The following is a 57671-nucleotide window of genomic DNA, read 5'->3' on the forward strand; positions in this document are numbered from 1 at the left end:
CATAACTACTTGGAATTGGTGATGTTGATATAAACGGTTAGGATTTTCACCGTAACGACCATCAGCTGGACGTCTTGAAGGTTCAACGTAAGCAGCATTCCATGGTTCAGGTCCGATTGCACGTAAGAATGTGTAAGGACTCATTGTTCCGGCACCTTTTTCTGTATCGTATGCTTGCATCAACATACAACCTTTATCACCCCAAAATTTTTGAAGTGTGAGAATCATATTTTGTATATTTAACTTCTTAACCATTTTTTCTCCCTTCAGGCAAAGCACAAAAAAATCCCTTGCAGTGTACACTTAGGCACTTTCTGCAAGGGACGAGTATTCGCGGTTCCACCCTAATTCAGGACAAAGTCCTGCACTTTTATATTCGAATTAAATTGTACGCCATAAATCTATCGGAGCTTTCACTATTCTCCGTCGCTGTTTCAACAATAATCAATATAACCATTTTTATGCCAGTTGTCAATTACAGACGCCAACGTTTCATCTTATCAATGAAAGTTTTACTTTTAGGATAATATCCCACAGTACCAAGATAAATAGCATCAATAGCATGTTGAATCAAATCTTTATTATTTTCTTTAATATCGATTGAACTCACTTGATCCAAGTCAATCTTGCTGAACAATCTCAAGAAATAAATAATTCGTTTAGGAATATGTAGTCGATGGATATCTTCATCGAAGTGTTTAGAACAAATCAATCCTCCCAAAAGAACTGAAAAATCGAACACGCCATCCGTTTCACCACCTACGACACATGAATCCATATTAGGAGCTACCCCGAAAGCATTAAGTAGTTTCATTTGCATTATGTTCACGATAATTTGAGCATCATAGCCATTTTCAATATACAACAAAGCCTTAAACAACAAGCGATACCATCCATCAGGTACCGGATCATCAATAAAGGCTTCATGATATAAATCAAACAAAAAAGTTGCATAAGCATTCAACTCAATATCCTGAATAATTTCATTAAATTGCTTAATATTGCTAGCAGAATTCAAATATGACAAGCCGTCATTTTTCACTACTCCAGAATACTCACCATAAGAAAACGTAATGACAGAACCTGATATCTTTGACTTTGCAGTCTGTGTACCTCGAACCAAAAAAGTTCGAAAACCATACTCTTTAGTCAAAATGGTTACTAAAGCATCCCTTTCCTTATAGCGTTGTCTACGAACGACAATCCCAAAGAAATTAGTTGGAGCTTGAACCATTAATTATTGAGGTCCTTAACTGAATATCCAGCACTAGCTAAAAAGGCTGGATCATCACGCCAATTCTTCTTAACACGTACCCAAAGTTTAAGGTTGATCTTTTCACCAAGTAAATGTTCGATTTTAATACGTGAACCAATACCGATATTCTTCAACATTGCTCCGCCACGACCAATAACAATTGGCTTTTGACTTTCACGTTCAACGTAAATATAAGCTTCTACTTGAAGTTTTCCGGCTTCGCTACGTTGTTTCATTGATTCAACAACTACGGCGACTGAATGAGGAATTTCATCACGAGTATCTTCCAAAATCTTTTCACGAATTAATTCACCAACAATAAAATATTCAGGGTGATCTGTAATCTGGTCAGCATCGTAATATTGAGGTCCAACTGGTAAATGTTTTGTCAAAGTATCAAATAAATCTTCAATGTTATTACCATTAGTTGCTGAAATAGGAATAATTTCTGCAAAATCCATCAAATCTTTATATTCATCAATTTGAGGAGCCATTTCATCGGGGTTAATCAAATCAATCTTGTTAAGTACTAAAAAGACTGGTGCTTTGACCTTCTTCAATTCTTCAATGATAAATTTATCACCAGGGCCTGCTTGTTCGCCGGCTTCTGTCATAAAGAGAACTGCATCAACTTCTTTTAAAGCTGAAATAGAAGCCTTATCCATATATTGATCCAAGTCATTATGTGGTTTGTGAATACCTGGTGTATCCAAGAAAATGATCTGACGATCATCGTCAGTATAAATTCCTTGAATCTTATTTCTAGTTGTCTGTGCTTTAGGTGATGTAATAGCAATTTGTTCTTTGACGATACGATTCATAAATGTAGATTTACCAACATTTGGACGTCCAATAATTGCTACAAAACCTGATCTAAAATTTTTATTATCCATAATTAATCCATGTCCTTATCACTGAATGCTAGTGGCAAAATTTCTTTAAAAGTAAACTCTTTGAAATCATTTTGGCAATTAGCCAAATAAACAATATCCTCTGGTCCCATAAACTCGCTCATAACCTGTCGACAAGCTCCACAAGGCTTAGAAAGTTCCTTCGTTCCATTGATAATAACGATTCTTGAAACGTGTTGATGGCCTTCCGAAACCGCCTTAAAAATAGCTGTTCTCTCTGCACAGTTAGTCAAACCGTAGGAAGCATTTTCAATATTAACTCCAGAATAAATCTGACCGTCATCACAGACGATTGCGGCTCCAACAGTATAATGCGAGTAAGGAGCATAGGCATTCTTCATAGCCTCTTGGGCTACTTCAAATAGTTGCTTCTCATTAATTTCCACTAGATCAGTCTCCTTTATTGTTTCTCAATTACTAATTATAATACAAGAACTTGCTCTTTCATCAAAGCAAAAGCGTTAAAAATATAGTTATTAAAACAAAATAGCACCTACTTAGAGATCAGATACCTATTATCTTGCGTATCCAAATATCTAAATAGATGCTAAATTAATTTATTTTTCTAAACCATAAGCACTGAGAATCTTTTCTTGCAAACCAATCATGACTTTTTCGTCTTCTTTTTTAATATGATCATAGCCATTCAAATGCAAAATACCATGAACAATCGTATAACCTAACTCACGATCAAATGAATGTTCATATTCTTTAGCATGCTCATCGACAATTTCTACACTAATAAAGAGATCGCCTAAATCAACTGGAAGATCTGGAATCTGCGCTTCCAAATAATCCAATGAATCTTCACCATCGTTGATAGCAAAACTGATAACATCAGTTGCTCGATCAGTATCACGATATTCCTTATTAATTTCGTGGATCTTGTCTTTAGTCACAAAATGAATTGATAATTGTGTATTATCCTTCAAATTCAATTTGTTAAATGTAAACTGAACGATATCCTTGACCCAATTCTCTCGTTTTTGGTCAATTAAATTATCATCATTAAAAATTTCTAAGTCCATAATAACAATCCCCAATAATTATTTTTCGATTTTATCTGAATCCTCATAAGCATCAATAATCTCAGCCACAACTGGGTGTCTAACAACATCAGCTGAACTAAAGTTAACAAACTCAACATGTGGTAAATTTTTTAAGATCGATTGTGCTTGAATCAGTCCACTACGGGCATGTCCTGGTAAATCAATCTGAGAAATATCACCATTAACGATCATCTTAGAACCGAATCCCAAACGAGTTAAGAACATCTTCATTTGTTCTCTTGTCGTATTTTGAGCTTCATCTAAAATAACAAATGCTTCATCCAAGGTACGACCTCTCATATAAGCTAGAGGTGCCACCTCAATCACACCACGCTCTAATAGACGACTTGTATGGTCGGAACCCATAATGGCGTACAACGCGTCATAGATGGGACGCATATAAGGATCAACTTTCTCCTTCAAATCACCTGGTAAGAAACCTAAACTCTCACCAGCTTCAACAGCCGGACGAGTCAAGACAATCCTTTGAACCTTGCCTTGCTTTAGAGCAGCCACAGCCATAACCACAGCTAGATATGTTTTACCAGTACCCGCAGGTCCAATCCCAAAGGTAATATCATTATGGTTAATAGCATTAACATATTGTCTCTGACCAAAATTTCTAACTCGAACTGGTTTACCACTAAAATCTTTGATCAATTCATCTTTATACAAATCACCAAAGTAATCCAGCGTACCTCGTTCAAGCATTTTCAAGCCACTAACAATATCAGCAGCGCCTAAACTGATCCCCGTTTGAATCAATTCCATTAATTTATTTAATAGTGCTATAGCATTGTTAACATTGTCTTCAACACCAGTCACATCTAAGCGATCACCAAATGCATGAATTTCGACATTTAATCCTTCTTCAATTAAATGCAAATTACCGTCATTAACACCAAAAAGGTTAACAGCATTTTGAGGATTCTTGATTTGAATGCTTTTTTTAATTTGTTCAACTTTTTCTGTCAATAAACAACAAACCTCCTGTATTACCTTGAATGATAGCACAACCAACAATTTTTTTGACAAAAAAAAGGTTAAAACATAAATGTTTTAACCTTTTGAAACTATCTATTAACGACGTTTCTTGTTGCGCTTACGAGCAGCCTCAGACTTCAACTTTCTCTTGACACTTGGCTTTTCGTAAAACTCACGTTTTCTATATTCTTGAAGAGTACCACTCTTTGAAACGGAACGTTTGAATCGACGAAGAGCATCATCAAGCGACTCGTTTTCACGAACGACGGTTTTTGCCATATGATAATCCCTCCTTCCGATTTCTAACGTAACTGTCTATTGCTCTTGCAGTTCATATGTTATTATAACAAAAAGAAGATAATGTTCAAATCTTTTTTTACATTTTTTTGGAGGAATCTATCATGAAACAAAAATTAGAAGTCTTTGTTCTTTCCGATGGCGTCGGTGAAACCGCTTTAAGAGTTGCCAAAGCAGCATTCATCCAATTTCCCGAAATGGATACCACTTATACGAAATATCCATTCATAAAACAAAATAATCAGCTAAATAATATCTTAAACCTCGCAAAAGAGAAAAAAGCGGTCGTTTTGCACACAATTGTCTCAAAAGAAATTTGTAATATCATCAATGAATTTTGCCAAGATAATGGAATCGTCTACTACGATATTCTCAATCCAATCATTGGTACTTTCTCTCAAATGACCCACCAAGAACCAATTCGTAAAAAAGGTTTGATCCATGAGCTTGATAAAGATTACTTTGATATGATCTCGGCCATGGAATTTACTATCTCTAATGATGATGGTCAGAACCCCAAAGGATTACTAGAAGCTGATTTAGTCCTATTGGGTATTTCCAGAACCTCTAAGACACCATTATCTCTCTATCTAGCCAATAAGAACATTAAGGTTGCTAATCTACCACTAGGACCTACAACCAACCTTCCAGAGCAAATTTGGGACGTTGACAAGGCCAAAATCATTGGATTAACTAATGATATGAATGTTTTACTTAAAATTCGTCGTCAAAGAATGATTGCCTATGGTCTAGATCCTGATACAACTTATTCCGATGAAGAGGAAATCAAGAAAGAATTAGACTACTCAAATGAAATTTATAGTGAATTAGGTTGTCCAGTAATCAACGTTGCTGAGCGTTCTATTGAAGAAACTGCCGCTATTATTATGGAAAAGCTTAATTTTAACGGCTATCAAAAAGGTTAACTAAAAACAGAAATTCAAAAGTCCAGTGTCATGACCACAAAAAATGGTTGTCACACTGGACTTTTTATGTTGAAAAAATTATATCCAAACTTTATTTAATTAACTTTTCTTTCATATCAGGGTCAAACTGATTATTTCTTAACATTTCAATTTCTAATTTATAAGGTGCTACACCTTTTTTGTCATTTTCATCTTTTTTAACATAAGGAGTTTCCATAATTTTAGGAACATTTTCTAATTGTGGATGATTGGCAACGTAACTCAAGGCATCAAAACCAATTGTTCCAAAGCCAATATCTTCATGACGATCTTTATGTGATCCAATTTCATTCTTAGAATCGTTCAAATGAATAACAGATAATTTATCCAAACCAATTATATGATCAAATTGATTTAAAACCCCATCAAAATCATTTTTAACGTCATAACCAGCATCATTCATATGACAAGTATCCATCGTAACTGATAATTTGTCATTTTGTTGACAATTATCGAAGATTTCAGCGATTTGTTCAAAAGTAATTCCTACTTCTGTACCTTTGCCAGCCATTGTTTCAATTGCAACCGAGACCTTTTGACTAGGATCAATCGCTTCATTTAGAGCCTGACCGATTTGTTTGAGTGCAACTTCTGGTCCCTTGTTTAAATGTGCTCCAGGATGAAAACTCAATGCTTCAATTCCTAAAGCATCTGAACGCTCAAATTCATCATGCATAAATGAAATTCCAAACGGTAGTTTATCGGGCTTAACTGTATTACCAAGGTTAACGATATATGGTGCGTGACCAATTATATGATCAATTCCATATAGTTTTAACAATCTTTGTCCTTCAGGAATATTCATCTCCGAAACGTCTTTACGACGAGTGTTCTGCGGTGCACCAGTAAAAATCATCATTGCATTGGCATCATAGCTATGTGCTTCTTTTGCCGAACCTGCCAACATATTTGGTGCTTTCATGGCAACATGTGATCCAATTATCATTTAAACCCCTCCAAGACCTTTATTTATCTAGAAAATTATAATAAAAAAAACGAGGTCTGAAAAGACCCCGTCTTGAAAAATCAGTATATATGAGCTTGGTAAAACCGTCCCATTACCTTGACCGTATCCGTAACACTCACAAATGCATGCGGATCAGATAATGACATTGCTGTTTCCAAATCATGCAATTCTGAACGAGAAATAACTGTGAAAAGAATTGTCTTCTCTTCATGCTTATAAGCTCCCTCAGCATCATGCACAATCGTAATACCACGTCTCATTTCATTTTGAATTTGAGTAATAACATTCTTAGGTTTTGAAGTAACAATCATAACTTGCAATTTTTGATCCTTGTTGTAAATCATGTCAATTACTTGACCATTAATGAAGATACTAACTGCACTATACAAAGCATGTACCCAGCCGAACAATAAACCAGCACAAGCGACAATGAAAATATTAAACATAATATTGATTGTCCCAACACTTTTACCAGTTTTTTTTCGCAAAATAATTCCCAGAATATCAATACCTCCAGTGGAGATACCATTTCTAAGCGACATTCCTGTACCGAACCCATTAGCAACCGCACCAAAAATGGCACAAACTAAAGGATCAGCAGTAATTTTGACTGGTGGCAACAAATGCATCATTGTACTGGCTAAAGCAACCGCAATGACCGTAAAGATTGTAAATTTATGGTCAATTTTTTGCCATGATAAGACAAAAAGCGGTGCATTTAAAGCAAAGTACATCACAGCAGTTGAAATATCAAATGGTAACCACCGATGCGAGATTGTTGAAATCAATTGGGCAGCACCCGTAACACCAGAACCATAAATTCCACCCGGTGTCCAAAACATGTTAACCGCAACTGATACTGCAATTGAATATAAAAATGCTACTGAAACTTTGGATAAGTACTGATGTCTTTCAATCAGCTTATCTAATTCACCCATGTTAAAACTTCTCCTAATTGTCTTAAGTTACCTAAACATATTAGCACAAATAGAAGTATTTTCAGATTATTTCCGGTGTTTTTTAATAAATTCGGCACGTCCGCCGCTTTCTTCCATTTCAAAACGAAGCGGGTTCTTCTTATAGAAGTCCTGATGGTAGTCTTCGGCTGGATAGAAGGTCGTTGCTTTTTGGATTTGAGTAACGATTGGTTTATCAAAAATACCTGAATCAGCTAGCTCCTTTTTAGAAGTCTCAGCGATTTTCTTTTGCTCATCGTTGGCGTAAAAAATAATTGGACGATAACTATCGCCACGATCTTGAAATTGTCCCATAGCATCAGTTGGATCAGCTATTTGCCAATATAATTCAACTAGTTGCTTATATGAAACAATATCAGCATCATAAGTTATTTCAACTGATTCAGCATGACCTGTTGTTTCAGTACATACTTGTTCGTAAGTAGGATTTGCAACGTGTCCTCCACAGTAACCTGAAACAACTGAAATAATTCCTGGTTGTTCGTCGAAAGGCTTCACCATGCACCAAAAACAGCCTCCAGCAAAAATGGCAGTTTCTTTTTTCATTTATTCGGCATCTCCATCTTCAACATATTTTTTATAGTCTGAGTATCCTTTTTCATCCATTTCTTCATAAGGAATGAATTTTAAAGCAGCTGAATTAATGCAATATCTTAAACCGCCTAATTCTTCAGGACCATCAGTAAAGACATGACCCAAATGCGAATCAGCATCCCCACTTCTAACTTCAGTTCTTTCACGGCTCAAACGTGTATCACGTTTTTCTTTTAATTTAGCAATTGGTTCACTAAATGAAGGCCAACCGCAACCAGCATCGAACTTTTTAGCAGAAGAAAATAGTGGTTCTCCACTAGCAATATCAACATAGATACCCTTTTTGTAGAAATTATCATATTCTCCACTAAAAGGACGTTCTGTGGCAGCATGTTGAGTTACTTCATACTCTTCATTAGTTAGATTGGTTAAATCCTTTTTGTAATCATTTGACATAAAATCACTCCTTCTCGATTTATATGTTTTAGTATAAACTTTCTGAATATTAATTCCACCACTCTGCTCATAAACTTAGAGTCACAATCATCTCCGATGTTAAATTGCTCACAATTTAAATTATTCTTTAATGTAATTCTAATTTTAAATAAATCCATCTCCCAATTCACTAATTATAAGATCATCAATTATTTTACATAAAAAAGAAGGACCCTAACGACTTTTGATAGCCATCAGGATCCTTATTATTTAATCTTTTTTACTAACTTCAATTCCTAAATCGTCTAATTGTTGTTTAGCAACCTCAAGTGGTGCATGTGTCATTGGTTCTGTAGCATTTGAATTCTTAGGGAAAGCAATCACGTCACGGATATTATCCTTACCTGAAAGCAACATTGCAAATCTATCCAAACCAATAGCCAAACCACCATGTGGAGGACAACCATATTGCAAAGCATCTAGTAAGAAACCGAACTGTTCATATGCTTTTTCTTTAGTAAAGTTCAAAGCTTTAAGCATTTTTTCTTGAATCTTGTAATCATGAATACGGATTGATCCACCACCAAGTTCATAACCGTTCAAGACAATATCGTAACTTTGAGCATAAGCCTTGTGAGGATCTTCACCGTCATTTAGATAGTGAACATCTTCTTCATTAGGCATTGTGAATGGATGATGGGCAGCAGTCCATCTTTGGATTCCTTCATCGTATTCAAACAATGGCCAGTTAACAACCCAGATAAAGGCAAATTCATTAGGATCATATAAGTGTTGTTCCTTAGCAATTGCCTTTCTCAAGTAACCTAAAGCGTCAGCAACGACTTTCTTCTTATCAGCAACAAATAGTACTAAGTCATTATTTTCAAGACCTAAACAGGCAACAAGAGCATCCTTATGGTCTTTAATGAACTTAGATACACCACCAGTCATATCATCATCGTTATATTTGAACCAAGCAAGACCCTTGGCACCAAAACGTTTGATGTATTCTTGATAGCTTTCAATATTCTTACGCGAATACTTATCAGCAGCATTCTTAACAACAATAGCCTTAACTTGACCACCATCATCAATAGTATTCTTGAAGACCTTGAATTCAGTATCTTTCAAAACATCATTCAAGTTTTGTAATTCCATACCGAAACGAACATCTGGTTTATCTGAACCATAACGGTCCATAGCGTCGTCCCAGTCGATTCTTGGGAATGGAGTTTTAACTTCAATTCCCTTTTCATCCTTCATAACACGGGCAATAAGTCCTTCAGTAACAGTTTGAATTTCTTTTTTGTTCATGAATGAAGTTTCAATATCAATTTGAGTAAATTCTGGTTGACGATCTCCACGAAGATCTTCATCACGGAAACAGTGAGCCAATTGGAAGTAACGGTCAAATCCACCGACCATCAACAATTGTTTAAATAATTGTGGTGATTGTGGAAGTGCGAAGAAACGTCCAGGATAAACACGTGAAGGAACAAGATAATCACGAGCACCTTCTGGTGTAGATGGTGTTAGATTTGGTGTTTCAATATCAATGAAACCATTGTCATAAAGATATTCATTAACTGAGTGTTTGATTTGTGCACGAGTTCTGATAGCCTTTTGCATTTCAGGTCTACGTAAATCAAGATAACGATACTTTAATTTTGTTTCTTCTGATGAATCAATATCATCTTTGATTTCAAATGGTGGTGTCAAAGACTTATTAAGAATTTCAACTTTTTCAACTACAACTTCAACCTTACCAGTTGTCATTTCATCATTTGTAGCACCTTCGCCACGAAGTCTAACGGTACCAATAACATTGATAACGTATTCTGATCTCAATGTTTCAGCAATATCTAAGACATCTTGATGATCAGTGTTAAATACTAATTGAACGATTCCTTTATAATCTCTAAGGTCGACGAAAACCAATCCACCTAAATCACGACGTCGTTGAACCCAACCGTCTAAAGAAACCTTTTGACCAACATACTTTTCAGTAATATTGCCACAATAATCTGTTCTTTCTTCCATGTTTATCCCTCGATTTTTTTCAATTCTTCGGCCAAGTTTTCCAATGATACACTAACTTGTTCACTAGTTTCCATGTTCTTAACATTAGCAGTATCATTTTCCAACTCTGTATCACCAATAGTTACAGTATATTTAGCATTCAAATTATTGGCTGTCTTGAATTGAGCTTTGATTTTTCTTTGTAGGTAATCTTTATCTGCAACGAAACCAGCTCTACGTAAGCTAGAAAGAATTTTAACTGAAGCACGTTCAGCTTTTTCACCAATTGTTACTAAGTAAACATCCAAATCATTTTGACTTGGAATATCTTCGTCTTTAAGCAACAACATCAAACGTTCAACACCAAGGCCAAAACCAATTCCTGGTGTTTCTGGTCCACCAAGTTCTTCAACTAGGCCATTGTAACGACCACCAGCTAAGACAGTAATTTCCTTATTGTCAAACGCTGGATCAGTTACCATAAATTCAAAAATAGTATGGTTATAATAATCAAGACCACGAACCATAGTTGGATCAACGACATAATTGACATCAAGACCATCCAACAAGGCTTTTAAATATTCAAAACGTTTAGCAGAAGCTTCGTTCAAATAATCCAAAATTGAAGGTGCATTGGCAACGATTTTTTTATCATTGGCATCTTTACTATCAAGAATTCTCAAAGGATTCTTTTCCAAACGAATCTTAGAGTCATCACTTAATTGATCCTTGAATGGTGTGAAGTAATCAACCAAAGCTTGGTGATATGCTGCACGTGATTCGGGATCACCCAATGAATTTAAAGCAACTTTCAAGTTCTTGATACCTAAACGATTCAAGAATTCCAAACCAACTGAAATAATTTCAGCATCTAATTCAGGAGAATCTGATCCAAAGGCTTCAACACCAATTTGATGGAATTGACGTTGACGACCTGATTGAGGACGTTCATATCTAAACATTGGTCCCTTATACCAAACCTTATAAGGTTTGATATGTTCTGGTCCATAAAGTTTATTTTCAACATATGCACGAACAACTCCAGCTGTTCCTTCGGGTCTTAACGCAATATGACGATCACCTTTATCATGAAAATCATACATTTCCTTTGAAACAATATCAGATGTATCACCTGAAGATCTTTCAAAGACCTCGTATGATTCAAATATTGGTGTTCTTATTTCAGAAAAACGATACTTGTTGAAAGTATCTTGTGCAATGGATTCTACATATTGCCATTTTTCTGAATCTCCAGGCAAAATGTCCATTGTCCCTTTTGGTTTTTGATAACGCATAAAATCCTCCTTAAATAAAAAACACCCTTGTCTAAATAAGACAAGGGTGCATTCTGCACGGTACCACCTAGTTTTTTTGCTGCAGTTAACGCCTGCCGGACGATTAAAAAGTCACACAAACAAACGTTATCTGTTCTCAGCTCACCAGATTCTCTGTAAAACGCCCCTATTTGATTAGGAATATATTTATAAACTATCCAAAATTACCGAAAAAGTCAAGTTTTCTCAAGAAAATTACAATCTATTCTTTCAGTTTTCTACATTATTCAGTAATATATACTTATAGAAATGTCAGTAACTAGACAACAAAGGAATCAGTTAAATGAAAAAATTCATTAAATTTTTTATGAAGAACCGGATTCTTGTTGCTATTTTGTTATTACTTGCCTTATCAAGTTGGTCAACAGTGGCCTTAGCAAGTGCCAATGCTGTTGTCGTCCAATCTGATTCTGTCAATGTTCGTGTTGGTCCAGGATTAGCCTACGCTAATATGGGTCAAGTAAAAAAGGGTGACAAACTAGCCATCCTCGCCGAAAAAAACAAATGGTATCAAGTAAGATTGTCCGGAGATAAAATTGGCTGGATCGCCAGCTGGTTGATCGACAATACTGATGTAAGTTCGGCAACCAATAAAGTTGGAATCGTTAAGGTTCCTAATACGACCGTCTTCAAAAACGCCGATGCTAGTAGCAATGTCTTGGGTACAATCGAACAGTCACAAAAAGTTACGATTATGTATCAGGAACAAGACTGGACTCAAATCCTTTACAATGGTACTGCCGGCTGGGTCAAATCTAACTTCATTCAAGGTACTCAAGAAACTTCTGGCTCATCCAATAGTTCCGATACAACCTCAGACGATGATATTAAGAAAGTTACTGTTACCCAACCCAATACCAAATTAAGAATTGAACCTGATCAAAGCGGCCGAGTTGTAAAAACTGTTAAGGTCGGTAAACAATTTGATTACTTGAGTAAAGATGGCAAATGGTATAAAGTTCGTGATTCTGATGGATCAGTTGGCTACGTCGCCAGTTGGGTCGTTACAATCTCTGGAACTAAGAGTGCTGTTAAGTCAGCTTCCACTAATATTTCTGAAGCTACAATTGTACTTGATCCTGGTCACGGTGGTGATGATTCCGGTGCTGAATCAAATAAGAGTACTTACGAAAAGAATTTTACCCTTGCCTATGCTAAAGCTATCAAGCAACAACTAGAACAAACTGGTGCTCGCGTTGTTATGACAAGATCTGGCGACAATAGTAAGTCACTTGGTGATCGTGCTCGTCTTTCAAGTAAAATTCAAGCTGATGCCTTTATTAGTCTTCACTTTGATTCTAGTGCTCAAGCAGACGCTGGTTCCGGTGTTACAACCTACTATTATAATAAGAATAAAGATGGAGAATTAGCCGATGACTTGAACAGTCAACTGAAAGGTTTATCCATTGGTAGTCGTGGAACAGCTCAAAAAGATCTATATGTTTTGCACTACAACAGTCAACCATCAGTATTAATTGAGTTAGGTTATATTAACTCTAAGGCTGATTATAAATATATCAATTCCAATACTTATAAAGAACAAATTGCCAAAGACGTAACTAATGGCTTAAAAGAATACTTTAAATAAAAACACGATAGGAATTGAAGTGCTCCATAATTGTTAGACAAGAAATCTAATAGTTATGGAGCACTTTTTGTATGGTTAAATATAGTTCAAAATTAAAAGCTGAAATCGTCAGTGAATATCTTGCTGGAGGGATCAGTATGAATTCTTTGGCAAGAAAGCATGGTTTACCCAAAAGACAGGTCAGTATTTGGATTCAAAAATTTCGTTTAAGCGGCGTAGACTCGCTTAAACGGAAAAAACTAGGCGTTCGTTTAAGACTGAATTCAAAATAGATGTGATAAACTACTATCAAACTCATGATGAAACTTTAGCCGAAGTAGCCGCAAGATTTGATGTTAATTCTTGTCAAATAAGCCTTTGGAGAACTACCTTCAATCGGTATGGTATTGAAGCTCTAAAGTCTCATACGAAAGGTAGAAAGCCCAAAATGAAACGTAATAAAAAGCAACTTCGTAAATTAGTAAATCAAAGCGAGGTTGAACGTCTCCGTGAAAGAACTTGCAAAGAAGAATCAAGAACTATATGATACGAAACTGGAAAATGACATCCTAAAAAAATCAATGACCCTGTTCGGATCCTTAAAGGACGAGAAAAAACACAAATAGTAGATCAGATCAGGGCTGAACAAGAAGAACTTCCTAAGAATGAAAGATATAAAATTGGTGCCATCCTTAAAGCTATTGGCCTTAAGAAGGCTACCTATCATGACGAACGTAAACGAATTAAGAATCATGTAGATAAGTATGAAAATATTAAAAAGGAAATACTCAAGATTATTGAAAAAGGTAAATGTCGCGGACGTTTAACCTACGGTTCCGTCGCGTACAAAAGGAGTTAGTTAAATTAGGCATCCATAGCGGACGAAGTAGTACGCCGACTAATGAGTGATTTGAATGTTCAAGTTAGCCTTTATAATCGTCATAGAAATGGAAAATATTCATCATTTAAAGGTCATGTTGGAAAAGTTGCGGATAATATCCTGCATCAAGACTTTAAAGAAAACAAACCTCTAATTGTATTACATACAGATGTTACACAGATTCGTTTAGCGAATAGAAAATGGGCATATATTTCTGCGATTACAGACGAAGCGAGTAAAGAAGTTCTAGCATTTCAAATAAAGGATAGTCCTAACAGCGATTTGATTGTAGATACACTTAATGAACTTATATCCACTATTCCAGAGGGAACAGAACCTATATTTCATTCGGATCAAGGCTGGCACTATCAACTAAGTTACTACACTGAAAAGCTTTCTGATAATAAATTTATACAGAGCATGTCTCGCAAAGGTAATTGTCTCGACAACGCTCCAATCGAGAGTTTCTTCCATCTTTTTAAAACAGAATGTCTTAATGGATTTCCACCTTGTAAAGATATTGATGATCTCAAGAAATTATCAAAAGAGTACGTCGATTGGTTTAACAATCGACGAATTTCAACAAAAACAAACGGCATGACTCCGTGTGAATACAGGAGTCATGCCCTAGCAGCTTAAAAATATGGGTCTAAACTTTATCGTGTTGGTAGATTAATTCTATTGACATGATTTTTTTATACCAATCAAAAAAGGACATCTATAATATCCTTTATAACCACGATTTTTGCCACCAAACGAAAATCAAAAAATATAAAGAGGTTTTATTATGTCCCAAGGTTATTTTATCCTAAAGCTACTTAATATAACAGATACTAATATCAAAATAATCGATTGTATCGAACAGAATCACTGTTTTGAAGTAAGAGCGAAGCTAACTTACGCTCCATGTAATTGCCCAAATTGTGGTTTTAATATGATCAGGTATGGTTTTAAATTTACTAAGCATTTTCTATTGAGTCTAAATGGCAAAGCCATAAGACTAAATCTCAAAAGACAAAGATTCCTGTGTAATAACTGCCACACAACAACTTTATCCCACAGTCCTCAATTATTGAACTGTCCAACCGTTTGAATAGGTCTATTACTGAGTTCTTCCTAAACCAATACTCTAAGCAAGAAAGACAGCTAGTAAGAACAATAACGCTTGATTTAAATGCTCAATATCAAACTATCGTTCACCGTTTGTTTCCAAACGCTGAAATCATTGTAGATAGGTTCCACATAATACAGCTTGTAAGTCGTGCCCTAGACAAAGCCTGACTTCTCGCTACTTCTGGATTGAATCACTTCTCTAGAGAATATAAGGTACTAAAATCTGAATGGAAGATATTCCACATGCAAGAATCATCGTTAAATGCCACTGATTCTAAGTATTACAGAGGTTTAGGAGAATATTCTACACAACAGAATATCGTTGACTTAGGACTGAATCAAAGTGATGATTTCAGACATAGCTATAACGCTTATCAATCGGTTTTAGAAGCTATAAGAAATAATGATATCAATGCGTTAAGCGAAGCTATAACGCATTACAAAAGAAATGGCAGTCCTACGGACGTTGCCATGAACACTCTGAAGAAAAATTTATCATACGTTCTAAGCAGCAGTAAATACAGTTATTCAAATGGTCCCCTTGAAGGAATCAATCGAAAAATCAAGGCATTAAAACGTGGTTGTTTTGGATTTAAGAATCAGATGCATTTCTTTATGCGTATTCAACTTATAAGGGCATAAAGAAAAAGAACCATACCAATTAAGGCATGATTCTTAGTAAAAGGCCCTACCAACACGATTTGACTTAGACCCCAAAATATTCTATTTTGTCTAACTTTTGTGTTGCACTTCAAATTTCTACCGTACTTTTTTGATATTTAGTTAAGAAATTGCTGCAAATGTTGCGCCGTAAAAGATTCTGTATGCTTCAATAAGTCAATAGGATAACCTTGAAAAATCACTCGACCACCGTAACGGCCACCTTTCGGACCAAGATCTACAATCCACTGGGCTTTTGAAATAATCGACAAATTATGTTCCAAAACTAGCAGTGTCTTTTGTTCAGACAGCAATTTTTTAAATAGCTCTAATAGCTCCTCAACATCTGATTCATGTAAACCAGTACTTGGTTCATCTAAAATAATCAAATCACTTTGATCGGTTTCAGCTAAACTCTTGGCAATCTTCAAACGTTGCAGTTCTCCACCCGAAAGTGTGTCCAAACTTTGACCAAGATTCAAATAACTTAGATTAGCTGATACCAAATTTTGCAATCTAAAACTAATCTTCTTACCAAATAAGGGAATGGCTTCTTCAGCTGTTAGTTGAAGAATATCAGCAATTGTTAGATTTCTCCACTTAAAGCTCAAAGCTTTATCATTATATTTTTTACCATGACATTTCTCACAGTCTTGCTTAACATCCCCCATATATGCCAAATCAAATTTAATGTAACCTTTCCCTCCACATTCAGAGCAAGCACCTTGTCCATTGAAACTGAACAAAGAAACACTTTCACCTGACGCTTTCGCAAAGACTTTTCGGACATCATCAAAAATACCTAAATAAGTTAAAATATTAGAGCGATTACTACCTTTAATAGCACTCTGATCAAAGATAACTGTTTCCGGATATTTCTTCGTAAACAATTCTCGAATCAAGGTACTCTTTCCTGAACCAGCTACACCGCTGATTACCGTTAATGCATGCTTTGGTAGTTTGACTGACGCATGTTGAACATTATATTTTGAAACATCATCTAACGTATAAAATTCAGAAAACGGCTTTCTTTGTTCATTCAAGCTTTGTTTTTTAGTCAAGGCTCTCCCAGTTAGGGTATCTGAATTTAACAGTTCCTGATAAGTCCCTTCAAAAGTTATCTTACCACCACGTTTACCTGCAAATTCACCCATCTCAACCACGTGATCAGCAATTTTTATGACGTCTGGATCGTGATCAATCAACAGAACCGTATTACCTTTATCTCGTAACTTGGTAAATATTTTATTAATACCAATCAAATCTTCTGGATGCAAACCCACGCTTGGTTCATCAAAAATATATAAAACATCTGATAAAGCACTATTCAAATGTTTTGTCATTTTGATACGTTGTGACTCACCACCTGACAAAGTGGTTGTCGAACGACTCAGTGTTAAATATTCCAATCCAACTGTTTTAAGACTATTCAAGCGAGTCAGTAAGTTTTGTAAAACTAAACTAATTTCTTGATTACCATTAATTTGTTGTAAAAATTCAATCAATTCATCGATTGGCGTTTCAGCACAATCAGCAATCGACTTACCATTAATCTTGGCCGATCGAATTAAATCATTTACACGCGTACCATGGCAATCTGGACATACTTGATTATCAAAAATATCATTCAATGCTTTTTGATAATGTAGACCACCTTTTTCCAAAATGGTCTTTTTAATTCGTTCAACGATCCCAATATATTCTGATGTCTTAGGCCACTTATCCGTAGGATTCTTTGGTTGACTACCTTGGTCGTATAATAATAAGTTTAGTTCCTGTGGCGTAAAATCTCGTAACTTCTTATCATTATCAAAATTACCAGTTTCCGTATAACGTAACCAACGGAAACCGCCTGGTTGAAAAGTCGGAAACTTAATTGCACCTTCATTAAGCGACTTGTCAAAATCCAGTAAACGATCAACTATCACTTGTTTAGTTTGCCCTAATCCCTGACAAGTTGGACACATTCCAGCTGGATTATTGAACGAGTAGACCATTGAGTAGCCAATAAAAGGTTGCGCAATTCGTGAATACAATAATCTTAGACCTGTATAAATTTCCGTTATCGTTCCCACTGTTGAACGAGCATTACCGCCAATCTTCTTTTGATCAACCACGATTGAAACCGGTAAGTTGTTAATCTGCTCGACCTGTGGTGCTTCATAGCTAGGCAACATCCGCTGCACAAAGGCAGAATAGGTTTCATTCAATAAGCGCTGTGATTCGGCCGCAATCGTATCAAATACTAATGATGACTTTCCTGATCCTGATAGACCAGTAAAAACTGTAATCTGATGCTTGGGAACCTTTAGTGATACATTCTGTAAATTGTTGTTCTTGGCACCAATAACTTCAATGTAATTTTCCATTTTTCCCTCCTAGTATCAAAAGCTTGGACAACTAATATATCTCAATAAAAAAATTTATTCAAGATGACTTTTATCCCGGTTGAGGAGGGAAAACTTACTTAATTGTTTTACCAAAATATATTTCTTCCCAAATTGCATTGTTGGTATGGGTTTTCGCTATTGTTCCATCTTGATTAAACACCTCAGGCTTAACTGCTCCACTGAATCTTAAATAGGCACCATCAAATCCTGATAACTTAGCCGCAATTCTTTTTATTGGTGGCAAGATTTCAATCATCTGAGAATTAAGAATTGTTTTCTCATGTAAATAAGTCGCCTTAATGTGATTCTTGCCATCGTTATAATCGTAAATCATTACTTTAGGAACTGGTTTCCCCGTCTTAGGTTCAATAAAAGCGTCTTTTTCTTCAAACTTGAGATACTTAGGATTATCTACTAATATTTTGTCCCCTTTTGCGACCATAAAAATCGGAAAATTCATATGATCGTATTCTTTTTCAGCCGTAATATAACCTGAAATAACCGTGTAATCATCAATATTGGCACGTCCCCAATACCAATGATTTATTAGTTTCATCATTTGAATATTGCCCCAATTGTGGTCGTGATAACAAATACCAGTTAATTTTTCAGTTTTATTTCCGATCGTCAACTCAATATTCGCTTCTCCACGTGGGATTGAAGGTAACCAAGAAAATTGTATTCATCATTATCTCCAAACAGTATATAACCTGTATCTGATCAACAAAAAGGTACAATATTCTTAGCATTGATTTGTCATAAAAGGTCACCACGAGATCTGACCCATCACTTAAATGAGCATCAAAATACCACCATTCATAATTCAATTCTTTAATATTTGTTCTCAATCCATCTTCCCAAGGCTCAACGTCCTTCGTTAAATTTAATTTTAAATAATCATCTTTTTTATTTGCCATTCTTGTTTGCTCAGTCATTTTTCCAACTCCTTTTAATTTAAGAAGGAGTATATTATTGTTATCAATTCGATAAAACCTATTAGTAACAGAAACGGAGTATTTGTAATGAATAATATTTGCACTGAAGACACCATTACAAGTCAAAACACAATCGTTTTATTCAAAGAATTGTTAAAATTGGCACAAGATACAGAACTAGAAAACATCAAAATATCGAGTTTATGTCTAATGCTTCAGTTTCTCGACAATTTTACTATTAACACTTTTCGTCTAAAGAACAGATTATTGAGTCGGTCTTCGATTTACAATATCAACAGCTTTTTAAGGATCATAAAAAAAGTATAATACAACGGATCAACACAGCCTTGCACTATACTTCTTTCAATTTTTTTATGATGAACAAGAAATTCTAAAGCAAATAATTACTGGAAACATGGAATACTTAATTCTCTTCAAGTTTCGTGAATATTTTACTCAGATGTTAAGCATGAACATAGTTGCAAGTAATACTGAACACGTCACATATTGATCTTCCTACACTATAGGCGGATTTTCCGAACTATTGATCGAGTGGATTAAAAGGGCTGTCCAAAAACACCTGAAAAAATGACAAATATATTTACCAAATTAAAAAGTAAGCTATTTTTTCTATTATCTTGGAGGTATTCGTCCATGAAAGTCTATTTAATACGTCATTCAGAACCAGATTTTACTCAAGTCGATCAATCCGGCTATGTTGGTTATGGTAGAGACTTAACCCGTTTAACACCCAATGGGATTAAAATTGCTCAAAAAGCCGCCCACGATCCTATTTTTCAACAAATTCAACTACTTCTGATCTCACCATATACCAGAACCATGGAAACAGCTCTGGAAATAATCAAACAACACCCTAACATTCCCACTCAAGTTGAACTATTACTACATGAATGGCGTCCAGATCTGACCGGTCGTAAACTCACAGGACTGCCACAAGTCAATGCCGCTTTTAAAGACTATTTGCATGACACTCATAATTCCAAGATGGATTATGAAACATCTAGCCAAATTATCTCTCGTGTTGAATCTGTTTTAGATAAGTATAAAGACACCTACGATTGCATAGGTGTAATTACTCACGGTCAAGTTATCCGAAGAATGTTAAAAATGGATATGCGAACCAGCATCCCCTACTGTGGAATCTATAAATTAAATTACAAATAAATCTATCTTTAGATTCTTGCTTAATTAACTGAGTTTATTAAAATATGCCGTCGTCCGTAAAATCTCTGTGGACCACTGGAACGTGGTGGGCACAACTTGGAGCCAATGAAGACCACATTGTCTTCAAGCTTGGCCTTATTCTAAGTGGGTTCCCCACTAAGAATAATTTCACCACTGAGGGTCCACAGAGTTTTTACTACCGACTAGTTTTTTATTTCTAATATTACTAACTAAACTTGCAGTATGTAAATTTTTATTCTACATACTCGTAATCGAAAAAAAGTTTAAATTCTCAAATCAAAAAAAGGACAACATTCATTAAGAGATTCAGGTACAAACATACCCGAAATTTCTTAATGAATGCTGTCTTTCTTTTTTTATACTAATAGTTACTTATTAAAGTAAAACACCAGTCCGGAGCAACAAAGAAAATGGGCTCAGTAGTGAAATTTTTCTTAGTGGCGAAGTCACTTAGAAAAAGGCCGAACTTGAAGACTGTTAGCAAAGCCAAGAGGCTCCAAGTCGTGCCCACTACGTTCCAGCCCTATTTTCTTTGTTGCGGAGGACGGCATCCTTCAACAACCCAGCTATCCACTGTACGGATGAACACAATCTGCTAAACGTGATTGAATATAATTCAATTCAGTTTTTTTCAATTCACGGCTCTCTTTGATAGTTTTTACCAAACCAAGAATCGTTTCTCTTTCAGTTGTATTTTCCAAGTTCAAACAATAACCATTACGTCTCAAAAAGAAATCCATAGCAGCAATCGCTGTTTGTGTATTATATTTTTCAAAAATACCATCACAGATGATCGTACAGAACAAATGTGTCAAATAAAGATTCAAATTATCGAATTGATCTAGAAATTCAACATTACTTTGAAGTCTTTTCTCACTAAAAGTAATCTCATCATTCTCGTCAATTGCTAAATGAATTGCCACAATTTGATCGTAAGTTAATTTTTCAAGTTTGTTTTCCATATTTTTATCCATTATATTAATTTTTCAATTTCTAAGAGATCACTTATCTTGTGATCATAATCAAAATCAATAGTCTCCGCATTCAAAAGAACTGTGCGTGCACCAACACTTCTACCGAACTCAACATCAATTTGACGATCACCAATTACCCAAAGATCTTCTTTTTTGAGATCATATTTATTCATCAAATAATCCAGCATCTCAGAATTGGGTTTTCTCTTGAAACCATCAGCCACACTGATAATTTCTTTGAAGTAATGTTCAATTCCTAGTGAACTAGCCAAATCATATATTGATTGATCTCGATGAGTCACAATAAATTGCATACAATGTTTTTTATCACAATAATCCAAAGCATTTTTGATATGCGGTATTAAAGTAATTTTATCGTGATATTCTTTCTCATATCTAAAATAAGTAGTGTAAAAGATCTTCACTGCTTGTTTTGGATCCTCTTGATCTTTTAACAAATCAGTTACAAATTTTCTAACTGATGTTTTCTTTGATTCTTTAAAAATTGTATCCTTTGACAGACTAATGTCAAAATTCTCCCGTAGAGACCTTTGTGTAGCTGAGACAATCCCCGGATAACTATTGGCAATAGTATCATCAAAGTCCCAAACAATACTTTTCATTTTTATCTCTCCATTAAAATAGTTACTGGTCCATCATTAGTTAATGACACTTGCATGTCAGCACCAAATTCACCAGTTTCGACAGTTAAATTGTATCCTCTTAACAAATCATTGAAGTGATCGTATTTTTTGCTAGAAGCTTCAAAATTACCAGCTCCAGTAAAACTAGGTCGATTGCCATGTTTTGTATCAGCATACAATGTAAATTGCGAGATAGATAGAATTTGACCACCGACATCCTTGATTGACAAGTTCATTTTATCATCAGCATCGGAAAATACCCTCATATTTGCTATTTTCCGTGCGATATATTCAAGTGTTTCTTCTGTATCTGCATCACTAAAAGCTACCAATAAACAAAATCCTTGATCAATTTGACCAAGGGTTTTGTCGTCTACAGTAACCTTCGCAGTAGATACTCGTTGAATTACAACTTTCATCTACGCTACCGTCCTCTTAATTTCATAGACATTTGGGATATTCTTTAATTTAGAAATGATACTATCCAAATGTTCCTTATTATTAACACCAATACTTACATGAATAATTGCCATCTTCTCTTTATCAAGACGACCAATAACATTATTAAGCGTATTAGTATTTGAATTGATAACCTGTAATACTTCATTAATTAAACCATTACGGTTGAAAGCATAAACATCAAGTTCAGCTGTATAGCGTTTTTCTTTAGTAACGTTATCCCAGCTAACCTCGATGAAACGTTTCTGGGCTTCTTCACTCTGAACATTAGGGCAATCAGCTCGATGAATCGTCAAACCACGTCCTTTAGTAATATAACCAACAATCTTATCTCCTGGAATTGGATTACAGCATTTAGCCAAACGAATCAATAAGTTATCAATTCCTTGAACTGAAATACTTGTATTGGCATTATTACGTTCCTTTTTGAGTTTTGGACTTTCTGTTTGAGGTTGAGTAGCTTTATCATCGGTATCAGTAATAACCTGTTCTTCAAGCTCTTTTTTCTCAGCTTCTTTTTTACGATCAGGATCTTCACTCAATAATTTATGAACCACATTAATCGGTGAAAGTTCACCATAGCCAACTGCATTGAAAAGTTCATCGGGCTCAGTATAATTAAAAATCTTCATGGCTAATTCCAAATGTTTCTTATCAAGATACTTTTTACTTGAAAGTGAACGATTTTTCAATTCGTTTTCAAGTGATTCTCGTCCCAGAACAATATTCTCTTCACGATCTTTAGTTCGGAAATAACGTTTGATCTTATTTCTAGCCCGAGCAGTATAAACAACATTGACCCAATCTCGACTTGGTTCAGAACTAGAGTTAGTCAACATTTCAACAATGTCGCCATTCTTCAATTGATAATTTAGTGGGACCATTCTGCCATTGATCTTAGCACCAATAGAATGATTTCCAACTTCAGTATGTACTTGATAAGCAAAGTCCAAAGTAACTGCACCCTTTGGTAGCTCAATAACTTCACCTTCCGGTGTAAATACATAGACGCGGTCATTAAAGATCTCACCCTTAACTGACTTCATAAAATCAGAAGCATTGTCAGAGTTCTCTTGCAATTCAAGAATTTCACGGAAAACATCGATCTTTTGTTCATCATCGTCCAGATGAACACCTTCAAAGTTACCTTCCTTGTATGCCCAGTGAGCAGCAACACCATATTCAGCAACTTGATGCATTTCAAAAGTTCTGATCTGAACTTCTAGTGGTTGACCACCAGGACCGATAATAGTCGTATGTAGTGATTGATAACCATTAGCCTTAGGTACAGCAATATAATCCTTAAAGCGTCCTGGAATTGGCTTCCACTTAGAATGAATTGAGCCTAGGACTGCATAACAATCTTTAACTGAATCGACAACAATCCGAATAGCCAACAAATCATATAACTCAGAAAATTGCTTATGCTTATCACGCATCTTCTTATAAATAGAATAAATATGCTTAGGACGTCCATAGATATCATACTTAATTCCCAAAGCATCAACATTTTTTTTGATATAATCAATTGCTTCAGCAATATAAGCTTCACGTTGGTCACGCTTACTATTCATCAAATGAACGATGCGATAGTATTGTTGAGGATTAATATAATGTAACGAAAGATCCTCTAGTTCCCATTTAATCTTACTAATACCTAAACGATCAGCCAAAGGTGCATAAATTTCCAATGTTTCATTGGCAATTCGACGTTGTTTATCAGGGCGAAGTGCTTTTAGAGTTCTCATATTATGTAAACGATCTGCCAGTTTGACCATAATGACACGCAAATCCTTAGCCGTAGCCAAAAGCATTTTACGATGGTTTTCAGCCAACAATTCTTGATGAGAACGATATTTATATTTGCTGATTTTAGTCACGCCATCAACAATTGTCGCTACTTGATCGCCAAATAATTCTCTAACATCCCCTAAGGTAACGTTGGTATCTTCAACCACATCGTGTAAATACCCTGCGGCCACAGTATATGGATCCATACGTAATGAAGCCAAAATCTGGGCTACTTGAGTTGGGTGAATAATATATGGTTCACCAGTAGCGCGTTTTTGTTCCTTATGTACATAAGCTGCAAAGTTATAAGCCTTATTGACAAATTCAACATGTTCTTCATTCATATAACTTCGACAGATTTCCAAAACTTCCTCTGGCGTATAATCTTTATTTTTTTTCATAGAATATTCACCCCGTTACAATAAAAAGCACTCAATGAGTGCTTTTTATTTTTACATATCATTATGATTATTTTATCGCTAAATTTCAATTAGTTTTGTCTCTCAAATAAGAAATATATCAAAATACTCAAAACTAAGTATATTCCAGCCAAAAAGTAACCGTAACGTCCATATTTGACGAAAACACTAATAACAAAAATCACTGGAAATATAACTAAATTATAAAACGACAAAGCATATTTTCTCGAGAACCAACCAATGAAGCCTGCAAAGAAAACATTAATAACAAAGAATAGCCAGATAATTCGATTAGTTCTTCCTAAATGAAAGAGATTAAACAAAATTGGCATTATAAAAACTAAAACGATTGAAATCAAAGCAATGTAAGTTGTTTTTGATTTTTCAACTTTTTTCCAAATATTTTTCACGATTCGTTCCTCATTTTACAGTTAGTTCGTATTTATATGATAGCACTGATAGGAAGTACATGGGTGCTGTTTCTGCCCGCATAATTCTTGGCCCCAAGCCAACTGACAAAAAGTCAGCCTGATTCAAGAAATCTACCTCATCTGGTGCAAAACCACCTTCAGGTCCAAATGCACATAAAACAGATTCAGGTTGCTGATTTAATGTCTGAGCTAGAAGACTGATTTCACCTTGTTTAGCCGATTCTTCATATGCAATCAAGTTAGTTGAAGCCTTGTGATCGGATAGTTTTTTTAGACTATCCAAATAGAGCACTTCAGGAATTATCCGCCTTTTTGATTGTTGAGCCGCATTTTTAGCAATTTCTTGCAAACGCACTAACTTTTTTTCAACAACATTTTTCTTCCAATTCATAATTGAATATTTGGAATTAAAGAAAATAATCCTTTTAGCACCTAATTCAGTGGATTTTTGAGTAATCCATTCAATCTTGTCTTTTTTAGATAATGAACAAGCAATTGTGACATCAACCGGCAATTCCGTACTAGGAATATCTGATAACTCAACTCGAACAATAATTTTTTGTTGATTCAAATCAACTTTTTCAATCGTAGCCGCATACAATTTTTCTGAAACGTCTACCAAGTAGATCACATCGCCTGTCTTATGACGCAAAACCTTAGCTACATGACGAAAGGTTTCTGCATCATCAATTACAAATTTATCGTTTTCTATTTTTTGATTAACGAAGTATTGCTCCATCTTCTGCCTCAAACTCTTCTTTTCTTCTACAAATTAAAGTTGACCAACCTTTTAGATGAAAGGCTTCTAAAACTACAAAACCCTGTTCTGCCATCTGATCGGTGATCAAAGCTTCTTTTTCATTAATAATTCCTGACAAAACAACGAATCCATTTTTATTCAAATAATTGTCAATATCCGGAATAAATTGTTGGATCACGTCAGCCAACATATTGGCGACAATCACATCTACTTTACCGTTAACACCATCAAGCAAAGAATTTTCAAAAACTTCAATATCCTCGCAACCAGGGTTCAATTGAATATTTTCTTTAGCTGCTCTAACTGCTTCTGGATCAAGATCATATGCCTTGATATCTTTAACACCTAAAAGACGGGCTTGAATCGATAATATTCCCGAACCAGTACCAACATCATAAAGTGAATTAGCATCTCCTAGAATCAATTCTAGAGCTTGCATACATGAATAGGTAGTTGGATGAGTTCCAGTCCCAAAGGATTTTCCTGGGTCCATAACAATAATATGTTCATCCTGATATTTAGGCTTGTAATCAACCCAATTAGGTACGACCGTCAAGTAACGACTGATTTTTACAGGATGATAATATTGTTTCCATTCGTTTTCCCAACTGCTATCATCCAATTCACTAATTGATACCTCAACACCAGTAATATCAAAACCATATCCTGGTAATTGTTTCAATTGAACTTTTAAATTATTTAAAAGTTCTTCATTGTAATTATTTTCGTCAAAATAAGAATTAATCTTTGTTTTGACAGTTTTATCTTCATCGTCAACCATTTCCGTTCCGTTTGCACCAACGCGCATGAAAACATCAGATATAATCTCAGGATCGAAATCATTTGGGATTGCGACCGTTATTTTTTTCCAAATCATTCAACGTTCCTCCATTATTAATAAGATTACTAGAAAAAGCCCATAAAAAAAAGACGTTACCGTCTTTATTTAGTGAAAAAATTAAGAGATTGAATAAATTCTTCTTGTCTAGTTCGAAGATCCGACTGTGCTCTTTCTAATTTTAAATGATCAACTGAATTTCGCTCTAAATCCATACAACTGACCATTTCAATTAAACCAATGAAATAATTGTTAAGCTTTTCTGCAATAACACTACCTTCTAGATTGTATTTGGCTAAATATGAATTACACAATTTGATGAAGCTCTTTATATTAGATAAATAATTATCAACCCATCGAGAATAAGTTTCATATCTTAGAGCTTCCCCACGCTCAATCAACTTAATAGTTTTGAGATACTCACTAAACACTTCATTGTAAGTAACGAATCTTTCTAATAAGACGTTAGTTTCTAAAATACGATATTTATTTGGCATTGCTGTCATAACAATCCACCTCACTTCTTTTTTTAAACTATATCATATGAATTTAATTATGCAAAGCATTATTTTAAACTTATGAAGACATAAAATAAAAATTATATTAGTTTGGTTAAGGAATATTCCCGTCCTCCACAACAAAGAAAATTGGGCTGGAACATAGTGGGCACGAATTGTTTCAAATCTTGGCCTTTTTCTAAGCGACTTCGTCACTAAGAAAAATTTCACTAAAAAAGCACCTACTAAGTTTCATACAGTCATTCTTAGTGACTACATACTTAATAGATGCATAATCTTTAGAGATATTCAAAATATTTAGTAATAAACCGATAAGTTTCCAATACTGCAATCTTAGTTAACAGTGATAGAAACAAATCACTAGTCGGGAGCAAAATTTCTGTGGACCCTCAGTGGTGAAATTATTCTTAGTTTGCATAGCGAGCTTAGAATAAGACCCATCTTGGAGACGATGCGAACTTCATTGGCTTCAAGTTTTGTCCACCACGTTCCAGTGGTCCACAGATGTTTTGCGGACGACGATATCCTTAGTTGTATTAGTTAATATAACTACTTCTTCTCAGTTTTGTTTTTATCAGCTACCTTTTTCCGTAAGGATTCATTATCCTTAAATAATTTTTGAGCCTCAGATAATTTTTTAGGACTATTCTTAATTTCTTGAGAAATTTTACTAAAATCATTCTTGGCAGGATCTTCTTGATGTTTCTTGAACAAACTCATACTAATCGCTCCTTATCCTGTTGTAACGCTCATTATTATATAACAGTCACAATATAATAGACCTTAAAAATTAAAAATAATTTGCTAACCAACAACATCTCTTTGCTTTCAAAAATTAATAGCTTTGTTATTATATACTAAGTAAGCTTTAAGTTTTAGGGATTGGTGACAAAAAATGAGTAAAAAAAAGAAAATTCAAAAGACATTAGTCGAAAAAATATTAGATAAAGAAAAAGTTGAATATGTTCCCATGACTTTCGAGACTGAATCCGATGGTGACACGCAGGAACTAGTAACCGATAAGTCCACTCGTGACGGCTACAAGATTTATAAGACCCTAGTCCTCACTGGTAACAAAACTGGTCCATTGGTCGGTATGCTACCACTAGACAAGCATCTTAGTTACAAAATGCTTGCTAAGCTTTCAGGTAACAAAAAAGTCGGTATGGTCCCACTTAAGGACCTAATCAAAACCAGTGGATTTGAACACGGCGCTAACAGTCCTGTTGGTATCCACTCACTACATAATTATCCTATTTATTTTGACAATGAGGCTGAAAGATCTGAAAAGATCATCGTTTCAGCTGGCAAAGTTGGTCAGTCAATCTTGATTGAACCACATGCTTTGGCCAAAGCAGTTAATGCAAAATTTGGTGGTTTTGCTGTAGATAATCCTGAATAAGGACAATAAAAAAGTCCTGATGCCTAAGCACCAAGACTAATTAAAATTTTATTTTACGCAGCTTTGTTATTCTTTAAGTTGTCGATAGCTTTTTCAATGGTTGTACCGTTACCAAAGTGATTGCTATCATTAACATCAACTGCTGTGAATAATTGATCTTTAAGATCTAAAAGAATTCTATATTTCATATTATTCACGCCTCCTTTATTGTTCCGTATCTCTAAGAGGTAGCGACTAATTGTCATATTAACAACTTGGCAAAATAAAGTCAATCAATAAGCCTTTTCCTTGACTTTACAACGATTATGAATAAAATTTAAGACACAAATATAAAAGGAGAATTAAATGAATAACATTTGGAAATACGTTTTGGGCTTCTTTATTGCCCTCTTATTATTCTCAATCTTCATTCACATAATACTTCCATTAGCTGTAATTCTCGCAATTGTCGGCGGAATCTATTATTTGTATCGAAGACATCAAAATAACAAATATACTCCTGAGGGACGTAAAAAAGTAAATTAAATAAACAAACGGGGAATTCTGACTTAAACAGTCAGTGTTCCCCGCTTTTTATTTACTTGGTTTATCAATATCAGCAGTTGCAGAAATCAGTAACAACACTGCCCCAGCAATACCTGCAGAAATTAAGTTACCGTTGCTGAACCATTTAAAAATAAATCCTAAAACAGCAACTACTAACAATAAAACTCCCAACCAACGATCGATCTTCATTAATAAATTCATTTCAAACAACCTTTCATTACTCATTTACCCTAAAAAATACTAAAATGTAATATGAAACATTTAGTATGAACATTATACATTATCTTGGAGGGGTAAAAAAATGGACAAAGCACAAAGACTTAGTGTTTTAGACGATTTAATCAAACTGGAAACTGTCAATGGTGATGAAGAAAAAGTTGCCAACTATTTAAAAGAACTTTTTGAAAAAAATGGTATCGAAACTGAATTAAACAAATATGATGAAAATAGATACAATCTTATCGCCACTATCAAAAAAGGTGACGGACCTATCTTGGGTTTCACTGGACATGAAGATGTCGTAGCTACAGTCGACGACGAAGCATGGAACTATGGTCCCTTCAATCCGAAACATATCGATGGCAAGATCTTTGGTCGTGGTTCATCTGATATGAAAGGTGGACTAGCTGCTTTAGCTATCTCCTTGATTGAATTAAACGAAGACCCTGATTTCAAAGGAAATATCAAATTTATCGCCACTGTCGGTGAAGAAGTTGGTGAAATCGGAGCTGAAAAACTTTCTAAAGAAGGATACGCTGACGATTTAAATGCCTTAATTGTTGGTGAACCAAGTAATTCATCATCACGTCTAGTTATGGAAAAATTAATTGACAGTGGTTTGATCGAAACAAATGGCGCCAAGCCAGAAACACGTATCGCAGCCTTTTGTGCTCACAAGGGTTCAGTTACATACAAAGTAGTTTCTCATGGACGTGCCGCTCACAGCTCCATGCCTGAAGTAGGTATCAATGCTTTGGATAACTTAATTACTTACTATAATAAGCAAAATGAATATTTCTCTGAGCTAATTAAAACTGAAGATGATGTACTCGGAACAACAAAACCATCAGTTACCGTTTTGAACAGTGGTAAACAAGAGAACACTATTCCTGACTATGCTGAAATGACTGTTAAAATTAGAACCATCCCTGAATATAGCAACGATAAAATCATTGCTGACTTAGAAGAAATGATCGACAAGTTAAATCAAGCCGATCCAAGAATGAAATTAGAGTTTAAACTTTTGAGTAGCAACTGGCCTGTCAAAACTGACATCAACTCTGACTTTATGAAATTAGTTCGTGCCAGTTATAAAGATGTACTTGGTGTTAACATCTTAACCGTTGGTGCTCCTGGTGGTACTGACGCTTCTAAATTTGTTCAAGCTAACCCAGACCTTGACGTAGTTGTTGCCGGTCCTGGTAATGAATCTGCTCATCAAGTTAATGAGTTTATTTTTGAAGATGATTACTTACAATATATTAGTATTTATAAGACTATGGCTCGTAAGTATTTTGAAAAATAAGTAAAAATTTATAAAAATAAATATTTTTTAGAGATACTTTGATTTAAAAGTACTTTATACTCCAAAAAAACTACTAACTTCACTTTAGAAGACTAGTAGTTTTTTTGCTATTTAAAGTAATTATCCTTTATTTTAGTGCTATTCATTAATGTTACTATTTCGTATCAGAATTTATCATATACATAGCAATGCAGATCTCGGCTTCTAAACGATGTTTCGTAATATGAAAAAACTACATTTTATTATCAAACTTCAACAGTCTCAATTATTTGACTTGGTTGTTAGGTCCCATGTTACTTTATTTTAAATAAAATCATAGGAGATGTTCTTGATGACAAAAATTTATCGTTACGAATATGCTTCATTGTCCATTGTTTTGTTAATCATTTATAGCCATATGGGAAATTGGGAGTTGATACCAATTCTATATTTAATCCCTGATATTACCGCATTGGGATTTTTCATTTCTACCAAAACTGGTGAGAAAGCTTATAACTTATCTCATACATTACTCTTACCAATTATCCTGCTATCGGTAAACTTAATAACTAAATCAAACAACTTATTTACTAGTATCATGATTATTTGGTTACTCCATATTTCAATAGATCGAACTCTTGGCTGGAATTTATTTCCAAGAAAATCAATGTAGTTTAGAATATCCCAGTAGCATAAATTTATCATCCGACTTTCAACTAATAAAAGGTTTTTTGGTTTCAGCCAAATTATTAAATAAATAGTTAGAGACAATCCCAATAACTTGTCTATTTTCCGGCAAATCTGAATGGCTAGTATTTTCTCCAGTTAGAGTAATCTCAGTAAAATATCTAACCTGAGATTGATAAATATATTTTCCACTATAAACAGAATCTACTTTGACTAGACCATCGGTCGAATAGTTTTTAGCACCAGCAATTGAATAAATCGTAGTATTATAAGGAATCTTATTGCGATTGTGAACTAGTTCGTTCAACATCTTTGATCCCTGCAAATTATAAGGTGTCGCAATAGTCATCAAACAATCGAGATGCATTTTTGAAATGTTAATATACTTTTCAATTGCTAATGCCCAAATTAGACCACCATTCGAATGTCCAAGAGCCCTAAAATTTGTAAAGCCATACTTAGTTTGTAAACTTTGCATAACTTTACCAAGCAACTTAGCCTGTTGATTGATGTTCCGATATCCATCGCGATTATTTTGAAAGGACACTACTACGATAGGTTGATTATCTATACTTAAGATTCCACCATGAAATTTCATTTTACCGTTTTCGTCCACTTTGACTTTTAAAACACTGTGTTTAAAATGATTCTTTTCTCTAGGTAGATTGGAAATTAAATAATCAAAACGATTTTCTCCCGCTGATGAACCAGGAACCATGACAATTGGCGACATATAATTTGCGTTGAATATTTGCATTGCCCCGACTGATGACTGTTCTACAAAGCCACTAGTTAATAGAATTAAAAAAAGAATATAAATTATCCATTTCATATTTCTCTTAAGCATCGTTAATTACCTCAACTTTGATAAATAATATTGAAAGATAACTTTTTCTTATTTCAGTACAGATGATAAAACCTAGAGATTAATTCAACAATAATCAAAGATAAACACCTTGTTGATTAAATAATTTTTTAAAACGCTTATTAATCAGTTATTTATAGACAATTTCATGAATTAAAACTGTTCATTTATAAAAAATAAGGCTAGACAAATTCGTTATAAATTTGTCTAGCCTTATTTGCATCGATTGGAAAGTTGTTCGGGGTTCAACGTTCTCGTATAGATAAAAATATCGTAAATTTTCTGAGGTTTTAATACAGGAGTACCCTCAAGCCAATAGATCAAAAAGTCCAGTATTCCCTGTGACAGTAGTTCATTAGCATAATTTTTTGGCAATTTATCATCGTTTTCTGTGGCATTAGATGCAATAGATAGCACTAAACTTTTAATATCCTTAACAAATTTGGAATCATAATCCTTCAACAATAATATAGATAATTCTTTTTGACGATAGAGATATTTGAATAACTGCAAAAAAGCATTATTCTTATTCAATGATTTATATAAATCTGGTTTCTTATAATTTGAAAATATATTCTGAATATCCAAAATTATTTCTTTTTCATATTGAGATTTCAAATCATATTTATCCAAATAGTGAATATAAAAGGTTCCACGATTAATTTTTGCCTCTTTGATCAAAGCGCTGATCGTTAATTTATCAAATCCTTCAGCACTAACAATTTTGATAAAAGCCCGTTGAATTTTCATTTCCGTTTTTAATCTTTTTTCATTTGACTCCATCAGAAAACACCCCTTAAATGAACTGACTGTTTATTTAAGGTTGATAATAATCCAAAATAATTTAAATTCAATAAATAAACACTTCACGTATTTTTGTTACCGATATAACACAAGCATATTTGAATTTATTTGAAAATACAGTCATATCTACTCAACACTTTATCTATTTTTGCATATTGTTCCTTCAATATTAAAAATCTATTATGCGGTTGTATAAAAAATTATTGAAGGAGATTTCAATCATGTTTAAATCAGAATGGAAATACCTCATAGATAATAAAAAGATATTAATAGTGTTATTGGCAATTGCTTTAATTCCTGCTATTTACTGTTATATCTACCTCTCTTCAATGTGGAATACTTATGGAAAAATAGACCATATTCCAGTAAGCATTGTTAATGAAGACAGATCAGTAACCTTCAATGGCAAGAGAATTACAATTGGTGATAATTTAACAAGAAGTCTCAAGGATAAAGATGTCTTTGATTTTGAAGAGACAAGTTCAACAAAAGCTGATCGGCGTTTGCGTTCGGGTAAATCTTATATGACTATTATTATTCCCAAAGACTTTTCTAAAAATTCAACCACTTTACTTTCATCACATCCTCAAAAAATGAAAATCAATTATCAAATTAATTCTGGCCAGAACTTTATTGTTTCTAAAATAACTACCGGAGCCGCAACCAATGTTAATCAAAAAGTATCAGAGCAAGTAACGTCTACGTATTCAAAAGTGATTCTTAAAGCTCTAAGTGGCGCTCAAAACGGCATGACTAGAGCTGGGACGGTTACCAATCAGTTATCCAGTCAATCACCATCCCCTCAATTAAAGGCTGGAACTCAACAATTATCAGGAGCTTTGCTAAGTGGGGCCGCTGGATTAAATACAATTTCTAAAAATGAACAAACAGCCGGTCATTTGGCAACTCCTATCTCTGAACATTTAACTGATATTAACAAAGTGCCTAATAACGGTACCGGAATGGCTCCATTTGCTATCGCACTTGGCATCTATGTTGCAGGAATTGCTTTAGGAACTATGTATGACAATGATCCACACAAGAAACCAACTTCAGCCTTTGGTTGGTGGTTATCCAAGGCATCCATCATTACAGTAGTTGCCATCGTTCAATCAGTTATTTTATTTTTCACTTTGACAAAATTGAATAATTTACAAGTTAATTCTCAATTTGATTTATTTAGTGAGTTGATCCTTGGATCATTATTATTTCAATCATTGATTTTTTGTTTAAGTACACTTTTAGGGGGCGTTGGTACTTGGTTGGTATCAATTATCCTAGTCACTCAAGTAGTTTCATCTGGAGGATTATATCCAATGCAATTAGTTGGACATTTTGCTCAAACCATGAATCAATGGTTACCAATGACTTATCTTATCAATTCATTACGTTCAACTATTTCTACTAATTTAAATATTCAATCTGATATTCTAATAATGATAGCTATGATTATTGGATTTAATGCCCTATCGATTGTCAAATTCCGATTTATAACGATTCATAAACCACTTCAAATTTAACCAAGACTTCAAATTAAATATATGAAGTTGATAAGGACAGTTCCAAAACTTTACTATGAAATGTACTTTTTATTCAAAAAAAATACTAACCCTTCACTTTAAAAGGCTAGTAGTTTTTTGCTAAATGAAATATTCCTTCTTCATTTTTCAAATTTCACTTTTTCGATTCTATCTATTATATATAATTGAGAACGAAAAGAAGCCACCGATCTTGCCCATCGATGACTTCAGTACAAGCCTTAGAATGATTTTAACGGGAATATTTACCGTTTCCTCCAATTCCATTTTATCCAAATTTTTCATAACCTCTTTAATTAACTGATATGATGACTTTTTATTCATTAAAGCAACTAACATAGCGCAAAAATAATATTTTTCTGCAAATAAGCTGTATATTTTCAAAAGGCAATAATATATACTCTTAATTAGTAAATTTTAGGAGATTTTTATGAAAAATATTGCTTATAAATATCCTCGTCAGAGAATTAATGGCATTTGGCTTATCATTGTGGGGATCGCCATGCTTTCATTAACGTTGAAATTGAAGAACGGTATGCCAAATACAATTCCGTTTGGAATTCTATATAGTGTGGGTATATTCTGGGAACTTAATTCTAAAACTCGCAAACATCTTAGCGTTGGACCAGGAACAAAATCACAACAATACTGGGCTAATGCTGCCATTATTATTATGTGTATTGCTATCGTGCTTACTATCATTTTGGCTAGAAATACTTATCCGACAACATCGATTAATTTTATGAGAATCATTTGGTTTGGAGTCTTATTATCGGTCGGTTTACACTTCTTTATGTTTATTCCAGTTCACGGTAAAATGATGGGTATTTTAGGTATTCTTACAATTATTAACGTTCTAATATCAATGCTCCTAGTAGTTCCTTTAGATTTAGTTTTCATTATCGATGGTTTTTTGAAATTAATTTTTGGAATCCTTTATATTAAATTAAGTCCCATAAATTTCTAATGTATTTATATCAGGAAGTAGGCTTAATAGAATAGGCTTACTTCCTATTTTTATCTCCTGATTTCTCTAAAAATTTCTTGCTGTGAGGTATTTACGAATAAAAAGGAAACATTCTGGCCCCAAATGGATGTATTAATTACATCCGATCAAATAACTGATTAAGAAAGAAAAACACTTCTCAATGCAAGGCCAAATTAAATCAAAATATAAATGATGGGGCAGTTGTCGCTCAACTAAAGTCGCAGCTATCAATCTTAGCTATGAAAAAGTTATTGTCATCTAATGTCGTTCCCTTTTTTACTGAATTACCTAGATTGTATTTGGGCCATGGTCACCGTGGTAATGTTGTTATAAATCCTCTATTTTAAAGTTCTCACTAAAATAATCCTAGACTTCAATATATCTAAACTTATTCCCAATGTTTCTAGTTCAATTATAAATACGTTAATTGTTTTTTTAATTGGTCTTACCTCATGGATTCAAAATAATGTACCTGATTTAAACAGTCAGATCTTTATGATATTTATTCTTGCACCATTACTCTTTTTCGATGGTCAACGAATACCTATGGTAAGTGTAAATACTAATTTGAAAAATTATTATTAGTAATTCAGTCATCCTGGTTATTCTATCAACAGCTTTTTTAACAATTACGATTCATTATTTATTTGGTTTGAAGTGGTCTATATCCCTAATATAGGTGGGATTCTCATTGGATTAATTCTAGGAAATATAGTAATCATACTTAAGCGTTCCAAAGCAAATGTTTACTCATCACAATCCACAATGTACTTCTTGACCCCTTATCTTAATCTATTTAGTAATTGAATCGTTAGAAACTTTTGAAATTATAGCCATAGTGGTGCAGGATTGATTCATAATAGCAAATCTAATCGAATCAGGTTCATTGATTCCCGTCAATCCACTTTTAATCTACAATCAATTTCTTTTATCAGTGAATTATTGAACAGTATTGTCTTCTTTATACATTATACATTGAATCTATAGATGAGATTTACAGTGAAATTCTATATTCAGAAAATTTAATGTTAGATCCCTAGAAAAGTTTAGTATGACCATTTACTTTAACCAGAAGTTAACTCTGCTTTAATATTTTGTCCTATTCCTTGTGTCCTACAAGAATAAATATAATTAGAGTAAAACTACGATAACAATGGTAAATTCACTGGCCGACTTGTTGAATCAGGTAGTAAATAGGCTATGGGACATCGTGCTATCAATCCGTTAACTGGTATTAAAATATATCATATTGGTACAAATACTCGGCTCTAAGAAAATCAAGTTTCATTAAACTAAATAAATTATAATAAAACCTCTCAATCCGAATGTAGATTCAAACTAAGAGGTTTTTATATATTACGTATTATTTATTAGAAAGAATTTGATAAATATATTCAGTCAATCCTCCGATTGTATCGATTCCCTGATCAGAATCTGTATCAATTTCAATATCATACTTATCTTCCACAACATCTATAAGTTCAAATACATCTAAACTATCAAGATCCAAATCTTTTTTTAAATTAGTGCTTTCCTTTACTTTACTACCATCGATATTTTGACGATCGACTAAAATATTTTTCAAATCTGTAAAAATTTCTTCTTTTGTTTTCATGTTTATTACACTCCATTTATTAAATTAATATTTCACTTTGAGTACTTCTCAGCTTCCTTAACAAAGCCTTGCAAATTAATCATTGCTCTCTTTATAAGATGTACTTCATCATCATCAAATCCTGACAAAAAGCTTGCAACTAACTTCTTGTGAAAGGCATCGTGAGCTCTATAAAGCAGCTTACCCTTTCTTGTTAACTTTAAATTCGTAATTCGTCGGTCTTTCTTATTCTGTATTCTATTAAGATATCCTTTTCTTTCAAGAATATTGAGATTAATCGTAAGGGTTCCTTTGCTTAAATTTAAAAGCCTAGCGACTTCAGATATTGACTTATTAGATCCCAATCCAATCGCATGTATTAAATGCAATTCTTTTACGGTAATATCGCTAAACTGACTCTTTTTTATTGATTTCTCCTCTATACGCATTATGTTATCGTAAACATCAACTAACGCATTATTAATAAACCGCTGATCTTCTTTATTCATGCTCACCAATAAAATATCTCCCTAAAAAAATTTGAAATGATTCACTTAATAATAATTTTACTTGAGAAAAAATTTTAGTCAATTAATGTTAATCAAACAGACCGTATCGTATAAAGAGGAAACAGGTTATATTAAACCTTTTTTAAATAAGATGAACTCCCTTATCAACGTAAATAACATCTCCTGTAATACCTGAAGATAGATCGCTCATAAGAAATGCCGCCGCATCACCTATTTCTTTGGTCGTCACGCTCTTCTTATCAACGGTTCTCATCCTTGACTCTTTTAGCAATGCCTCATGATTCTTAATACCTGTAACCGCTAGTGTTTTAACAGCACCCGCAGATATTGCATTAACTCTAATTCCTTTCATTCCCAGTTCCTCAGCTAAATATCTCACATTTGCCTCTAATGCTGCTTTTGCGACTCCCATAACGTTGTAGTTGGGTATCGCTCTGCTTGATCCAAAATAAGTCAAAGTCATTATACTTGACGAGTCACTAAGAATAGGTTGAGCATATTTAGCAACTGGTATTAATGAATAAGAACTAATACTTTGTGCCAATTCATATCCTTCTCTAGTGATATTAATTAGCCCATCTTTTAAAGATTGCTTATCAGCATAAGCAATAGCATGAATAATTCCATCTATTTTTCCATACTTTTCGCCAATATTTTTAAATAAATTAAAAATATTTTCGTCTTTAGAAACATCACACTCAAAAATATCTATTTCTTTGGGTATAAATCGCTTGATGCTTTTCATAATTCTGTCATTTTGATAAGTAGCAATAACTTTGCCACCTTGAGCAAGAATTTCCTGTGCGCATCCCCAAGCTATACTTCGCTCATTAGTTATACCCATTATCACTATTAGCTTATCTTTTAAAAAACCGTCCATTTTTTTTACTTCCTTTTGTATAATTAAAATTTTAATTAAAATTTTCTAAATCTACTTTTTCGATTTTCTATAAGTTTATCAATCGATAATTTTTTCAAATTTAAAAATTCCTCTATTATAAATTCCTTTAGTTCTTTTAAATCATCTGAATTTTTATAATCTGGAAGTATTTTGTCAATTATTCCATCCTTTAGAAGTTTTTCGGGAGTTAGGTTAAGCGCTTCGGCCGCCTCAGCCACTTTTGAGGAATCCTTCCAGATAATGCTTGCATAACCTTCCGGAGAAACAACAGAATAAAAACTATTTTCAAACATAAATACTCGATCACCACTAGCCAAAGCCAGAGCTCCCCCACTACCGCCCTCACCGACGATAATACTCATATAGGGAACGCGAATTCTTAAGCCCTGAATTATACATTGAGAAATTGCAGCCCCCTGACCATGATATTCCGATTCAATATCTGGCCAAGCACCCGGGGTATTTATCAAAGCAAGGATAGGACGATTAAATTTTTCAGCTTGTTTCATCAACCTCAATGCTTTGCGATAACCTTCAGGTCTTGCACTTCCAAAATTATATTCAATATTTTGCTCAAGGTTGTTTCCCTTTTGAATGGCAATAATTGTAACTGGCATGTTACCTATTTTGCCTAGCCCGCCGATTAATGTCTTATCATCAGCTTCAATATTATCTCCATGTAATTCAAAAAAATCAGTTGTAATTTCTTGAATAATATCTTCAATTGAAATCTTTTCCTTATCTCGTGCATTTCTAACCTTTTGGTAGGCGGATTCTTTCATGATTTTACCTCCCTTCATGTAAGAAAAGGATTCGTTTCAACACAGTGTTCAAATCAGATCTTTCAACAATTTGATCAATAAAACCATATTTCATGACTTTTTCTGCTTCTTGAAAATCTTCTGGAGTTTTTTCTCTAATCGTTTGCTCAATTACACGTTTGCCCGCAAAGCCGACTAATGAATGTGGCTCGGCAAGAGTTATATCTCCCTGCATTCCAAAACTGGCCGTAACTCCTCCCATAGTTGGGTTACACAGAACTACTATATATAACAACCCTGCCTTATCATGATCACTAACGGCCCCAGATACTTTTACCATTTGCATTAAGGCGTTCATTCCTTCTTGCATTCGTGCTCCTCCAGAAGCAGTAAACATAACAACCGGCATTTTGTTTTTAGTAGCATATTCAAACATTCTAGTGATCTTCTCACCTGTTGCTTTTCCTAAACTACCCATAATCCAAAAGGGGTCCATTATACCGGCCATAATTTGAATATTTCCTAAAGTTGCTTTTCCCGTTAGTACACTTTCATTCATATTTGTTATTTTTTTAGATTTTTCTATTTTTTTCACATATTCAGTTTTATTAAAATAGTATTCTGGAACAGTAATTTTAGCATCCATTTCACAAAAATCATCAAATATCAAATCAGCTCTCTCTTTGGCTGTAATTCTAAATCCGTAACCACATTTGGGACATACTTTATATTTACCAATATTTGAAGCCAAAAGTACATTTTTACAAAATGGACATTTTTTTATTAAGCCATCTGGTATTAAAGACATTCTTTTTGATAAAATATTTTCTCTAATTTGTTTTTCATTTGGGTTTATCGTTATACTCACCTCTCCAATGATTCATATTTTTTTCAATAAAATTGGTATCAAAATTACCACTTTTAAATTCATTAGTGTTCACTAAGAATTTCAGAAATTCGCGATTTGTTTTTATACCATCAATTGTTATCTCTTTTAAAACTCTGGTCATCTTATTTATTGCATCGGCCTTATTATTCAAACAGACAACAATCTTTGCTACCATCGAATCATAATATGGTGGTACAACACTTCCCTGTATGATGCCTGAATCTACCCTGACTCCTAAAGTTCCAGTTGGAAAAAAAAGTTTTTTAATACTTCCAGGCTGAGGACTAAAATTTTTCTCCACGTCTTCCGCATTTAATCGACATTCTAAAGAGTATCCCTTAATTAATACATCCTTCTGTTTAATAGGTAGGACTTCACCATCGGCAATCATTATTTGCATTTTTATTAATTCAAATCCAGTAATGGACTCAGTTACCGTATATTCAACTTGAATTCTGGTATTCATCTCTATGAAATAAAAATTATGATCTCTGTCCATTAAAAATTCATAAGTACCAGTATTAACGTAACTGATTTCTTTAGTTGCTTGACTAACGATTTTTCCTAAGGAAGCTCGTTCTTCTGGTGAAACCATCAGACATGGACTCTCTTCAATTACTTTTTGATGATTACGTTGAATGGAACAGTCCCGTTCAGGAAGATATACTATATTTCCATAATTATCAGCAAGAACCTGCATTTCAATATGCTTAGCATTACAGATGAGCTTTTCTATATAGATCTCATCATTATTATAGGAAGCTATGGATTCTTGTTGAGCTTCATAAAAGGCACTCTCTAAATCCTCCAAACAATCTACCTTACGTATTCCCTTTCCACCGCCGCCCATAGCTGACTTTAATAGGACTGGGAAACCAATTTTTTTTGCTATTTGTTTAGCTTCTAGTTTAGATGTAACTGCCCCGTCACTGCCTGGTATAACTGGAACTCCTATATCACTCATTTTTTTTCTAGCTTTTGATTTATCCCCCATCAAAGAAATAGTTTTATATTTAGGACCAATAAACTTCAGGGAACATTCTTCACACAATTTTGCAAATTCTGCATTTTCAGATAAAAAACCATACCCTGGATGAACCGCATCACAACCAGTTAAATTGGCGACGTTGATTATTCCTATCATATTTAAGTACGATTCGTCTGAAGAACTTTTACCTATACATACTGTTTCATCGGCTAACTTAACAAACAAACTATCCTTATCTGCTTCAGAATAAATTGCGACAGCCGTAATACCCATATCGTGTACTGCTCTAATAATTTGTACTGCAATTTCTCCACGATTAGCAACTAATATTTTTTTTAACATTATGCTCATTTATCTTTCAATAACAAAAATCAAATCTGCTTTACAGACCACAACGTTATTCTTTAATATAATTCCATTACCTAAACCCATTTTGCCTTTAACTTTCTTCATTTCGACAGTTATATTTAAAATATCTCCTGGAACAATATCTTCAAAATATATTGCTTTTCTAATTCCGCCAAAAAAAACATTTAACTCCTCTCCTTCATGTAGAGAAAGAATAGCTCCAACTCCTGTCTGAGCCATCATTTCAATAACAAATGGACGAGGTACAATCAAATTATTTTTATCATTTTGACTAAAAAACCATTCGTTTATGGAAATCAATTTAACCGCCGATGCCCTAACACCTGCTTCAATACGAACGAATTTGTCGATGAATTCAAATGGATAACGTTGTGGTATGAGATTGTCTAATTCAGTTATCATTAAGATCTCCCTTTGTAATCTTGAAAATAGGTTGATTGAATTCAACCATCGAACAATCATCAACTAATACATCTTCAATAAAACCTGATGTATCACTTTTTATTTCATTAAACATTTTCATAGCCTCTACCACGCAAATTACTTCATCTTTTTTTACATAGTCTCCTATTTTTTTAAAAGGTTTTTCATCTGGGCTAGGCGAAAGATAAAGTACACCTACTAGTGGAGACCTTATAATATCTAAATTATCATCAACTTTAACTTCTTTTGGAGAATCATTGTTTGTAACAGCATTAACTTCCGTCTTTTTTAATTGACTACTATTATTGATACTTGTTTTATTAAATTCCAAACTAAAATTATCCTGAGAAAATTTCAAAGTCTCTACTGATAAAGAATCAAATTTAACTAATAATTTTTCAATATCCTTTTCATCCATATCAATTACACACCTCTAAAGATGATCACTGCATTGTGACCTCCAAATCCAAACGAATTACTCATAACATAATTTATTTCTGCTTTTTTATTGTCTTCATTAACTAATTCAATATTGCACTCATCATCTTGTTGCATCAAACCAACATTAACAGGCATCTGATTATTTTTAATCGATAGTATTGAAGCAACAGCTTCAATAGCACCTGCTGCCCCCAACGCATGACCTGTCATTCCCTTTGTACTGCTTACTTTTAAATGATTGTTATTGACAAATACCTTATTAATTGCTTTAGATTCGGCTGAATCATTGGCGGCGGTACTCGTCCCATGAGCATTTATATAATCAATATCTTTCTCACTAATCTCTGCTTCTGCAATAGCCTGGACCATTGCTCTAGCAGCACCCTCACCATCAGGATTTGGAGCCGTCATATGATAAGCATCACTGGTAGTTCCGTATCCAACTACTTCAGCCAATATTTTAGCTCCGCGATTTTTAGCATGTTTATAATCTTCTAGAACAATTGTTGCGGCACCTTCGCCAAGAACAAAGCCAGTTCTATTCTTATCAAAAGGAATTGAGGCTTTTAAGGGATCCTTTTCTCTTGATAACGCCGTTAATGAGGCAAAACCTGAGATTCCCATTTCATTAATAGACGCTTCTGTACCTCCCGCAATTAAAGCAGTGGCCTTTCCCTGCTTAATATATTCATATGCGTCTCCAATAGCATTTGTACCTGAAGAGCATGCTGTTACTATTCCCTGACTAGTATTTTTAGCATTAAAGGCAATGGATATGTTTCCAGCGGCCATATTAATAATTGAATTGGGTACAAACAAAGGCGAAACTCTTTTAACGCCTTTATCATACATTTTAATAACTTGGTTTTGGATAGTGGTCAATCCACCAATACCAGAACCATAAATTACACCTAATTCTTCTGGTTGAATATTTGTTTCATTTAAACCAGACATTTCCATAGCTTCTTTGGCACTATATAGAGCGTAGCTACAAAATAAATCATTTCTTTTAGCAAATTTTCTATCTAATCTAATTAAAGGATCAAATTCCTTTACCTCACCAGCCACGGTTATACCCGTTTTTGACGCATCGAATTTCGTTATTTTACTAATACCATTTTTTGATGCGAAAAGGTTTTTCATAAAATTGTCAATATCATTTCCAATTGGTGAGACAATTCCCATACCTGTTACGACAACCCTATTCATATTAAATTCTCCTTGGTGTTAAATATATAGCTATTAAAATTTCGTTCTTTAATCTATATGTTTAAATTTAATTTCTATATTGTTAGACCTCCGTCTACAGTAATTACTTGACCAGTAATATAATTATTTTCAATCAAATAACTTATTGTATCGGCTATTTCTTCAGGTTTACCAAATCTTCCTAATGGGATTTGATTAATAAATTCATTTTGTCGTTGTTCAGACATTTTATGTACCATATCTGTATCTATCATTCCAGGAGCAATAGCATTACACCTTATACCTCTGATTGCCCCCTCTTTAGCTGTAGTTTTAGTTAATCCCACTATTCCAGCTTTACTTGCCGAATAATTTCCTTGTCCAATATTACCGTGTAAACCAGAAATACTTGAGATATTAATGATATTTCCAGATCTTTGTTTCTGCATACACTTAATGACTAATTTGGTCATATTAAAAGTACCAATCAAATTAACTTTTAAAACATCTTCAAATTCATCCAAACTCATCCTAAATATTAATTTGTCTTTAGTAATTCCTGCATTATTAATTAACACATCGATATGCCCATACATATTGATAATATTTTCTACGATTCTCTTTGCATCATTTTCATTGGACACATCACCTTCAAAACCATTAGAAATTATCCCTTGTTTTTCTAATTCTTTGGCTTCTTTTTCTTCTAAGGGAGTATGGGTATTTATGATAACTTTCATTTCTTTTGATGAAAGTTTCTTTGCAGCTGCCAAGCCAATACCCTTTGCCCCACCAGTTATAAGTACAATTTTTTTGGACATCATTTGTTTAAACTCCTTTTTAATTCATTCAATGTTTCCATATCATCAACGTGAAAAACATTCTTTTGACCTGACCTTTTAGCTAATTTCATTAAGGTATCTCCGGGCCCTATTTCAACAAAAGTGTCACATCCTGAATTAACAAGATAGTTTAAATCGTCCTCAAAATGAGTAGGACTAACCAATTGTTTTACTAAGGTTTCTTTTACTTCATAAGTATCGAACGGCTTAACTGTGGTGTTACTAATAACTGGAAAATCAAATTCGTGAAACTTTATTGATTCTATCCTTCTTTTCAATAAAGTCGCCGCTTCCTCCATAAAAGGCGTATGCGAGATCACGTTAACTTTTAAAGGAAAAATTCTTTTGATTCCATGATTTTTAAGATAGTCCGTTGCTCTCTCTATTCCCGTAAAAGATCCACCAATTACAATCTGTGATTTCAAATTATAATTAGCAATATAAACGGTTCCTTCTTTTGATGCGTATTTTATTGCATCTTCGATCATATCAATATCACAGTTAACAATTGCTACCATTTTTCCTGGATGTTTTTTCTCACTTTGAAACATATATTGACTTCTATCCCTAACAAGCTTCAATCCATTTTCAAAATCCAAACTACTTGCCGAAACAAGAGCACTATACTCACCTAGGCTAAGCCCAGTTGCAATGGATGGAGTTAATTCAAGTTCATGTTTGAAAATTTGGAAAATTCCATAACTCATTGTCAAAATAGAAGTTTGAACATTTTGGGGATCATCAAATACTGTAGCTTTACTCATATCAAGACCTAAAACTTTAGAAGATCTATCGACAACTTGACGATAAATCGATTTATTTTCATATAAATCCTGACCCATATTTTTAAATTGACTACCCTGACCACTAAATAGAAAACCAATCATTTTATTAAAGTCCTTTACTATAAAATTTATTTTAATAAACACAAGATCAACTAATATTTGATAATCACCGTGCCAATTGATAGCCCACCGCCAAAACCTGAAAAAACTATTTTATCTCCTCTATCAATTACCTTACTATTAACAAATTGATCAAATAGAATAGCCTCACTAGCTGCAGCCGTATTTCCGTATTCTCCGATATTGATTAAAAATTTGTCTTCAGAAATTCCCATCTTTTCGGATATTCTCTTAATAATTCTTTCATTAGCCTGATGTAATAGAAAAAAATCAATATCATTAGTACACAGATTTGCTCGTTTTAATGCGCCATTGATGGATTTAGGTACTTCTTCAATTGCAAAATTATAAACTTTTCGTCCATTCATCTTAAAAAATGGTGATTCAATTTTTTGAGTAGAGAATGGTGCTGGTTGGCCAGTATAACCAGCTACTATATAATTTCCATAATTACCCAAGGTCTTTAAATCTTCTGCAATAAATGTACTATTCTCACTTATGCAAGTATTACTAATCAGAATTCCTCCGGCTCCATCACCAAAAAGAACTGCAGTAGACCTGTCATTCCAATCTACTAACTTACTTAAATTTTCTCCGCCTATAAGAATGGCATTTTTTTTATAATTATTAATTAATAATTGTCTAACCAAATGAATTCCATATGCAAAACCAGAACAAGCAGTGTTAATGTCAATTGCAATAGCATTTTTTGCTTTTATATTTCCTTGCACCATCGAACTAACCGATGGAGTCAAATAATCAGGCGACATTGTAGCAACTACTATTAAATCAATATCATCTGCTGTTAAACTACTTTTCAGTAAAAGTTGGTTGGCAACCTTAGTACAAAGCACACTTGTTGTTTCTGTAGTAACAACATGTCTTCTATTTATACCTGTACGTTTAACTATCCATTCATCGGTCGTGTCTAGTATACTTGTAAGTTCTTTATTGGTTACGGTTCTTTCGGGAACATAACTGGCTGTTGATATTATTTTAAAATCTTCAAATTTCATCAAATATTACTCCAGCAAATTTAAATTTTATTTTTAACATCAGAAACTATAAACGATAGGATAGCAGAGCAAGCAATTTGATCATCGACAATTGCTTTACAGTTAACCTTACCCATATTCATTCTCTGTTTTTCCATTATTACCTGAAGCTTTAAAACATCTCCAGGGCGGACTACTTTTCTAAATTTGGCATTATCAATAGAACCAAGATAAGCCGTTTTACCACGATATTTCTCTGTTTTTAAAATCAAAATAGATGCTGCCTGGGCAAGCGATTCTATTATTAGCACACCTGGCATTACAGGATTTCTCGGAAAATGCCCTCTAAAGAATTCCTCATTAATTGTCACATTTTTTGTACACGTTATAGACTGTCCGTCCTCTAAACTGTCAACCTTATCTATAAAAAGTATCGGATACCTGTTTGGAATTAATTCCATAATTTCAGATGCATTTAATAAACTCATTAAGTCATTCCTTTCGAATAAGGCAGTCATTCTACGCATTAAATAGTTTGGACATCAAACCATTTAATACAATTAACCGTCAGAAATAATATAAAACATCAATAAAAATTTGAAACCAAGTTAACTTAATTTCATAAAAAGCATAATATATCATTTTAGTTTGAATATCAAACCATTTTGCATATTAACTCTCTAAAAATTAAAAAACTTAGTAATATCTTCAAAATAAAAGCATTCTCTGTTTCATGAAAAATATAATATAACATTTTAGTTTGAATATCAAACCATTCTTTGATTTAATTATTAATGTTTTAAATTTAAAAAGTTATTATTGAAATCTTAGAAGAGGTATAAATTAAATTGAACAATCTAAAAATTGAAGGTCTTGTTATGGCATCGGCCATGACCGCAATTCTTATTATTTTGGGCCTATTTCCCCCAATTACACTTGGGTTGATTCCGGTTCCAATTGTTCTACAAAATATTGGAATTATGATCTCTGGCGAACTTTTAGGGCCGAGGTATGGGACCATTTCTGTAATAATATTTTACTTATTGATTATTTTAGGGATACCTGTTCTTTCCGGATCTCGTGGTGGAATTATTGTTTTTTTAGGACCGACTTGCGGCTATCTAATAGCTTGGATTTTGACACCCATTTTTATAGGTTACTCTGTTAAATATTTTAATAAAAGAAATAAAAATTTTTGGTGGAAAGAATTTTTAATAGTATGTATATTTGGAATCTTAAATTCATATCTCGTTGGTTCATTAATATTATCCTATCAATCACACACACCATTTATTACTATTTTTATTTCAAATTTATTTTTTGTTCCTAATGATTTAATAAAAGCGATATTATCTACCTTAATTGCTCGTCGATTAAGAAAGCATACACATATATTTATCATTTAAAGGGGAAAATAAATATGAATTCTTATAACAGAAACAAAATTACCAATAATATTCATTATTTTAAAAGGATTGACTCTACCCAAGAACTTGCCAAAAGAATTTTAAAAAAAAAATCATTGAAAACTCCCTTAACCTTGGTGGCAGATGAACAAACTAAAGGACATGGTCGTCACGGACGGGACTTTTATTCCCCACCTACAACTGGACTTTACTTTAGTATCATTTTGCCAAACTGGAAAAAAAATTTATCAAAAAATGAACTATTAACAATTGATATAGCAGTCGTTATATCTAAAGTTTTAGAAAATTTTTTTCCTGATAAAAGTTTTAAATTAAAATGGGTTAATGATATATACTTAAAAGGATTCAAAGTTGCTGGCATTATTACCGACGTTTATCCTAATTCAAATGGCTCATTAAATCTTATTATTGGAGTCGGTATAAACTTATCTACAGCACAATTTCCTAATTATTTATCGTATAAGGCTATCGGTATTAATACAAAAAGCACTGTAGACCAGAACAAATTATTGATTCAAATCATTAAAAAAATAATTAAATATTATTATTCTAAAAAACATTTTTTAAACGATTACAGAAAACGTTCGTTAATACTTGGAAAAAATATTACTATCCAATTAGGAAACAAAACAATAGAAAGCATAGCTCAAAAAATTGAAAATAATGGTTATCTCACAGTCAAGGAAAAAAATGGAAATTTAAAAACGTTTTCTGCAGGGGAAATAATACGAGTAAGATTGAATGAACATTGAACAAAAAAATTAGGTATGGTAATATCAATCATATTGAAGTGTAATAAAAAAGTTAGACATTTTTATAGGTTTTAAAAAATCATGGATTGTTCTCTGTATTCTACGGGTGACAATCCATTTTTTTAAAGAAGTACGTTTATTGTTGTATCAATTGATATATTTAGAGACTAAGTTCTTTAATTCGGTTAGGTTAACCGATTACTTATAAAGACATTCTCTTTTGAGTAGATTAAAAAAGCTCTATTGCCCTTTCAAGACATACTTTGTTTAATACCCATTGTTTTTAGGATATCTCGATAATATTTAAGTCGATACCCTCCATTTGTCTTTACGCAAACGTATTTGAGTTACATCTTTAATGGTTCTGTCTCAGTGAATTTCTGTTTGATTGTATTAGAAGCTACTTTTCCAAGGTTACCCTTATAGGAACAATGGCCAGATTTATGTTTTGAAAAAATAACTACTTTTAATTTAAGTTTTGTCATTAAATGCCGAATTGTTTCTGGAGAATTCTTGAATCCAAACTTGAGAGACTCCTTCCAAATTCGACGATAACCGTAGGTTGAATTTGAATCGTGATATGTTTTAACAATAAACTCTTTTAGTTGAGCGTATTTATCTGTTTTACTAAGGCTTGCATAATAAGTTGATCATAGAAAAACGATTTCTAGTTAAGTGCTACAAAATCCTAACACAGAAATCGCTTTTTTATTTTATTTGTATTAACTAATAGTTAATATCAAATTAACAATTTACTCAATTCTAAGGATCAGTCATTCACTGTAACATATCACCTATCAACAAACGGAGAAATTTTTATATGTTACTTTTTATTTTATTAGGTATTACAACAGGTGGATTTATTCCCTTACAAACTTCAATCAATTCTCAACTACGTAATCGAGTTAAAACACCATTTTTAGTTGGTACTATATTCTTAATCATTTTAAGTGTTTTAACAGGTTCGGGCATTCCTTTAATGAACGGTTCTCTATCTTCTATGCCTTGGTGGGGATACCTAGGTGGAATTATTGGTATGATCTGTCTAACGATTAACATCTTTTTATTTCCAATTTTAGGGAGTGTGCAGACAGTAATCATTCCTATGGTTGGACAAATTTTAATGAGCGTTATCATTGATAATTTCGGTTGGTTTTACGCTAAAACTAGTCCACTATCACTAACTAAACTATTAGGAATCATCTTAGTTATTGCAGGTATCATGATTACAATTGCTTTACCTTCTATACTGTCTAAAAAACTACTACTGTTAAATCTACTAATAAAAATCAGAAATTGATCTGGCAAATTATTGCTCTTTTTGATGGTTTTGCTTTCTCTATTGAATCAACAATCAATGGTCATGTCGGAATTGTTCTAAAATCACCTATCTACTCAGCCTTTTTAACTTTCTTAATTGCTTCAATCATTTTAATAGTAATTAATATTCTGCAAGGCAATTTCAAAAACATGAAGTTCATTGCTTCAGCACATACTCCTTGGTGGAACTTTTTAGGCGGTATCATCGGTGGAATAAATATTTTTATCAATGCTTTCTTAGTTCCACAAATTGGTATTGGCCTAGCCACTATCCTTGGATTATTGGGACAAATCATCATTAGTTTAGTTATTGATAATTGGGGCTTTCTTGGAGCAGAAATCAATAAAATTAATAAATTACAAATCTCAGGTATACTAACCATTATTCTTGGAATTGTTGCAATTGAATTAATTTAAAATAAAAAAAGTGAAATCGAGATTAATATTTCAAATCTCAATTTCACTTTTTTACTATTCAAGAATCTAACTTTTGATAGTCGGTAAACAAATGATTCAGTCTTACCCAAATTACCTGAAAATCATACAAATAAGGTCCAGCACTTCGGTGTTTTAAGAATACTCCCAAATCCCCATGTTTTTTAAGTGTTGCAACCAAATAACCAGTATCCCTATTCGAATCTTGAAAATCGGTCACATCAGTTACAGTTTCTTGTGGATTTTCTTTTAAAAAATTCTTAGTATCAATATTCACCAACTTCTTGCTAATTTCTCGGCTAGTTATTTCAGAATTAATTCTCCTCATAAGCTAATCATAGAAAGTAAATAGATACATTTGTACCAGCAATCTCATATAATCAAATATCACTTTTTTAATTTATCAGCATAATTTAACTAGCAATAGCTATACAATAGCTATATACCAACCCAAGACTATATCCTATAATGAAGTTAAATAGATAGTGGAGGGGTTTTAATGCAAAAAATTATTATTGATCAAGAATTCTGGGATCTTTTCCCCGATGTTGAAATTGCGGTTATGACAGCTCATAACGTTGATAATAACAATGCTAACGTTCCTGACGATTTGATTCAAAACGCTAATGAGATTGCCAAAAAGTGGGTTCCTGATGATCCTATCAGTGCCAATCCAGTCGTTAAAGCTTGGCGTGATGCTTATCGCAAATTCAAAACTAAAAAAGGTGCTCGTAATGCTGTTGAGAACTTGTTAAAACGGGCAAAGAACAACAAAGGTGTTGGCAATATCAATCCAGTAGTTGATACTTACAATTCAGTTTCTTTGGAATATGCCTTCCCTATTGCTGCTGAAGATTTAGACAAAATCGTTGGTGACGTTCACTTGACTGTTGCCAAAGGTGGTGAAAATTTCACTCCTATTGGTGAGGATGAACCTGAAGAAGCCCTTGCTGGTGAAGTAGTTTATCGTGATGAAAAAGATATTATTTCTCGTTGCTGGGCTTGGCGTGACAGTGCTCGAGTAGCTGATACGGATTCTACCAAAAATCTACTTTTCTATATGGAAAATATCCAACCAGATCGAAAAGATGACCATGTCGCTGCTGCTAAAGCACTTGAAACTAGATTCCACGATTATTTGAATATTAATATCAATGATCTAACCTTTTTGAACAAAGATAACCGTGAATTTGTTTTTGCCAAATAATTAAATTAAAAACTAAAGGACATGACTTCGATAGTCATGTCCTTTTAATTTTGAATACATTTAGTCATTAGATTTCGGATTGAAAAAATCATTAATATCCTTTTGATAATTAAACTTCTTATTATACTTGTCTAACAATTCTTCATCATGCGTACTCGTATAACCAGTTTCCCGCAAATGTTTATATAGTTCTATATAAGGTAATTGCTTACTCTTAGCAAGTTTAATTTCTTCACTAATATCATAAGACACCTTGCGAAAATCAACCGAAAGATTACCGCCATCATCAACTGTCAAAATAGTATAACAAGCTCGTTGATCTGACATGAACTTTGGATAAGGACTATAAGGCTGCCCAATGGCACCAGGATTAATAATAAGTTGCCCTTCACTAGAAGTACGCATTACCTGTTGGTGAGTGTGTCCATACAAGACAACATCATGATCCTTTGCTAAATGGTCAAAGTTACTTTGGTTTTCAGCTGGAAATAAATCATGTCCCGTCGATCTGTCGGCTTGATTATGTGATAACCCAAAATCCAGCCCATTAACAACTATTTTAGTTGAAATTGGTCTTTTAAAGAGTTCTTGCAAATAGCTCTGCTTTAAATTAGAAATTAAATACACAGTTAATCTCGCAAAATAAACATTCGATTGATCATTTCGAACATTTTCACCTTTAACCACCCCATTAATTTCCTGTTCCCAATTTCCTTGCAACCAAACAGATGGATTCACATTATTAATGGCTTCATAAATTTCATTTGCTCCTGGACCAGGTAAAAATAAATCCCCCAGCAACCAATAATCTGTTGCTCCATTTCTCTTAGCATCTTCTAAAACTGCATTTAATGCCGTTATATTCCCATGTACATCCGAAAAAACCGCAATCTTTCGCAACATTTCTTAACCCACCTTTGAAATAAATCAATTAATGTTCCATACCCTTTTAGTATGAGTGTACTTATATATTACTCTGCTAGCCAAATTAAAAAAGATTAATCAAAATACTATAAAGCAAACCCCTTTAGACAATCGTTATCTAAAGGGATTTATTGTATATTATTTTTGATGATCTTTACGCATGGTCAATTGAATTCGATTACGTTCTTCATCAACACTAAGTACCCAAACGGTAACGATATCACCAATTGTCACAACGGTACTAGGATCACTGACGTACTTATCAGCCAATTGTGAAATATGAACCAATCCGTCCTGTTTAACACCAATATCAACGAATGCACCAAAATCTATGACATTTCTAACAGTTCCTTGAAGTTCCATCCCTGGCTTCAAGTCTGCCATAGTCAAAACATCTTGCCGTAATAATGGCGCCGGCATACTATCACGTAAATCACGACCAGGTTTACTTAATCCGGCAATAATATCAGATAAAGTTGATTGTCCAATATTTAATTGTTCAGCCCATTTATTTATATCTAAACTCTTTAATTCTTGCTGCAACTCAGGTGTACCAATTGAATCAGTCGTTGCATCAATGTCATTTAATAACTCTCTAGTTACTCCATAACTTTCTGGATGAATATCCGTATTGTCCAAAGGATCGCTACCGGCAATAATTCTCAAAAATCCGATTGACTGTTGATATGCTTTAGGCCCTAGACGAGGAACTGCTTTTAGATCCTGTCGTTTTGAATAAGCTCCATTCTCATTACGAAACTTAACGATATTTTTAGCTGTCGTAGCTGTCAATCCAGAAATATGTGTTAACAATTCTGGACTAGCTGTATTTAAATTAACTCCAACTTGATTAACCGCAGTTTCAACCACTCGATCCAATTGTTCATCTAATTCTTTTTCAGGTACATCATGTTGATACTGCCCCACTCCAATTGCTTTAGGATCAACCTTGATCAATTCTGCTAATGGATCTTGCAAACGACGACCGATACTAACAGCTGAACGTTCTTCAACGTGCAAATCTGCAAACTCTGCTCGAGCATTAGCACTGGCTGAATAAACTGAAGCTCCAGCTTCATTAACAATTACATAATAAACAGGATGATCTAAGGTTTTCAAAATATCACTAACAAATTCTTCAGATTCACGACTGGCTGTTCCATTACCAATTGCAATCATTTGGACATGATATTTTTCTAATAACTTTTTAAATTCAGGACCAGCCTCTGCTCGTTGTTTACTACTTGCTGGTTTATGGGGATAAATAACTTGCTTAGTCAAAAATCTTCCATTAGCATCCATGATTGCCAACTTACATCCAGTTCGATAGGCAGGATCAAATCCCATTACTACTTTCCCCTTCAAAGGAGCTTGCATTAAGAGATGATATAAATTATTTCCAAACACCTGAATAGCATGGTTATTAGCCTTATCAGATAGTTGTCGACGTAATTCTCTTTCAATTGAAGGACCAATAAAACGTTTATAAGCATCTTCAAACGCCGATTTAACTTTATCGACCGCTGGTCCTCTATGTTGTTTGATTAAATGAGAATTTCCGTAATGTAAAATTGCTGCTGAATCCACCGTGATTCCAACCGTTAAAATTTTCTCCCGTTCGCCACGATTTATTGCCAAGACACGATATGGTGGTATTTGTTTGATAGCTTGTTCAAAATCATAGTAAGTGGCATAAACTTGTTGTTCATCTTTATCCTCCGCTCCCCGCTTGACTTTGCTAGTCAACTTACCATTTTGCCACGTATAGCCACGAATCCATTCACGAAAATCAGCTCGTTCACTAAATATCTCAGCCAATATTTCATTAACTCCAGACCAAACAGACTCTAAATCTGGTAAATCTTTATCCTTAGAAATAAAGCCTTTTGCTTTAATATCAAGACCACGTTCGGGAAATGTTAATAGCCAATTTGCTAAAGGAGCTAAGCCAGCTTCACGAGCTATAGTAGCTTTAGTTCTTCTTTTTTGTTTATAAGGAAGATATAGATCTTCAACTTGTTGTAAAACTGTTGCTTGTTCCAATTGTTCTTTTAATTTAGGTGTTAACTTTCCTTGTTCTTGAATCAATTTCAAAACATCTTGACGACGTTGATTCAATTTCATCAAACGATGTGCTTCATCCTCAATATCTCTAATGGCAACTTCATCTAATGTCCCCGTTTTTTCCTTACGATAACGAGCAATAAAAGGAACCGTATTGCCCTCATCTAGAAGGGTCAATACCGCCTTAATCTGTTGAACACGATATTGATTCAATTGTTGGTGAACTGGTTGAGCCAGATCAACCATATTATTTTCTACTTGTTTTGTTGCCATATGGTCCTCCATTGTTGATTCCACTTGGATTAATTGCGTCTACAATTATAACATGGTCAATTTATAAATCTGCAAATCACCTTATCCAACCAAAAATGTTCTTCATACCCTACAAAAATAAAGTGATAAAATTAAATCATCTTACTTATATACGGGGGAATCATAATGAGTTCAATTTATATCAGACATGCACAAATATCAGATTTAGACGAAATAATGAAAATCATCAATCAAGCTAAAGCTATGCTGAAAGCCGATGACAGTCCTCAATGGCAAAGTGGTTATCCAAACACTGCAATCTTAAAAGACGACATCATGTCTCAACAATGTTGGTTATTAGTAGTTGATGGTAAAATTGCTGGTACTGCAACTTTAATTGTCGCTGACGATCCTAACTACCGTGAAATTACTGACGGTCAATGGGAAAATAATACCGAACCATATGCAACAATTCATCGTATTGCTATTAGTGGTAATTTTGCCGGCCAACACTTAGGTAAAATTTTTGTTTCCAATTTAATCAGTTATTCTTATCAAAACGGTATTCATAATTTCCGAATTGACACTCATCAACTGAATAAACGTATGCAACATCTTGCAACTAGTTCTGGATATGTTCACCGAGGAAAAATTTATGTCGATGAATCAGCCACTAATCATGAAGATAACGCACGTTTAGCTTATGAATTAAACTTATAATTATAAATAAAGAATTCCCACGTGACCATCAATTGTCATATGGGAATTCTTTATTTTTATTTATCATTTTTAAATCGTAAAGAGAATATTACCCCTAGCATTGATAATATTGCCGCACAAAACATTGCTGAGCGAAATCCATTTGTAAATGAACTAACATTACCAATACTGCCAAACCTAGAAAAAACAATTACCGATACCGTAGTTCCAACAGCACCACCCATTAAACGAAAAACATTATATATCCCAGAAGCTTTGCCAATAGCCACAGGTTCTACCGCTCCTAAAACAGCCTTTTGCAACGCTGGCCCTGCCATAGATAAGCCTACCCCGGCTAATACCAATGGAATCACTATTATAATATATGGACTTTGATTACTTACTAAAATAGCTATTAATAAATAACCCAAACCTTGTAATATCAAACTAATTGTCGAAATTATCTTTTCACCAAACTTATCTACTGCTTTACCAGCAAAAGGAGCAACTAATACTAATGTACCTGTCCATGGTAAAATCTCTAATCCGGCTACAAGTGAATTGGCATGATCGACTACTTGTAAAAACTGTGGTAGAAAGAAGACCACTCCATACATTGCTGCATATAGCAAAGATGTAGCTAAATTACCTCCGGTAAAAACACTTGATTTAAAATACTCCAATGGAATCATCGGATTGGATTCTTTACTCTGACGCCAGACAAACCAAACAATTAGTATTAAACTAATACCTCCAGTTAATATTGGAATTATTAAAGATTTGGTTGAGGTCGTTTCCGACAGTGACCAAATAATTCCTGCGGATGAAAGAACAATTAAAATTGAGTCCAGCATATTAACTTTGTCAATTTTTCCAGTGCTTTCGGGCAAGAACCTACTGGATAAATAAATAGCCACAATACCGATAGGAACATTAATCCAAAAAATCCATTGCCAAGCTAATTTAGCAACAATAAATCCTCCTAATGACGGACCAACAATCAATGCTAATCCACCTATTCCACTCCAAATTCCTAAGGCTTTACCACGTTTTGAAGTCGGAATTGCATGAGTTAATATTGCCATCGACATTGGTGTCATAACTGATGCACCAATACCTTCAATTACTCGAGCAATTATTAGAAATGTAATATTATCGGACAAGGCACAAAATACTGATCCTAGGGTAAAAATAAATATACCGATATTGTAAATTCTTCTTCGCCCAATTCTTTCCCCTAATGAAACTCCTACTAATAGCACTGCGCCTATCGTGATATTATAAGCATTCAATGCCCACTGTAATGTACCGACTGAAATATTAAAATCGGTTCTAATTGCTGTCGATGCTGTGGTTACAATCATCGAATCCATCATCGACATAAAGAATCAGAACCAAAATCCAAGTGGAATTATTCCTCTTTTCGTTAACTGCTGTGGTAGCTACCTTCATTATGAAACTCCTTCTCAGTTTTTTAAAAAATAGTTCAAATATTTTTGAACTATTTAACATTATCATTCACTAAAAATCAGCACAATACAAAATCAACAAAAAAAAGACGCATTAAAAGCGTCTTTTCAGGGAAATCCTATACTATCAATACATACAACATTTTATGACAAATAATTAAATATTCTGATAAAAATCAGTCACATATTTATCAAAAGTTTGTTTATTTAAAGTAACATATTTTTCTCGAGCTTCTCTTCTTGTATCGATCAAACCAGCCGCCTCTAATAATTTAAAATGATAAGATCCTGAGGTTTTACTAATATTAACTGCCTTCCCTACTTCACCACAGGCAATTTCATGACTGTGGTGCTTGAGATACTTAATAATCTCTAGACGTATCGGGTCCGCAAGAGCTTTAAAAACTTGTATTTGTTTATTACTGTCGTCTTGATTTTTCTGCTTACTATTTAACATACTGGATATTCTACTTTAAATTTGTTTTCAAATTCAAGATACATTTGTAAATTCAACAAAAAATTATTTACCATTTATCTAACTGAATCCTACTTTACCCATTTTGCCTTGGAATAGTCATTTATGATACGCTTTCATTACAATAATTATTATAGAAAGAAGGAAATATGAACAATCTAAAATCACGACTTAC

General features: G+C 33.7%; 65 protein-coding genes and 2 pseudogenes (1 of these 67 cut by a window edge). 19 read left to right on the plus strand and 48 right to left on the minus strand.

All coding sequences use genetic code 11. The features are described from left to right. The 7 genes from glyQ to rpsU form a co-directional block, all read right to left on the minus strand. Window positions 1-255, minus strand: the beginning of a protein-coding gene (gene glyQ, locus LAB100_RS01645) for a glycine--tRNA ligase subunit alpha (protein ID WP_119326255.1). It extends 654 nt beyond the left edge of the window; the window shows 255 of its 909 coding nt (coding positions 1-255); it begins with the start codon at window positions 253-255; its stop codon lies off the left edge, out of view. Window positions 256-475: 220 nt separating this feature from the next. Further along, a complete protein-coding gene (gene recO / locus LAB100_RS01650) occupies window positions 476-1234 on the minus strand; it encodes a DNA repair protein RecO (RefSeq protein ID WP_119326254.1) in 759 nt (252 codons plus the stop codon). Then, window positions 1234-2148: a GTPase Era gene (gene era / locus LAB100_RS01655; protein ID WP_119326253.1), complete on the minus strand. Its 915-nt coding sequence runs from the start codon at window positions 2146-2148 to the stop codon at window positions 1234-1236. Before era ends, recO begins: the two co-directional genes overlap by 1 nt. Before the next feature lie 2 nt (window positions 2149-2150). Then, on the minus strand, window positions 2151-2552 hold the full coding sequence (locus LAB100_RS01660) for a cytidine deaminase (RefSeq protein WP_119326252.1): 402 nt from the start codon (window positions 2550-2552) through the stop codon (window positions 2151-2153). A 171-nt stretch (window positions 2553-2723) separates the two neighbouring features. Continuing rightward, complete coding sequence (gene ybeY / locus LAB100_RS01665) at window positions 2724-3194, minus strand: rRNA maturation RNase YbeY (protein ID WP_119326251.1); 471 nt, start codon at window positions 3192-3194, stop codon at window positions 2724-2726. Between the two features lie 18 nt (window positions 3195-3212). Beyond that, window positions 3213-4190 (minus strand): PhoH family protein, encoded by a 978-nt coding sequence (locus LAB100_RS01670; protein WP_119326250.1) that lies wholly within the window; start codon window positions 4188-4190, stop codon window positions 3213-3215. A gap of 105 nt (window positions 4191-4295) precedes the next feature. Beyond that, the gene (gene rpsU / locus LAB100_RS01675; RefSeq protein ID WP_010019742.1) at window positions 4296-4478 is read right to left on the minus strand and encodes a 30S ribosomal protein S21; all 183 of its coding nucleotides are present in this window, start codon (window positions 4476-4478) and stop codon (window positions 4296-4298) included. Window positions 4479-4600: 122 nt separating this feature from the next. Here rpsU and LAB100_RS01680 point away from each other — a divergent pair, with 122 nt between their 5' ends. Continuing rightward, on the plus strand, window positions 4601-5422 hold the full coding sequence (locus tag LAB100_RS01680; protein ID WP_119326249.1) for a pyruvate, water dikinase regulatory protein: 822 nt from the start codon (window positions 4601-4603) through the stop codon (window positions 5420-5422). A gap of 91 nt (window positions 5423-5513) precedes the next feature. On the opposite strand, the gene LAB100_RS01685 is transcribed toward LAB100_RS01680, so the two are convergent. From LAB100_RS01685 to hisS, 6 genes are all read right to left on the minus strand, one after another. After that, on the minus strand, window positions 5514-6407 hold the full coding sequence (locus LAB100_RS01685) for a deoxyribonuclease IV (protein ID WP_119326248.1): 894 nt from the start codon (window positions 6405-6407) through the stop codon (window positions 5514-5516). An 80-nt stretch (window positions 6408-6487) separates the two neighbouring features. Beyond that, window positions 6488-7366, minus strand: coding sequence for a YitT family protein (locus LAB100_RS01690; RefSeq protein WP_119326247.1), 879 nt, complete (start codon window positions 7364-7366; stop codon window positions 6488-6490). Window positions 7367-7432: 66 nt separating this feature from the next. After that, the gene (gene msrA, locus LAB100_RS01695) at window positions 7433-7951 is read right to left on the minus strand and encodes a peptide-methionine (S)-S-oxide reductase MsrA (protein WP_119326246.1); all 519 of its coding nucleotides are present in this window, start codon (window positions 7949-7951) and stop codon (window positions 7433-7435) included. Next, window positions 7952-8395 carry a peptide-methionine (R)-S-oxide reductase MsrB gene (gene msrB / locus LAB100_RS01700; RefSeq protein ID WP_119326245.1) on the minus strand — a complete coding sequence of 148 codons (444 nt, stop codon included), beginning with the start codon at window positions 8393-8395 and terminating at the stop codon, window positions 7952-7954. It abuts the gene before it with no gap. 249 nt (window positions 8396-8644) lie between these two features. Next, window positions 8645-10414, minus strand: coding sequence for an aspartate--tRNA ligase (aspS, locus tag LAB100_RS01705; protein ID WP_119326244.1), 1770 nt, complete (start codon window positions 10412-10414; stop codon window positions 8645-8647). Between the two features lie 2 nt (window positions 10415-10416). Next, a complete protein-coding gene (gene hisS, locus LAB100_RS01710; protein WP_119326243.1) occupies window positions 10417-11688 on the minus strand; it encodes a histidine--tRNA ligase in 1272 nt (423 codons plus the stop codon). Between the two features lie 322 nt (window positions 11689-12010). On the opposite strand from hisS, the gene LAB100_RS01715 reads away from it, so the two are divergent. From LAB100_RS01715 to LAB100_RS01740, 5 genes and pseudogenes are all read left to right on the plus strand, one after another. Next, entirely contained in the window at window positions 12011-13315 is a 1305-nt protein-coding gene (locus tag LAB100_RS01715; RefSeq protein ID WP_119326242.1) for an N-acetylmuramoyl-L-alanine amidase family protein, read from the plus strand. 71 nt (window positions 13316-13386) lie between these two features. Further along, window positions 13387-13587, plus strand: a complete 201-nt coding sequence (locus LAB100_RS11775) for a helix-turn-helix domain-containing protein (protein WP_246001206.1) — start codon at window positions 13387-13389, stop codon at window positions 13585-13587. A 2-nt stretch (window positions 13588-13589) separates the two neighbouring features. Beyond that, window positions 13590-13841: a helix-turn-helix domain-containing protein gene (locus LAB100_RS11780; RefSeq protein WP_246001209.1), complete on the plus strand. Its 252-nt coding sequence runs from the start codon at window positions 13590-13592 to the stop codon at window positions 13839-13841. A 327-nt stretch (window positions 13842-14168) separates the two neighbouring features. Further along, the gene (locus tag LAB100_RS01725) at window positions 14169-14813 is read left to right on the plus strand and encodes an IS3 family transposase (protein ID WP_428840420.1); all 645 of its coding nucleotides are present in this window, start codon (window positions 14169-14171) and stop codon (window positions 14811-14813) included. Window positions 14814-15251: 438 nt separating this feature from the next. Beyond that, window positions 15252-15929, plus strand: a pseudogene (locus LAB100_RS01740) (transposase). 137 nt (window positions 15930-16066) lie between these two features. Here the strand turns inward: LAB100_RS01740 and LAB100_RS01745 are convergent. The 3 genes from LAB100_RS01745 to LAB100_RS01755 all read right to left on the minus strand — a co-directional run bounded on the left by LAB100_RS01745 (window position 16067) and on the right by LAB100_RS01755 (window position 19272). Beyond that, a complete protein-coding gene (locus LAB100_RS01745) occupies window positions 16067-18316 on the minus strand; it encodes an ATP-binding cassette domain-containing protein (protein ID WP_119326238.1) in 2250 nt (749 codons plus the stop codon). Between the two features lie 94 nt (window positions 18317-18410). Then, window positions 18411-18968: a hypothetical protein gene (locus LAB100_RS01750; protein WP_119326237.1), complete on the minus strand. Its 558-nt coding sequence runs from the start codon at window positions 18966-18968 to the stop codon at window positions 18411-18413. A gap of 1 nt (window position 18969) precedes the next feature. Continuing rightward, on the minus strand, window positions 18970-19272 hold the full coding sequence (locus tag LAB100_RS01755; RefSeq protein ID WP_119326236.1) for a hypothetical protein: 303 nt from the start codon (window positions 19270-19272) through the stop codon (window positions 18970-18972). Window positions 19273-19926: 654 nt separating this feature from the next. Between LAB100_RS01755 and LAB100_RS01760 the strand changes: the two genes are divergently transcribed. Next, window positions 19927-20457: a histidine phosphatase family protein gene (locus LAB100_RS01760; protein WP_119326235.1), complete on the plus strand. Its 531-nt coding sequence runs from the start codon at window positions 19927-19929 to the stop codon at window positions 20455-20457. A 587-nt stretch (window positions 20458-21044) separates the two neighbouring features. Here the strand turns inward: LAB100_RS01760 and LAB100_RS01765 are convergent. The 9 genes from LAB100_RS01765 to LAB100_RS11505 form a co-directional block, all read right to left on the minus strand. Then, window positions 21045-21440 carry a hypothetical protein gene (locus LAB100_RS01765; RefSeq protein WP_162894185.1) on the minus strand — a complete coding sequence of 132 codons (396 nt, stop codon included), beginning with the start codon at window positions 21438-21440 and terminating at the stop codon, window positions 21045-21047. Between the two features lie 11 nt (window positions 21441-21451). Then, on the minus strand, window positions 21452-22075 hold the full coding sequence (locus tag LAB100_RS01770; protein ID WP_119326233.1) for an HAD-IA family hydrolase: 624 nt from the start codon (window positions 22073-22075) through the stop codon (window positions 21452-21454). Window positions 22076-22077: 2 nt separating this feature from the next. After that, window positions 22078-22515 carry a D-aminoacyl-tRNA deacylase gene (gene dtd, locus LAB100_RS01775; protein WP_119326232.1) on the minus strand — a complete coding sequence of 146 codons (438 nt, stop codon included), beginning with the start codon at window positions 22513-22515 and terminating at the stop codon, window positions 22078-22080. Continuing rightward, a complete protein-coding gene (locus tag LAB100_RS01780; protein ID WP_119326231.1) occupies window positions 22516-24747 on the minus strand; it encodes a RelA/SpoT family protein in 2232 nt (743 codons plus the stop codon). Between the two features lie 89 nt (window positions 24748-24836). Continuing rightward, the gene (locus LAB100_RS01785) at window positions 24837-25175 is read right to left on the minus strand and encodes a hypothetical protein (RefSeq protein ID WP_119326230.1); all 339 of its coding nucleotides are present in this window, start codon (window positions 25173-25175) and stop codon (window positions 24837-24839) included. Window positions 25176-25185: 10 nt separating this feature from the next. Next, complete coding sequence (locus LAB100_RS01790) at window positions 25186-25935, minus strand: RsmE family RNA methyltransferase (RefSeq protein ID WP_119326229.1); 750 nt, start codon at window positions 25933-25935, stop codon at window positions 25186-25188. Beyond that, window positions 25916-26833, minus strand: coding sequence for a 50S ribosomal protein L11 methyltransferase (prmA, locus tag LAB100_RS01795; RefSeq protein WP_119326228.1), 918 nt, complete (start codon window positions 26831-26833; stop codon window positions 25916-25918). Before prmA ends, LAB100_RS01790 begins: the two co-directional genes overlap by 20 nt. A gap of 65 nt (window positions 26834-26898) precedes the next feature. Further along, the gene (locus LAB100_RS01800; RefSeq protein WP_119326227.1) at window positions 26899-27300 is read right to left on the minus strand and encodes a hypothetical protein; all 402 of its coding nucleotides are present in this window, start codon (window positions 27298-27300) and stop codon (window positions 26899-26901) included. Between the two features lie 561 nt (window positions 27301-27861). After that, window positions 27862-28032 (minus strand): hypothetical protein, encoded by a 171-nt coding sequence (locus LAB100_RS11505; RefSeq protein WP_162894184.1) that lies wholly within the window; start codon window positions 28030-28032, stop codon window positions 27862-27864. A gap of 175 nt (window positions 28033-28207) precedes the next feature. Here LAB100_RS11505 and LAB100_RS01805 point away from each other — a divergent pair, with 175 nt between their 5' ends. Then, window positions 28208-28714 carry an aminoacyl-tRNA deacylase gene (locus tag LAB100_RS01805; RefSeq protein ID WP_119326226.1) on the plus strand — a complete coding sequence of 169 codons (507 nt, stop codon included), beginning with the start codon at window positions 28208-28210 and terminating at the stop codon, window positions 28712-28714. 53 nt (window positions 28715-28767) lie between these two features. On the opposite strand, the gene LAB100_RS11740 is transcribed toward LAB100_RS01805, so the two are convergent. Further along, window positions 28768-28902 (minus strand): hypothetical protein, encoded by a 135-nt coding sequence (locus LAB100_RS11740; protein WP_281273964.1) that lies wholly within the window; start codon window positions 28900-28902, stop codon window positions 28768-28770. A gap of 157 nt (window positions 28903-29059) precedes the next feature. On the opposite strand from LAB100_RS11740, the gene LAB100_RS01810 reads away from it, so the two are divergent. Then, entirely contained in the window at window positions 29060-29239 is a 180-nt protein-coding gene (locus tag LAB100_RS01810; RefSeq protein WP_119326225.1) for a hypothetical protein, read from the plus strand. A gap of 48 nt (window positions 29240-29287) precedes the next feature. Here LAB100_RS01810 and LAB100_RS11510 read toward each other — a convergent pair whose 3' ends face one another. Next, on the minus strand, window positions 29288-29461 hold the full coding sequence (locus LAB100_RS11510; RefSeq protein WP_162894183.1) for a hypothetical protein: 174 nt from the start codon (window positions 29459-29461) through the stop codon (window positions 29288-29290). 100 nt (window positions 29462-29561) lie between these two features. Between LAB100_RS11510 and LAB100_RS01815 the strand changes: the two genes are divergently transcribed. After that, entirely contained in the window at window positions 29562-30785 is a 1224-nt protein-coding gene (locus tag LAB100_RS01815) for a M20/M25/M40 family metallo-hydrolase (RefSeq protein WP_119326223.1), read from the plus strand. A 331-nt stretch (window positions 30786-31116) separates the two neighbouring features. Further along, a complete protein-coding gene (locus LAB100_RS01820; RefSeq protein WP_162894182.1) occupies window positions 31117-31437 on the plus strand; it encodes a DUF4260 family protein in 321 nt (106 codons plus the stop codon). 39 nt (window positions 31438-31476) lie between these two features. Here LAB100_RS01820 and LAB100_RS01825 read toward each other — a convergent pair whose 3' ends face one another. Then, window positions 31477-32298, minus strand: coding sequence for an alpha/beta hydrolase (locus tag LAB100_RS01825; RefSeq protein ID WP_119326221.1), 822 nt, complete (start codon window positions 32296-32298; stop codon window positions 31477-31479). 231 nt (window positions 32299-32529) lie between these two features. Then, a complete protein-coding gene (locus LAB100_RS01830; RefSeq protein ID WP_119326220.1) occupies window positions 32530-33099 on the minus strand; it encodes a TetR family transcriptional regulator in 570 nt (189 codons plus the stop codon). 242 nt (window positions 33100-33341) lie between these two features. On the opposite strand from LAB100_RS01830, the gene LAB100_RS01835 reads away from it, so the two are divergent. Both LAB100_RS01835 and LAB100_RS01840 read left to right on the plus strand, forming a co-directional pair. Next, window positions 33342-34640, plus strand: a complete 1299-nt coding sequence (locus LAB100_RS01835) for a YhgE/Pip family protein (RefSeq protein ID WP_119326219.1) — start codon at window positions 33342-33344, stop codon at window positions 34638-34640. A gap of 448 nt (window positions 34641-35088) precedes the next feature. Next, on the plus strand, window positions 35089-35625 hold the full coding sequence (locus LAB100_RS01840) for a DUF6609 family protein (RefSeq protein ID WP_119326218.1): 537 nt from the start codon (window positions 35089-35091) through the stop codon (window positions 35623-35625). A gap of 1384 nt (window positions 35626-37009) precedes the next feature. Here the strand turns inward: LAB100_RS01840 and LAB100_RS01845 are convergent. The 13 genes from LAB100_RS01845 to fabZ all read right to left on the minus strand — a co-directional run bounded on the left by LAB100_RS01845 (window position 37010) and on the right by fabZ (window position 46960). Next, on the minus strand, window positions 37010-37261 hold the full coding sequence (locus LAB100_RS01845; RefSeq protein ID WP_119326217.1) for an acyl carrier protein: 252 nt from the start codon (window positions 37259-37261) through the stop codon (window positions 37010-37012). A 32-nt stretch (window positions 37262-37293) separates the two neighbouring features. Continuing rightward, entirely contained in the window at window positions 37294-37749 is a 456-nt protein-coding gene (locus LAB100_RS01850) for a MarR family winged helix-turn-helix transcriptional regulator (RefSeq protein WP_119326383.1), read from the minus strand. A gap of 142 nt (window positions 37750-37891) precedes the next feature. Further along, the gene (gene fabI / locus LAB100_RS01855) at window positions 37892-38650 is read right to left on the minus strand and encodes an enoyl-ACP reductase FabI (RefSeq protein ID WP_119326216.1); all 759 of its coding nucleotides are present in this window, start codon (window positions 38648-38650) and stop codon (window positions 37892-37894) included. A 35-nt stretch (window positions 38651-38685) separates the two neighbouring features. Next, on the minus strand, window positions 38686-39456 hold the full coding sequence (accA, locus tag LAB100_RS01860) for a carboxyltransferase subunit alpha (protein WP_119326381.1): 771 nt from the start codon (window positions 39454-39456) through the stop codon (window positions 38686-38688). A 1-nt stretch (window position 39457) separates the two neighbouring features. After that, window positions 39458-40240, minus strand: a complete 783-nt coding sequence (locus tag LAB100_RS01865; protein WP_119326382.1) for an acetyl-CoA carboxylase carboxyltransferase subunit beta — start codon at window positions 40238-40240, stop codon at window positions 39458-39460. Window positions 40241-40274: 34 nt separating this feature from the next. Further along, window positions 40275-41651: an acetyl-CoA carboxylase biotin carboxylase subunit gene (locus LAB100_RS01870; protein ID WP_119326380.1), complete on the minus strand. Its 1377-nt coding sequence runs from the start codon at window positions 41649-41651 to the stop codon at window positions 40275-40277. Between the two features lie 9 nt (window positions 41652-41660). Continuing rightward, the gene (locus tag LAB100_RS01875; protein ID WP_119326215.1) at window positions 41661-42080 is read right to left on the minus strand and encodes a 3-hydroxyacyl-ACP dehydratase FabZ family protein; all 420 of its coding nucleotides are present in this window, start codon (window positions 42078-42080) and stop codon (window positions 41661-41663) included. Next, a complete protein-coding gene (locus LAB100_RS01880; protein ID WP_119326214.1) occupies window positions 42070-42519 on the minus strand; it encodes an acetyl-CoA carboxylase biotin carboxyl carrier protein in 450 nt (149 codons plus the stop codon). Before LAB100_RS01880 ends, LAB100_RS01875 begins: the two co-directional genes overlap by 11 nt. Before the next feature lie 5 nt (window positions 42520-42524). Further along, window positions 42525-43751, minus strand: a complete 1227-nt coding sequence (fabF, locus tag LAB100_RS01885; protein WP_119326213.1) for a beta-ketoacyl-ACP synthase II — start codon at window positions 43749-43751, stop codon at window positions 42525-42527. A gap of 74 nt (window positions 43752-43825) precedes the next feature. Next, window positions 43826-44554 (minus strand): 3-oxoacyl-ACP reductase family protein, encoded by a 729-nt coding sequence (locus LAB100_RS01890; RefSeq protein WP_119326212.1) that lies wholly within the window; start codon window positions 44552-44554, stop codon window positions 43826-43828. After that, the gene (locus LAB100_RS01895) at window positions 44551-45459 is read right to left on the minus strand and encodes an ACP S-malonyltransferase (protein ID WP_119326211.1); all 909 of its coding nucleotides are present in this window, start codon (window positions 45457-45459) and stop codon (window positions 44551-44553) included. Before LAB100_RS01895 ends, LAB100_RS01890 begins: the two co-directional genes overlap by 4 nt. Before the next feature lie 50 nt (window positions 45460-45509). Then, window positions 45510-46493: a beta-ketoacyl-ACP synthase III gene (locus LAB100_RS01900; protein ID WP_119326210.1), complete on the minus strand. Its 984-nt coding sequence runs from the start codon at window positions 46491-46493 to the stop codon at window positions 45510-45512. A gap of 20 nt (window positions 46494-46513) precedes the next feature. Then, complete coding sequence (fabZ, locus tag LAB100_RS01905) at window positions 46514-46960, minus strand: 3-hydroxyacyl-ACP dehydratase FabZ (protein ID WP_119326209.1); 447 nt, start codon at window positions 46958-46960, stop codon at window positions 46514-46516. A gap of 360 nt (window positions 46961-47320) precedes the next feature. Here fabZ and LAB100_RS01910 point away from each other — a divergent pair, with 360 nt between their 5' ends. Both LAB100_RS01910 and LAB100_RS01915 read left to right on the plus strand, forming a co-directional pair. Further along, complete coding sequence (locus LAB100_RS01910) at window positions 47321-47878, plus strand: biotin transporter BioY (RefSeq protein ID WP_281273965.1); 558 nt, start codon at window positions 47321-47323, stop codon at window positions 47876-47878. Window positions 47879-47892: 14 nt separating this feature from the next. Then, window positions 47893-48651, plus strand: coding sequence for a biotin--[acetyl-CoA-carboxylase] ligase (locus LAB100_RS01915; RefSeq protein WP_119326208.1), 759 nt, complete (start codon window positions 47893-47895; stop codon window positions 48649-48651). A gap of 347 nt (window positions 48652-48998) precedes the next feature. Here the strand turns inward: LAB100_RS01915 and LAB100_RS11785 are convergent. Beyond that, a pseudogene (locus tag LAB100_RS11785) lies at window positions 48999-49247 on the minus strand (IS3 family transposase); the annotation flags it as partial. A gap of 224 nt (window positions 49248-49471) precedes the next feature. Here LAB100_RS11785 and LAB100_RS01925 point away from each other — a divergent pair. Then, window positions 49472-49951, plus strand: coding sequence for a DMT family transporter (locus LAB100_RS01925; protein WP_119326206.1), 480 nt, complete (start codon window positions 49472-49474; stop codon window positions 49949-49951). Further along, window positions 49948-50388: a DMT family transporter gene (locus tag LAB100_RS01930; RefSeq protein WP_119326205.1), complete on the plus strand. Its 441-nt coding sequence runs from the start codon at window positions 49948-49950 to the stop codon at window positions 50386-50388. Before LAB100_RS01925 ends, LAB100_RS01930 begins: the two co-directional genes overlap by 4 nt. A 58-nt stretch (window positions 50389-50446) precedes the next feature. Here LAB100_RS01930 and LAB100_RS01935 read toward each other — a convergent pair whose 3' ends face one another. Beyond that, window positions 50447-50734: a hypothetical protein gene (locus LAB100_RS01935; protein ID WP_126322014.1), complete on the minus strand. Its 288-nt coding sequence runs from the start codon at window positions 50732-50734 to the stop codon at window positions 50447-50449. 171 nt (window positions 50735-50905) lie between these two features. Here LAB100_RS01935 and LAB100_RS01940 point away from each other — a divergent pair, with 171 nt between their 5' ends. Beyond that, window positions 50906-51613: a B3/B4 domain-containing protein gene (locus LAB100_RS01940; RefSeq protein WP_119326203.1), complete on the plus strand. Its 708-nt coding sequence runs from the start codon at window positions 50906-50908 to the stop codon at window positions 51611-51613. Window positions 51614-51673: 60 nt separating this feature from the next. On the opposite strand, the gene LAB100_RS01945 is transcribed toward LAB100_RS01940, so the two are convergent. Further along, a complete protein-coding gene (locus LAB100_RS01945; protein WP_119326202.1) occupies window positions 51674-52516 on the minus strand; it encodes a metallophosphoesterase family protein in 843 nt (280 codons plus the stop codon). 159 nt (window positions 52517-52675) lie between these two features. Then, complete coding sequence (locus tag LAB100_RS01950) at window positions 52676-54874, minus strand: Tex family protein (protein ID WP_119326201.1); 2199 nt, start codon at window positions 54872-54874, stop codon at window positions 52676-52678. 165 nt (window positions 54875-55039) lie between these two features. On the opposite strand from LAB100_RS01950, the gene LAB100_RS01955 reads away from it, so the two are divergent. Continuing rightward, window positions 55040-55573 (plus strand): GNAT family N-acetyltransferase, encoded by a 534-nt coding sequence (locus LAB100_RS01955; protein ID WP_119326200.1) that lies wholly within the window; start codon window positions 55040-55042, stop codon window positions 55571-55573. Window positions 55574-55629: 56 nt separating this feature from the next. Here LAB100_RS01955 and LAB100_RS01960 read toward each other — a convergent pair whose 3' ends face one another. Beyond that, window positions 55630-56916: an MFS transporter gene (locus LAB100_RS01960; RefSeq protein ID WP_371851198.1), complete on the minus strand. Its 1287-nt coding sequence runs from the start codon at window positions 56914-56916 to the stop codon at window positions 55630-55632. Between the two features lie 262 nt (window positions 56917-57178). Next, the gene (locus LAB100_RS01965) at window positions 57179-57478 is read right to left on the minus strand and encodes an ArsR/SmtB family transcription factor (protein WP_119326198.1); all 300 of its coding nucleotides are present in this window, start codon (window positions 57476-57478) and stop codon (window positions 57179-57181) included. Window positions 57479-57671 lie beyond the last annotated feature (193 nt).

The organism is Companilactobacillus musae (genome assembly GCF_003967595.1).
In the GTDB taxonomy this organism is placed as follows: domain Bacteria; phylum Bacillota; class Bacilli; order Lactobacillales; family Lactobacillaceae; genus Companilactobacillus; species Companilactobacillus musae.

What these genes read in the sequence shown, in the direction of transcription:
- msrA (WP_119326246.1), bottom strand. Translation starts at nt 7,951, where the DNA reads ATGAAAAAAGAAACTGCCATTTTTGCTGGAGGCTGTTTTTGGTGCATG.
- hisS (WP_119326243.1), bottom strand. Translation starts at nt 11,688, where the DNA reads ATGCGTTATCAAAAACCAAAAGGGACAATGGACATTTTGCCTGGAGAT.
- LAB100_RS01685 (WP_119326248.1), bottom strand. Translation starts at nt 6,407, where the DNA reads ATGATAATTGGATCACATGTTGCCATGAAAGCACCAAATATGTTGGCA.
- era (WP_119326253.1), bottom strand. Translation starts at nt 2,148, where the DNA reads ATGGATAATAAAAATTTTAGATCAGGTTTTGTAGCAATTATTGGACGT.
- fabZ (WP_119326209.1), bottom strand. Translation starts at nt 46,960, where the DNA reads ATGAGTTTATTAAATGCATCTGAAATTATGGAATTAATTCCAAACAGG.
- LAB100_RS01815 (WP_119326223.1), top strand. Translation starts at nt 29,562, where the DNA reads ATGGACAAAGCACAAAGACTTAGTGTTTTAGACGATTTAATCAAACTG.
- LAB100_RS01845 (WP_119326217.1), bottom strand. Translation starts at nt 37,261, where the DNA reads ATGAAAACAAAAGAAGAAATTTTTACAGATTTGAAAAATATTTTAGTC.
- LAB100_RS01935 (WP_126322014.1), bottom strand. Translation starts at nt 50,734, where the DNA reads ATGAGGAGAATTAATTCTGAAATAACTAGCCGAGAAATTAGCAAGAAG.
- LAB100_RS01955 (WP_119326200.1), top strand. Translation starts at nt 55,040, where the DNA reads ATGAGTTCAATTTATATCAGACATGCACAAATATCAGATTTAGACGAA.
- LAB100_RS01915 (WP_119326208.1), top strand. Translation starts at nt 47,893, where the DNA reads ATGAATTCTTATAACAGAAACAAAATTACCAATAATATTCATTATTTT.
- LAB100_RS01805 (WP_119326226.1), top strand. Translation starts at nt 28,208, where the DNA reads ATGAGTAAAAAAAAGAAAATTCAAAAGACATTAGTCGAAAAAATATTA.
- LAB100_RS01765 (WP_162894185.1), bottom strand. Translation starts at nt 21,440, where the DNA reads ATGGAAAACAAACTTGAAAAATTAACTTACGATCAAATTGTGGCAATT.
- LAB100_RS01825 (WP_119326221.1), bottom strand. Translation starts at nt 32,298, where the DNA reads ATGCTTAAGAGAAATATGAAATGGATAATTTATATTCTTTTTTTAATT.
- LAB100_RS01690 (WP_119326247.1), bottom strand. Translation starts at nt 7,366, where the DNA reads ATGGGTGAATTAGATAAGCTGATTGAAAGACATCAGTACTTATCCAAA.
- LAB100_RS11775 (WP_246001206.1), top strand. Translation starts at nt 13,387, where the DNA reads ATGGTTAAATATAGTTCAAAATTAAAAGCTGAAATCGTCAGTGAATAT.
- recO (WP_119326254.1), bottom strand. Translation starts at nt 1,234, where the DNA reads ATGGTTCAAGCTCCAACTAATTTCTTTGGGATTGTCGTTCGTAGACAA.
- fabI (WP_119326216.1), bottom strand. Translation starts at nt 38,650, where the DNA reads ATGGACGGTTTTTTAAAAGATAAGCTAATAGTGATAATGGGTATAACT.
- LAB100_RS01745 (WP_119326238.1), bottom strand. Translation starts at nt 18,316, where the DNA reads ATGGAAAATTACATTGAAGTTATTGGTGCCAAGAACAACAATTTACAG.
- LAB100_RS01840 (WP_119326218.1), top strand. Translation starts at nt 35,089, where the DNA reads ATGAAAAATATTGCTTATAAATATCCTCGTCAGAGAATTAATGGCATT.
- fabF (WP_119326213.1), bottom strand. Translation starts at nt 43,751, where the DNA reads ATGAATAGGGTTGTCGTAACAGGTATGGGAATTGTCTCACCAATTGGA.
- LAB100_RS01835 (WP_119326219.1), top strand. Translation starts at nt 33,342, where the DNA reads ATGTTTAAATCAGAATGGAAATACCTCATAGATAATAAAAAGATATTA.
- LAB100_RS01780 (WP_119326231.1), bottom strand. Translation starts at nt 24,747, where the DNA reads ATGAAAAAAAATAAAGATTATACGCCAGAGGAAGTTTTGGAAATCTGT.
- LAB100_RS11505 (WP_162894184.1), bottom strand. Translation starts at nt 28,032, where the DNA reads ATGAGTTTGTTCAAGAAACATCAAGAAGATCCTGCCAAGAATGATTTT.
- LAB100_RS11510 (WP_162894183.1), bottom strand. Translation starts at nt 29,461, where the DNA reads ATGAATTTATTAATGAAGATCGATCGTTGGTTGGGAGTTTTATTGTTA.
- LAB100_RS01965 (WP_119326198.1), bottom strand. Translation starts at nt 57,478, where the DNA reads ATGTTAAATAGTAAGCAGAAAAATCAAGACGACAGTAATAAACAAATA.
- LAB100_RS01850 (WP_119326383.1), bottom strand. Translation starts at nt 37,749, where the DNA reads ATGAATAAAGAAGATCAGCGGTTTATTAATAATGCGTTAGTTGATGTT.
- LAB100_RS01945 (WP_119326202.1), bottom strand. Translation starts at nt 52,516, where the DNA reads ATGTTGCGAAAGATTGCGGTTTTTTCGGATGTACATGGGAATATAACG.
- LAB100_RS01760 (WP_119326235.1), top strand. Translation starts at nt 19,927, where the DNA reads ATGAAAGTCTATTTAATACGTCATTCAGAACCAGATTTTACTCAAGTC.
- LAB100_RS11740 (WP_281273964.1), bottom strand. Translation starts at nt 28,902, where the DNA reads ATGAAATATAGAATTCTTTTAGATCTTAAAGATCAATTATTCACAGCA.
- aspS (WP_119326244.1), bottom strand. Translation starts at nt 10,414, where the DNA reads ATGGAAGAAAGAACAGATTATTGTGGCAATATTACTGAAAAGTATGTT.
- ybeY (WP_119326251.1), bottom strand. Translation starts at nt 3,194, where the DNA reads ATGGACTTAGAAATTTTTAATGATGATAATTTAATTGACCAAAAACGA.
- LAB100_RS01770 (WP_119326233.1), bottom strand. Translation starts at nt 22,075, where the DNA reads ATGAAAAGTATTGTTTGGGACTTTGATGATACTATTGCCAATAGTTAT.
- LAB100_RS01810 (WP_119326225.1), top strand. Translation starts at nt 29,060, where the DNA reads ATGAATAACATTTGGAAATACGTTTTGGGCTTCTTTATTGCCCTCTTA.
- LAB100_RS01715 (WP_119326242.1), top strand. Translation starts at nt 12,011, where the DNA reads ATGAAAAAATTCATTAAATTTTTTATGAAGAACCGGATTCTTGTTGCT.
- LAB100_RS01870 (WP_119326380.1), bottom strand. Translation starts at nt 41,651, where the DNA reads ATGTTAAAAAAAATATTAGTTGCTAATCGTGGAGAAATTGCAGTACAA.
- rpsU (WP_010019742.1), bottom strand. Translation starts at nt 4,478, where the DNA reads ATGGCAAAAACCGTCGTTCGTGAAAACGAGTCGCTTGATGATGCTCTT.
- LAB100_RS01925 (WP_119326206.1), top strand. Translation starts at nt 49,472, where the DNA reads ATGTTACTTTTTATTTTATTAGGTATTACAACAGGTGGATTTATTCCC.
- LAB100_RS01940 (WP_119326203.1), top strand. Translation starts at nt 50,906, where the DNA reads ATGCAAAAAATTATTATTGATCAAGAATTCTGGGATCTTTTCCCCGAT.
- LAB100_RS01890 (WP_119326212.1), bottom strand. Translation starts at nt 44,554, where the DNA reads ATGATGTCCAAAAAAATTGTACTTATAACTGGTGGGGCAAAGGGTATT.
- LAB100_RS01680 (WP_119326249.1), top strand. Translation starts at nt 4,601, where the DNA reads ATGAAACAAAAATTAGAAGTCTTTGTTCTTTCCGATGGCGTCGGTGAA.
- LAB100_RS01895 (WP_119326211.1), bottom strand. Translation starts at nt 45,459, where the DNA reads ATGATTGGTTTTCTATTTAGTGGTCAGGGTAGTCAATTTAAAAATATG.
- LAB100_RS01800 (WP_119326227.1), bottom strand. Translation starts at nt 27,300, where the DNA reads ATGACAGCAATGCCAAATAAATATCGTATTTTAGAAACTAACGTCTTA.
- LAB100_RS01865 (WP_119326382.1), bottom strand. Translation starts at nt 40,240, where the DNA reads ATGTCTTTAATACCAGATGGCTTAATAAAAAAATGTCCATTTTGTAAA.
- LAB100_RS01790 (WP_119326229.1), bottom strand. Translation starts at nt 25,935, where the DNA reads ATGGAGCAATACTTCGTTAATCAAAAAATAGAAAACGATAAATTTGTA.
- LAB100_RS01880 (WP_119326214.1), bottom strand. Translation starts at nt 42,519, where the DNA reads ATGGATGAAAAGGATATTGAAAAATTATTAGTTAAATTTGATTCTTTA.
- LAB100_RS01960 (WP_371851198.1), bottom strand. Translation starts at nt 56,916, where the DNA reads ATGATTGTAACCACAGCATCGACAGCAATTAGAACCGATTTTAATATT.
- LAB100_RS01820 (WP_162894182.1), top strand. Translation starts at nt 31,117, where the DNA reads ATGACAAAAATTTATCGTTACGAATATGCTTCATTGTCCATTGTTTTG.
- LAB100_RS01830 (WP_119326220.1), bottom strand. Translation starts at nt 33,099, where the DNA reads ATGGAGTCAAATGAAAAAAGATTAAAAACGGAAATGAAAATTCAACGG.
- dtd (WP_119326232.1), bottom strand. Translation starts at nt 22,515, where the DNA reads ATGAAAGTTGTAATTCAACGAGTATCTACTGCGAAGGTTACTGTAGAC.
- LAB100_RS01875 (WP_119326215.1), bottom strand. Translation starts at nt 42,080, where the DNA reads ATGATAACTGAATTAGACAATCTCATACCACAACGTTATCCATTTGAA.
- LAB100_RS01755 (WP_119326236.1), bottom strand. Translation starts at nt 19,272, where the DNA reads ATGACTGAGCAAACAAGAATGGCAAATAAAAAAGATGATTATTTAAAA.
- prmA (WP_119326228.1), bottom strand. Translation starts at nt 26,833, where the DNA reads ATGATTTGGAAAAAAATAACGGTCGCAATCCCAAATGATTTCGATCCT.
- LAB100_RS01900 (WP_119326210.1), bottom strand. Translation starts at nt 46,493, where the DNA reads ATGAAATTTGAAGATTTTAAAATAATATCAACAGCCAGTTATGTTCCC.
- LAB100_RS01950 (WP_119326201.1), bottom strand. Translation starts at nt 54,874, where the DNA reads ATGGCAACAAAACAAGTAGAAAATAATATGGTTGATCTGGCTCAACCA.
- msrB (WP_119326245.1), bottom strand. Translation starts at nt 8,395, where the DNA reads ATGTCAAATGATTACAAAAAGGATTTAACCAATCTAACTAATGAAGAG.